This is a genomic window from Dapis brunnea BLCC-M229 (genome assembly GCF_050015995.1).
Taxonomy (GTDB): domain Bacteria; phylum Cyanobacteriota; class Cyanobacteriia; order Cyanobacteriales; family Microcoleaceae; genus Trichodesmium.
Window position 1 is genome coordinate 25,148 of sequence record NZ_JBNHEP010000099.1, and the last position, 57,671, is coordinate 82,818.

General features: G+C 35.6%; 49 protein-coding genes, 1 tRNA gene and 4 pseudogenes. 24 read left to right on the forward strand and 30 right to left on the reverse strand.

The window, feature by feature from the left end:
• Together ACP6PM_RS11870 and ACP6PM_RS11875 are read left to right on the forward strand one after the other, a co-directional pair.
• A partial coding sequence (locus ACP6PM_RS11870; RefSeq protein ID WP_426584825.1) for a CHAT domain-containing protein occupies positions 1–1,484 on the forward strand: 1,484 nt, incomplete at its 5' end.
• Positions 1,485–1,545: 61 nt separating this feature from the next.
• The gene (locus tag ACP6PM_RS11875; protein ID WP_426584826.1) at positions 1,546–1,845 is read left to right on the forward strand and encodes a hypothetical protein; all 300 of its coding nucleotides are present in this window, start codon (positions 1,546–1,548) and stop codon (positions 1,843–1,845) included.
• On the opposite strand, the pseudogene ACP6PM_RS11880 reads toward ACP6PM_RS11875, so the two are convergent.
• A pseudogene (locus ACP6PM_RS11880) lies at positions 1,781–3,402 on the reverse strand (IS1634 family transposase). The gene ACP6PM_RS11875 and the pseudogene ACP6PM_RS11880 overlap by 65 nt on opposite strands.
• A gap of 1,538 nt (positions 3,403–4,940) precedes the next feature.
• Between ACP6PM_RS11880 and ACP6PM_RS11885 the strand changes: the two are divergent.
• Entirely contained in the window at positions 4,941–5,114 is a 174-nt protein-coding gene (locus ACP6PM_RS11885; protein WP_426584827.1) for a hypothetical protein, read from the forward strand.
• A 107-nt stretch (positions 5,115–5,221) separates the two neighbouring features.
• On the opposite strand, the gene ACP6PM_RS11890 is transcribed toward ACP6PM_RS11885, so the two are convergent.
• The 4 genes from ACP6PM_RS11890 to ACP6PM_RS11905 form a co-directional block, all read right to left on the reverse strand.
• Positions 5,222–5,878: a GNAT family N-acetyltransferase gene (locus tag ACP6PM_RS11890; protein ID WP_426584829.1), complete on the reverse strand. Its 657-nt coding sequence runs from the start codon at positions 5,876–5,878 to the stop codon at positions 5,222–5,224.
• A gap of 128 nt (positions 5,879–6,006) precedes the next feature.
• Positions 6,007–7,473 carry a pyridoxal phosphate-dependent decarboxylase family protein gene (locus tag ACP6PM_RS11895; protein ID WP_426584831.1) on the reverse strand — a complete coding sequence of 489 codons (1,467 nt, stop codon included), beginning with the start codon at positions 7,471–7,473 and terminating at the stop codon, positions 6,007–6,009.
• Entirely contained in the window at positions 7,463–8,134 is a 672-nt protein-coding gene (locus ACP6PM_RS11900) for an aminotransferase class III-fold pyridoxal phosphate-dependent enzyme (protein ID WP_426584974.1), read from the reverse strand. Before ACP6PM_RS11900 ends, ACP6PM_RS11895 begins: the two co-directional genes overlap by 11 nt.
• A gap of 138 nt (positions 8,135–8,272) precedes the next feature.
• Positions 8,273–11,686 (reverse strand): ATP-binding response regulator, encoded by a 3,414-nt coding sequence (locus ACP6PM_RS11905; RefSeq protein ID WP_426584833.1) that lies wholly within the window; start codon positions 11,684–11,686, stop codon positions 8,273–8,275.
• A 437-nt stretch (positions 11,687–12,123) separates the two neighbouring features.
• Here ACP6PM_RS11905 and ACP6PM_RS11910 point away from each other — a divergent pair, with 437 nt between their 5' ends.
• Positions 12,124–13,095, forward strand: coding sequence for a circadian clock protein KaiA (locus tag ACP6PM_RS11910; protein WP_426584835.1), 972 nt, complete (start codon positions 12,124–12,126; stop codon positions 13,093–13,095).
• Positions 13,096–13,428: 333 nt separating this feature from the next.
• On the forward strand, positions 13,429–13,743 hold the full coding sequence (kaiB, locus tag ACP6PM_RS11915) for a circadian clock protein KaiB (protein WP_293106238.1): 315 nt from the start codon (positions 13,429–13,431) through the stop codon (positions 13,741–13,743).
• A 720-nt stretch (positions 13,744–14,463) separates the two neighbouring features.
• Here the strand turns inward: kaiB and ACP6PM_RS11920 are convergent.
• From ACP6PM_RS11920 to ACP6PM_RS11940, 5 genes and pseudogenes are all read right to left on the reverse strand, one after another.
• Positions 14,464–14,640, reverse strand: a complete 177-nt coding sequence (locus tag ACP6PM_RS11920) for a hypothetical protein (protein ID WP_426584837.1) — start codon at positions 14,638–14,640, stop codon at positions 14,464–14,466.
• A 60-nt stretch (positions 14,641–14,700) separates the two neighbouring features.
• Positions 14,701–14,841 (reverse strand): annotated as a pseudogene (locus ACP6PM_RS11925) (hypothetical protein); the annotation flags it as partial.
• On the reverse strand, positions 14,820–15,023 hold the full coding sequence (locus ACP6PM_RS11930) for an IS200/IS605 family accessory protein TnpB-related protein (RefSeq protein WP_426584976.1): 204 nt from the start codon (positions 15,021–15,023) through the stop codon (positions 14,820–14,822). The pseudogene ACP6PM_RS11925 and the gene ACP6PM_RS11930, both read right to left, overlap by 22 nt.
• Before the next feature lie 211 nt (positions 15,024–15,234).
• Positions 15,235–15,468, reverse strand: coding sequence for a transposase (locus tag ACP6PM_RS11935; protein ID WP_426584978.1), 234 nt, complete (start codon positions 15,466–15,468; stop codon positions 15,235–15,237).
• A 178-nt stretch (positions 15,469–15,646) separates the two neighbouring features.
• Positions 15,647–16,006, reverse strand: coding sequence for an RNA-guided endonuclease InsQ/TnpB family protein (locus ACP6PM_RS11940; protein ID WP_426584838.1), 360 nt, complete (start codon positions 16,004–16,006; stop codon positions 15,647–15,649).
• 882 nt (positions 16,007–16,888) lie between these two features.
• Here ACP6PM_RS11940 and ACP6PM_RS11945 point away from each other — a divergent pair.
• Together ACP6PM_RS11945 and kaiC are read left to right on the forward strand one after the other, a co-directional pair.
• Complete coding sequence (locus ACP6PM_RS11945) at positions 16,889–17,968, forward strand: RNA-guided endonuclease InsQ/TnpB family protein (protein WP_426584840.1); 1,080 nt, start codon at positions 16,889–16,891, stop codon at positions 17,966–17,968.
• 194 nt (positions 17,969–18,162) lie between these two features.
• Complete coding sequence (kaiC, locus tag ACP6PM_RS11950) at positions 18,163–19,722, forward strand: circadian clock protein KaiC (protein ID WP_426584842.1); 1,560 nt, start codon at positions 18,163–18,165, stop codon at positions 19,720–19,722.
• Positions 19,723–20,387: 665 nt separating this feature from the next.
• Here kaiC and ACP6PM_RS11955 read toward each other — a convergent pair.
• Positions 20,388–20,459, reverse strand: a tRNA-Val gene (locus tag ACP6PM_RS11955).
• A 112-nt stretch (positions 20,460–20,571) separates the two neighbouring features.
• Between ACP6PM_RS11955 and ACP6PM_RS11960 the strand changes: the two genes are divergently transcribed.
• Together ACP6PM_RS11960 and ACP6PM_RS11965 are read left to right on the forward strand one after the other, a co-directional pair.
• Positions 20,572–21,189: a metal-binding protein gene (locus ACP6PM_RS11960; protein ID WP_426584980.1), complete on the forward strand. Its 618-nt coding sequence runs from the start codon at positions 20,572–20,574 to the stop codon at positions 21,187–21,189.
• A gap of 442 nt (positions 21,190–21,631) precedes the next feature.
• Positions 21,632–23,605, forward strand: a complete 1,974-nt coding sequence (locus tag ACP6PM_RS11965) for an FG-GAP repeat protein (RefSeq protein WP_426584844.1) — start codon at positions 21,632–21,634, stop codon at positions 23,603–23,605.
• Positions 23,606–23,795: 190 nt separating this feature from the next.
• On the opposite strand, the gene ACP6PM_RS11970 is transcribed toward ACP6PM_RS11965, so the two are convergent.
• Together ACP6PM_RS11970 and ACP6PM_RS11975 are read right to left on the reverse strand one after the other, a co-directional pair.
• Complete coding sequence (locus ACP6PM_RS11970) at positions 23,796–24,602, reverse strand: TIGR03943 family putative permease subunit (protein WP_426584846.1); 807 nt, start codon at positions 24,600–24,602, stop codon at positions 23,796–23,798.
• Positions 24,603–24,817: 215 nt separating this feature from the next.
• Positions 24,818–25,921, reverse strand: a complete 1,104-nt coding sequence (locus ACP6PM_RS11975; protein WP_426584848.1) for a permease — start codon at positions 25,919–25,921, stop codon at positions 24,818–24,820.
• A gap of 187 nt (positions 25,922–26,108) precedes the next feature.
• Here ACP6PM_RS11975 and ACP6PM_RS11980 point away from each other — a divergent pair, with 187 nt between their 5' ends.
• Positions 26,109–27,173: a diguanylate cyclase gene (locus tag ACP6PM_RS11980; protein WP_426584850.1), complete on the forward strand. Its 1,065-nt coding sequence runs from the start codon at positions 26,109–26,111 to the stop codon at positions 27,171–27,173.
• A 421-nt stretch (positions 27,174–27,594) separates the two neighbouring features.
• Here ACP6PM_RS11980 and ACP6PM_RS11985 read toward each other — a convergent pair whose 3' ends face one another.
• Entirely contained in the window at positions 27,595–28,080 is a 486-nt protein-coding gene (locus ACP6PM_RS11985) for a glutathione peroxidase (RefSeq protein ID WP_426584852.1), read from the reverse strand.
• Positions 28,081–28,371: 291 nt separating this feature from the next.
• Between ACP6PM_RS11985 and map the strand changes: the two genes are divergently transcribed.
• Entirely contained in the window at positions 28,372–29,139 is a 768-nt protein-coding gene (gene map / locus ACP6PM_RS11990; protein ID WP_426584854.1) for a type I methionyl aminopeptidase, read from the forward strand.
• 535 nt (positions 29,140–29,674) lie between these two features.
• On the opposite strand, the gene ACP6PM_RS11995 is transcribed toward map, so the two are convergent.
• Together ACP6PM_RS11995 and fdhD are read right to left on the reverse strand one after the other, a co-directional pair.
• Positions 29,675–30,601, reverse strand: a complete 927-nt coding sequence (locus ACP6PM_RS11995) for a thermonuclease family protein (RefSeq protein WP_426584855.1) — start codon at positions 30,599–30,601, stop codon at positions 29,675–29,677.
• 675 nt (positions 30,602–31,276) lie between these two features.
• The gene (fdhD, locus tag ACP6PM_RS12000) at positions 31,277–32,110 is read right to left on the reverse strand and encodes a formate dehydrogenase accessory sulfurtransferase FdhD (protein WP_426584857.1); all 834 of its coding nucleotides are present in this window, start codon (positions 32,108–32,110) and stop codon (positions 31,277–31,279) included.
• Between the two features lie 567 nt (positions 32,111–32,677).
• Between fdhD and ACP6PM_RS12005 the strand changes: the two genes are divergently transcribed.
• Positions 32,678–33,055, forward strand: coding sequence for a hypothetical protein (locus ACP6PM_RS12005; protein ID WP_426584859.1), 378 nt, complete (start codon positions 32,678–32,680; stop codon positions 33,053–33,055).
• Positions 33,056–33,430: 375 nt separating this feature from the next.
• On the opposite strand, the gene ACP6PM_RS12010 is transcribed toward ACP6PM_RS12005, so the two are convergent.
• From ACP6PM_RS12010 to ACP6PM_RS12030, 5 genes are all read right to left on the reverse strand, one after another.
• Complete coding sequence (locus tag ACP6PM_RS12010; protein ID WP_426584861.1) at positions 33,431–33,817, reverse strand: Uma2 family endonuclease; 387 nt, start codon at positions 33,815–33,817, stop codon at positions 33,431–33,433.
• Positions 33,818–33,951: 134 nt separating this feature from the next.
• Complete coding sequence (locus tag ACP6PM_RS12015; RefSeq protein ID WP_426584862.1) at positions 33,952–34,125, reverse strand: hypothetical protein; 174 nt, start codon at positions 34,123–34,125, stop codon at positions 33,952–33,954.
• A 281-nt stretch (positions 34,126–34,406) separates the two neighbouring features.
• Entirely contained in the window at positions 34,407–35,489 is a 1,083-nt protein-coding gene (locus ACP6PM_RS12020) for a DUF6745 domain-containing protein (protein ID WP_426584864.1), read from the reverse strand.
• A gap of 377 nt (positions 35,490–35,866) precedes the next feature.
• Positions 35,867–37,162, reverse strand: coding sequence for a DUF6745 domain-containing protein (locus tag ACP6PM_RS12025; RefSeq protein WP_426584866.1), 1,296 nt, complete (start codon positions 37,160–37,162; stop codon positions 35,867–35,869).
• Complete coding sequence (locus ACP6PM_RS12030; protein WP_293108576.1) at positions 37,149–37,442, reverse strand: hypothetical protein; 294 nt, start codon at positions 37,440–37,442, stop codon at positions 37,149–37,151. The genes ACP6PM_RS12025 and ACP6PM_RS12030 overlap by 14 nt, the downstream gene beginning before the upstream one ends.
• 387 nt (positions 37,443–37,829) lie before the next feature.
• Between ACP6PM_RS12030 and ACP6PM_RS12035 the strand changes: the two genes are divergently transcribed.
• Positions 37,830–38,093: an isopentenyl pyrophosphate isomerase gene (locus ACP6PM_RS12035; RefSeq protein ID WP_426584868.1), complete on the forward strand. Its 264-nt coding sequence runs from the start codon at positions 37,830–37,832 to the stop codon at positions 38,091–38,093.
• 806 nt (positions 38,094–38,899) lie between these two features.
• Here the strand turns inward: ACP6PM_RS12035 and ACP6PM_RS12040 are convergent.
• The 3 genes and pseudogenes from ACP6PM_RS12040 to ACP6PM_RS12050 form a co-directional block, all read right to left on the reverse strand.
• On the reverse strand, positions 38,900–39,151 hold the full coding sequence (locus ACP6PM_RS12040; protein WP_426584870.1) for an ISAs1 family transposase: 252 nt from the start codon (positions 39,149–39,151) through the stop codon (positions 38,900–38,902).
• On the reverse strand, positions 39,123–39,332 hold the full coding sequence (locus tag ACP6PM_RS12045; protein ID WP_426584872.1) for a hypothetical protein: 210 nt from the start codon (positions 39,330–39,332) through the stop codon (positions 39,123–39,125). The genes ACP6PM_RS12040 and ACP6PM_RS12045 overlap by 29 nt, the downstream gene beginning before the upstream one ends.
• A pseudogene (locus ACP6PM_RS12050) lies at positions 39,323–39,949 on the reverse strand (ISAs1 family transposase). The gene ACP6PM_RS12045 and the pseudogene ACP6PM_RS12050 overlap by 10 nt, the downstream one beginning before the upstream one ends.
• 277 nt (positions 39,950–40,226) lie before the next feature.
• On the opposite strand from ACP6PM_RS12050, the gene ACP6PM_RS12055 reads away from it, so the two are divergent.
• Together ACP6PM_RS12055 and ACP6PM_RS12060 are read left to right on the forward strand one after the other, a co-directional pair.
• Positions 40,227–40,373 carry a hypothetical protein gene (locus tag ACP6PM_RS12055; protein WP_426584873.1) on the forward strand — a complete coding sequence of 49 codons (147 nt, stop codon included), beginning with the start codon at positions 40,227–40,229 and terminating at the stop codon, positions 40,371–40,373.
• A 129-nt stretch (positions 40,374–40,502) separates the two neighbouring features.
• The gene (locus ACP6PM_RS12060; RefSeq protein ID WP_426584875.1) at positions 40,503–40,952 is read left to right on the forward strand and encodes a hypothetical protein; all 450 of its coding nucleotides are present in this window, start codon (positions 40,503–40,505) and stop codon (positions 40,950–40,952) included.
• A gap of 117 nt (positions 40,953–41,069) precedes the next feature.
• On the opposite strand, the gene ACP6PM_RS12065 is transcribed toward ACP6PM_RS12060, so the two are convergent.
• Together ACP6PM_RS12065 and ACP6PM_RS12070 are read right to left on the reverse strand one after the other, a co-directional pair.
• On the reverse strand, positions 41,070–43,088 hold the full coding sequence (locus ACP6PM_RS12065; RefSeq protein ID WP_426584877.1) for an ArnT family glycosyltransferase: 2,019 nt from the start codon (positions 43,086–43,088) through the stop codon (positions 41,070–41,072).
• 317 nt (positions 43,089–43,405) lie between these two features.
• Complete coding sequence (locus ACP6PM_RS12070; RefSeq protein WP_426584879.1) at positions 43,406–43,969, reverse strand: hypothetical protein; 564 nt, start codon at positions 43,967–43,969, stop codon at positions 43,406–43,408.
• Between the two features lie 610 nt (positions 43,970–44,579).
• Here ACP6PM_RS12070 and ACP6PM_RS12075 point away from each other — a divergent pair.
• The 7 genes from ACP6PM_RS12075 to ACP6PM_RS12105 all read left to right on the forward strand — a co-directional run bounded on the left by ACP6PM_RS12075 (position 44,580) and on the right by ACP6PM_RS12105 (position 52,509).
• Positions 44,580–44,912, forward strand: coding sequence for a DUF565 domain-containing protein (locus ACP6PM_RS12075; protein WP_426584881.1), 333 nt, complete (start codon positions 44,580–44,582; stop codon positions 44,910–44,912).
• 872 nt (positions 44,913–45,784) lie between these two features.
• Entirely contained in the window at positions 45,785–46,843 is a 1,059-nt protein-coding gene (locus tag ACP6PM_RS12080) for a glycerate kinase (RefSeq protein ID WP_426584883.1), read from the forward strand.
• 1,548 nt (positions 46,844–48,391) lie between these two features.
• Positions 48,392–50,677: an ABC transporter substrate-binding protein gene (locus ACP6PM_RS12085; RefSeq protein ID WP_426584885.1), complete on the forward strand. Its 2,286-nt coding sequence runs from the start codon at positions 48,392–48,394 to the stop codon at positions 50,675–50,677.
• A 340-nt stretch (positions 50,678–51,017) separates the two neighbouring features.
• Positions 51,018–51,206 (forward strand): hypothetical protein, encoded by a 189-nt coding sequence (locus tag ACP6PM_RS12090; RefSeq protein ID WP_426584887.1) that lies wholly within the window; start codon positions 51,018–51,020, stop codon positions 51,204–51,206.
• 27 nt (positions 51,207–51,233) lie between these two features.
• On the forward strand, positions 51,234–51,356 hold the full coding sequence (locus tag ACP6PM_RS12095) for a hypothetical protein (RefSeq protein WP_426584889.1): 123 nt from the start codon (positions 51,234–51,236) through the stop codon (positions 51,354–51,356).
• A gap of 278 nt (positions 51,357–51,634) precedes the next feature.
• Positions 51,635–52,033: an urea transporter gene (locus tag ACP6PM_RS12100; RefSeq protein ID WP_472847519.1), complete on the forward strand. Its 399-nt coding sequence runs from the start codon at positions 51,635–51,637 to the stop codon at positions 52,031–52,033.
• A 5-nt stretch (positions 52,034–52,038) separates the two neighbouring features.
• Positions 52,039–52,509, forward strand: a complete 471-nt coding sequence (locus tag ACP6PM_RS12105) for an EF-hand domain-containing protein (RefSeq protein ID WP_426584891.1) — start codon at positions 52,039–52,041, stop codon at positions 52,507–52,509.
• A gap of 417 nt (positions 52,510–52,926) precedes the next feature.
• On the opposite strand, the gene ACP6PM_RS12110 is transcribed toward ACP6PM_RS12105, so the two are convergent.
• The 4 genes from ACP6PM_RS12110 to ACP6PM_RS12125 all read right to left on the reverse strand — a co-directional run bounded on the left by ACP6PM_RS12110 (position 52,927) and on the right by ACP6PM_RS12125 (position 55,044).
• A complete protein-coding gene (locus ACP6PM_RS12110; protein ID WP_426584893.1) occupies positions 52,927–54,048 on the reverse strand; it encodes a tetratricopeptide repeat protein in 1,122 nt (373 codons plus the stop codon).
• 312 nt (positions 54,049–54,360) lie between these two features.
• Entirely contained in the window at positions 54,361–54,717 is a 357-nt protein-coding gene (locus ACP6PM_RS12115; protein WP_426584984.1) for a transposase, read from the reverse strand.
• The gene (locus tag ACP6PM_RS12120) at positions 54,680–54,775 is read right to left on the reverse strand and encodes a hypothetical protein (RefSeq protein ID WP_426584894.1); all 96 of its coding nucleotides are present in this window, start codon (positions 54,773–54,775) and stop codon (positions 54,680–54,682) included. Before ACP6PM_RS12120 ends, ACP6PM_RS12115 begins: the two co-directional genes overlap by 38 nt.
• A gap of 20 nt (positions 54,776–54,795) precedes the next feature.
• Positions 54,796–55,044 carry a transposase gene (locus tag ACP6PM_RS12125; protein ID WP_426584896.1) on the reverse strand — a complete coding sequence of 83 codons (249 nt, stop codon included), beginning with the start codon at positions 55,042–55,044 and terminating at the stop codon, positions 54,796–54,798.
• Positions 55,045–56,378: 1,334 nt separating this feature from the next.
• Between ACP6PM_RS12125 and ACP6PM_RS12130 the strand changes: the two genes are divergently transcribed.
• Together ACP6PM_RS12130 and ACP6PM_RS12135 are read left to right on the forward strand one after the other, a co-directional pair.
• Entirely contained in the window at positions 56,379–56,630 is a 252-nt protein-coding gene (locus tag ACP6PM_RS12130; protein WP_426584898.1) for a hypothetical protein, read from the forward strand.
• Positions 56,631–56,693: 63 nt separating this feature from the next.
• Positions 56,694–57,570, forward strand: a pseudogene (locus tag ACP6PM_RS12135) (RNA-guided endonuclease InsQ/TnpB family protein).
• Positions 57,571–57,671 lie beyond the last annotated feature (101 nt).

The following is a 57,671-nucleotide window of genomic DNA, read 5'->3' on the forward strand; positions in this document are numbered from 1 at the left end:
GTCGTTCCCAACAAACAAAAAATCGGAGCGAAATTTCACCATTGACAAATTCGAGCTTTGAGTCAGAACCTCCTTCATTCAGACAAAGACAACCTCGTCCCTCAGATACAACTAATATTCTAGAAACCAGACTTTCTCCAGTTGCACCTTTGAATAATTCTGAAATTAGATTATCTGTAGAACCAGAACCATCCTTACCAAGAGTATCTGCCATTAGAGAAAGAATTCCAATTGCTGAAACTGACTCAGAGTTGATAACGAATTATCCAGTTGTGCAGTCTCTCTCATCCACTCATACTCAATTTCCAACCGCACAAATTTTAACCGAAGCTAGTATTCGAGAAATTTTTAGTCAAATTGAGGCTCAAACCGAGCAAAAACCTGCTGCGATTTATGTCATTACTCATCCAAACCAATTGACTGAACAAATTGAAGGTGTGGAACTACAGAATTTCACAAGCGGACTAACTTTAATGTTGGTCTTGCCAGATGGTAAACCAATTGTCAAAACTATTCCAGATGTAGAAGCGAAAAAACTCCGTCGAATTGCAAAAGAATTTTATATGGAAGTCAGCGACCCTAGAACAACAGGATGGCCGGCAGCTCGCCAACTATATAAGTGGTTAATTGCTCCCCTAGAAGCCGACTTAAAAGAGGCTGGTATCAATACTCTCTTATTTTATTTAGATGAAGAGTTACGTTCAATTCCCTTAGCTGCCTTGTATGACGGGCAAAATTTTTTGATTGAGAATTATAATTTTAGTCTAATTCCCAGTTTGAGTCTTACCAATGCTAGTTATGAGGGGCTGGAAAATGCTGAAGTTCTGGCAATGGGAATGTCGGAATTTGTAGACAAACCTACTCTACCTAGTGTTCCAACTGAAGTTTTAACTATTACAGAAAAATTATGGTCAGGGGAAGTTTTACTCAATAAATCTTTTACTCTAGAGAATCTTCAGAAAAAGCGGAGCCAACAAACATTTAAAATTATTCATATAGCTACTCATGCTAACTTCTCTCCCGAAAATCCTCCCTACATTCAACTTTGGGATCGAAAACTACCTCTGAAAGAACTCCGAGATTTAAAGTGGTATAAACAACCCCAGGTGGAGTTGTTGGTTTTGAGTGCCTGTGAAACAGGTTTGGGGAATACATTAGAAACTGAAATGGGATTTGCCGGGTTAGCTCATCAAGCTGGAGTCAAGTCTGCCTTAGCAAGTTTGTGGCAAGTTAGCGATGTGGGAACTTTGAGGTTGATGATTGAGTTTTACCGTAACTTAAAGTCAAGTTCGATTAAAGCAGAAGCTTTGAGAAACGCACAGTTGGCTTTGTTGCGTGGAAAGGTTGAGGTTGAAACAGGTTTGCTCCACTCCACTCGGGGAGATGCTTCGGTATCAAACACCTTAGCCCTTCGTTTACAGACAGAAGATTTATCTCATCCTTATTATTGGGCTAGTTTTACAATGATTGGTAGTCCATGGTAAGCGATCGCCTAATTCTTTCTAACCCACATTCCGCACTTCATAATGTAGCACAAAAAGGTACATGAATCATTATCAGAATTTGAGTCAACAAATTAAACAAATTAATTCTATAGAACATCAAAAAATCAGTGGCACGATTATTATTGGTGAACTAGAGAGTTCTGTTGGCAACAGAAAACACAGGAGCAACAACACTCCCGTTGATAGCATCAATCAATTTTCTCAATATTCAGGTAGTGCAATGGTTCTCCGAACCGCCCAGAGAGTGAGCGCGTGCGATCGCATCCCGAAGCGTATTACAGATAATATTTTTGACAACAAGAGGGTAAAAACTCTAAAATCAAGCTTCGTTCTTCAGTGAGATTAACAACTTTTTGAGATTGATTTATTGTTAACGAATGCACCCCTTGAAAGCATTGAAATATCCATCTTAATGTAGGAGTATTTGTCATCTTTCCTAACTGGTTTTTAACTCCATTATTGGTTCTTTTTAAACTATTTCTCAACTCTCTTTGGCCGAGATTATATACTAATAAACAGAGTGACATAACAAATAATATTGTTTCTACTCTTTGAGGTTTTTCTACAAAAAAACTATCGGCAAAAAATTGTGGGTCTTTGAGGAACCTAAACCCCCTTTCACAAGCCTGTTGATTTTTATAGTTCCACAGTATTTCTGAGCTAGAAATTTCTGAAGATAACTCAATATTCGTCCCCAGAATAAATCGACCAGCCACTAGAGTTATTCTTTCTATCTCCGAGGCTCTTGGTTGAATTTCTATTTGATGATGATAGACTATAAGCTGTTCATTCAAAATTTTTTCCCTGATTTCTACAGACTCTATACTCCATAATTTCAGTTTTTTGTTGATAGATTTCAAGTAATTTTGAGCTTGATTAACTGTATCAAATCCAGTTGTTTCTATTTTTTTAGCTAGCTTTAATGCCGTCTTTTTTTCTTGTTCAATTTTCAACTCTAATTTCTGGATATCACTTTTTTTACGCTCTGCACTTTCAACGATTAACCATCTTTGTTTAACTCCAGCATAAGTGACTTTTTGCTCTAACCATTTATATCCTTTTTTTTGAAGAACTCTATTTATTTCTGGATTTTCTGGCTCTGTCTCCGAGGAAATTTGTACTTCTTCAAGGTCTAATTCAATTATTTCTTTTGCTTTTTTCAGAGTCATTGGGACTCTAGTTATCCATTTTAAATTTGAAATTAATTTGATATTCTCTTGACTATATAAAGCACTATCACAGACCATAATACTATCTAGTTTTATTTGTTTTTTGACCTCGGTTAAAATTTGACCAAACACTGCTTTATCTGATTCATTCCCATCAGCAGTTCTCATAAACAATGGTATTCCACTATCACTGCTGACAATTAAATCTAGTACACATTGTTTTAAAACTATCAATTATCTTATGAATATCCTTTTGTTATTAATATTGGTTTTTGTTGATTATTTTCAGTAGATTCAATTTGATAATATTCTCCATGTAAATGAAACGATGTTGAATCCAAGTGGGCATATTTGGTCTCAATTTCAAACTTTTTGGTAACTAATATTCCTATTTCTATAAATAAATTTGTTAATCCCAATTCATAGATATCATCCATTACTCTACCGATTTTATCATCGTTTAAATATTCAGATTTTATATCTGTTCCTAATAATTTCTCTACAGCCTTGTCTTCAAAGAACTGACTAAACAAATATAACGGACGTGATACCATACCTAAACCGTTAAGAATTAAAGCTTTAATTACTTGTCCTGTGGGAATTTTTTCTCGATTATCTACTCCTAATTTTTGGTTAATTATTTCCACAATTCCTATCTCATCAATTAGTCCCGCAATTATTCCTAAGTGGTCGATGTTTTTAACTGTTATTTCTTCTATCAGAGACATTTTTTATACTAAATAATAACGCAATCATCAGCTTTATGATCTCACTTGCAGTTGCCAAATGCTATAAGTAATTCTACTCAATTAAATAGATGGGTCTCTGTAACCTTTTGTGATACAATTTGAAGTGCGGAATGTAGGTAATAACTATAATGTTAGTAGTGCGTTAGCACTACCTTCTCTATAGTTATTATTACTTTTTTTACTGTCTACTATACACTGTCTAGTAACTACTAGACACATTTGACCCTACTATGCTACTAATATCAAGTCACATTAAATAACCTTAATATAGAGTAAGCAGAAAAGACAAGGAATATGAATAATGCCCAAGCGAGTCAGTATAGAAGATCACCTAAGTGTAGCAGCCAGCAATAAGAAAGCCCCGGACCAGCAATAATGATCATTTTGAGCCAGGATTAACTGCAACTAAATTGATGTTTCAGCCAGAATTAAATGCAACTAGCCAGCAATAACTTTTTTCGGCCAGAATTAATTGCAAATAGTCTAAAACTTTTGTCCCATCTACATTTCCCAATAATTTCTTTATTGGTGTGGTAAATTAACTCGTCGTTAATCACAATACTTTTACTTTGAAATATTTACGGCTTTCTTAACTTGAAAAAGCCGATTTTCTCGTTGATTCAGGCTTTTGAAACCAGGAGTAAAAAAAACGTTCGTTTTCTTTACTTGTCTAGTTGCAATTAATTCTGGCTCAAAAAAGTTATTGCTGGCTAGTTGCATTTAATTCTGGCTCAGTTGCAGTTAATTCTGGCTCAAAAGCAAATCTAGTTGCAGTTAATCCTGGCTCAAAAAGTTCGTTATTGCTGGTCCGGGGCTTTCTTATTGCTGGCCGCTACATCTATGGCTTCAAACTGGCTCTCGAAGTTAGAGCCACGACTTTCAATGGAAATATGAGGTGAAATATGAAAAGACCAAAGCCAAGGGGTTTCGGAAAGAGAGGAAATCCCTCTCAGGACCCTTCTTCTAAAGTCTCAGGATTGAGAGGAAGTATCGAACTGGTCAGACAGGGCTATCCCCAATTCAGGAATTTTTCAGATGATGAGTTGGGCAGATTGTGTTCGCTGCTCGATAGAGCCTTGAAGACCTCGATAGCTTCTCAAGTTGTTGAACTAATAGCAATCTTCGATCTAGAGAACCGTACTTGGGCGATTGACGTAAACTGTGATCCAAATCGACCGAGTTCCGATTTAGCTGAAGAGATAAGCTCGACCCTGAGAATCTCCAAATGCCTTATAACAACGTTCCCCTGCGATTTCTTGAAGAACTCTCCTGACCGCCAAACAGCTTAATTACGCCAGAGAATAAAGATTCTTACGTAAAATTCTTTCATAAAAAGGACACTTTTGTTCACTTCCATCTTGTCTCCAAACTCAAACCCACTTGAATAAACCTGAATAAACCTGAATCTTTTCCTGAATCCAACTGAACTTTTCGGGATTTTTTCTGCCTGAAGTTGTTGCGATAATATTTTCAACACAGTGAATTGATGTCTGAGCAATTTCTGGCGGAAGGAAACCATGAGCGTGTCCTGGAAAAAACTGTTAGTCCAAACAATTTTCTGGTTAGTGGTCGAAATTGTACTCAACTTTCTGGGATTAGATAACCTAGCTGATTACAGTGAATTTATCTTTGAGAAAAATTTCAACAGTCCCAGTAGTGGAGTTACTCAGGCAATTTCTTTAGCTATTTAATTTTCTGCGGCTCGAATGAAATTCCAATCCGGGCTGTCGATTGTGACCATATTGAGTTCAGAAAGTTGAATTAGGGTTAGAACTAGCGAGGCTGTCATCACATGTGATTAAAGCGAAGGGTAAAGCACATAAAGCACTATCCTTGAATGTACCTTGATCAATGAAGGATCAAAGAAGTGAATTCCATTTTGTTCATAGGTTTTGTAGTCGATCTCAGATATTTTATGAAATCCTAATTTTTTAAATATTCGACATGAATACTCACTTGCAGCACAGACCTTTATGAAGGAAACTCCACTATTCTTAGCAATAGAAATTGATTTTTTGACTAACTGTGTTGCCAGTCCTTTTTTACGGTAGTGTGGCGCGACTGTTAATTGCAGGAAAGATATACCCGTGTTATTTGGGTTAGTGATACTCTCCTCTAGATCTGCAAAGAAACGATGTCGTTTTTTTAATCCTGGGGACTTTTCAATTAGTTGCTTCTCTAAGGATACTGTATCAAGATTGGGATATGGTTCACTAAGACGGAAACCAATTATTTCACCGCTACTCGCACTTTCAATGACCAAAGAGCATGGATTGTTGATGACAGAAGGGTGCGTGTGTGTCTGAATGATATATTCAATCAATTCCTGTTTTGGCACAATCTTAGAAGATACCATCAATTGAAACTCTGGATCATCATTAACCGAAACCGAAGTTAGGAGATGGGAGATACCTGGTACGTCAGCCAAGGTTGCATTGCGTAATATATCTGTCATAGATAATCGCCCTAAATTAAAGAAATCATGTCATTTGTGTTTTCGGGGCTTAAGTAGCGGTCATGAGTTATTTTAGTACATTTGTTCTGCGAAGACCTGCTCCCTGCCCGATTTATGCCCAATCCTAATCAAGCAATCCCAGAAGATTTATGACCAGCATTAAGAACAGCGTTAATTACTTCTTTTATATCTTCAAGTTTAGCATTGGGGTTCAGTAGGGTAAACTTCAAAAAAGTATTGCCATTAAACCGTGTCTCACCAATAATTATGCCTTCTCCCATCAGAGTCAAGCGAATTTTTCTATTTATAGTATCAATATCTTTATTACCAATAGGTTTATATCGAAAAACTAACGAAGAGAGTTCTGGCTCATTTAACAGCTCTATCTCATCCAATCCCTTAAAGTATAAAGCAACAGCACTAGTAAGATCAAGTAAACCTTGAAGTATATCTTCTATACCAGACTGTTTCATCCCTTGGATCGTGAGCAGGAACTTCAAAGAATCAAACCTCCTAGATGTTTGCAGTGACTTGTCAACAAGGTTCTTCATTCCCACCTCAAAATCTTCTTTTCGATTCAGATAGTCTGACTCAAAATTTAGATTTTGTATATATTCCTTATTATTGCATAAAAATAAACTTGAAGAAATGGGTTGAAAAAGCATTTTATGCAGATCGATAGTAATAGAATTTGCCAAGGACAAATGGCGTGTCCACCTCACTTTGGGATTAAATATCATTGCTCCACCATAAGCAGCGTCTATATGGTGCCACATGCAATATTTTTTAGCAATTTCAGCTATTTTTTGAATCGGGTCAACACTTCCATAGTCAGTTGTGCCAGCAGTAGATACAACACAAATTGGAATAAAATTATTAGAAATATCTTTGACAAGCTGTTCTTGGAATTTTTTGAGATCAATTTTAAATTTTTTATCAACATCAAGCTTGACAACACTCTGTTCACCAAGACCTAATAACCAAGCACTTTTTTCAATTGTAAAATGAGAAACACTTGAACAGTAAATTCTAAATTTACTTTCTATATCACCTAATGAGTCTCGCCTTGAATTAATATTATATTGTTGCCTCTTGATATCTCTAGCCAACAATATACCCATCAAATTTGATTGACTTCCTCCGGAGGTAAAAACTCCATCAGAACTATGGTTTTTTCCAAATATTTTCTGTAGAAAAAAGCTAACGACAAGTTCATCAATTTCAGTGGCAAAAGGAGCTTGATCCCATGAATCAAGGGAAGGATTTAAAAGCCCAATCAGATATTCCCCAATAACTGTTTCTATAGATACAGTACTATGAAGGTGAGCCATATAAAAAGGAGAATATATATTGATTGAATGCTCGATATATAGATTGGATATATCTTCTACAATAGAATCTAGATTTTTATCTGAATCAGTCGCTAAATCAATACCTGAAATGAGTTCTTGTAACTGTTTTGGTTCGACTCCAGAAAAGCAATGCCTGTCATTTGTTAACCGTTCAGCTAGTATTTTATTGATTCTAACGATGCTTTTACTGATAGCATCCAATCCTTCACTATTATTGATGCCTAAGAAATGATTAGTTTTCATTGATAGATTTTTCAATTGTAGACACTACAGTCGCTAAACCTTTTTCCAGTTCTTCAATACGGATCGTTAAAGGTGGCAAAACTTTAAGAACTTGGTCGTTGATTCCTGCCGTTTCGATGATTAAACCCTGGCGAAAACATTCTCTGGAAATAATTTTGCTGAATTTTTGATTAAAGCATTCAATGCCCCAGATGAGGCCACGCCCTCTAACTGCAAGCTCAGTACTAAAGCTTTCAAGAAGCTTGTCTAAGGTTTTTTTAACGATTTCTTCTCTTTTTTGTATGCCTTGAATAAACTCATCATTTACCCAATAATAATCAAGGGCGGCTGCGGCTGTAACAAACGCAAGATTATTTCCTCTAAAGGTTCCATCATGTTCTCCTGGAGTCCATCTATCTAAGTCCGGTTTTATTAGTGTTATAGAAAATGGAAGACCAATACCAGAGAGTGATTTTGATAAGCAGATCACATCAGGAGAGATACCAGAATTCTCAAAGCTAAAAAATGTTCCAGTCCGACCACATCCGACTTGAATATCATCAACAATTAGGATGATATCGTACTCACGGCATATACTTTCAATTTCTCGAAGCCACTCATAGCTGGCAATCCGAATACCACCCTCAGCTTGAATTGTTTCTAGGATAACTGCTGCTGGGATATCATAACCGCTACCCCGATCTTCAAGATATTGCCAAGGGGATTATTGGGTTCTTAGTCATTTGTCAAAAAAATTAGATGCGTTTTCCCTGGTAGTTTTAGAGAATAAGTTGAATAATACTTCTGACTTGTGAACCTTTCAGACCGGAGAGAATGTCAAATGATGCTTAATTTCCTCCAATAAATCTACTATTGATAAATCGGAAGGCAAAATTTTTGTAGCTACCTTACTCAAGACTAAATTTAGATTTTCTGGTGTCATATTTTTTGGTAATTGATAATCAAAATGTTCCAACACCAATATAGGAGGCTTTGTAATTATTTGGTCTAAATTAGATAATGCTTTATCCAAACCAGGGGGTAAATTTCCCCGCAAACAAATTAACAATAAATCCACACTCTGATTTTCCAAATCCTGTAAAACTTCAACCCAAGATTTAGCAATTAAACCTTTAAATCCAGAAGTTTGAATATACTGAACTAACACCTGCGTACTATCAATTGGTAATTTAGTTTCTTCACAATCTTTCCAATTTTGATTAGCCACTTCCAAATCAGAAATCAAACCAGAAAAAGTCGGAGAATTAAAAGTATTATTTCCTAAATCCATCCCCTCTTCCCGCTCTTCCCCCTCTTCCCTCTCTTCCCTCTCTTCCCCCTCTCCCTTTCCTGGCTTTCCTGGGATAAAATATGATAAATTAATAACAGCTTCCTCAGACAAAACATTTTTTAAAGGTACTGTCAAATCTTTAATATTTGCTACATCCATAACTAATATAGTTGGCAGCCAACTCATTCCCGCAGCAATAGAAATTACTTGCCACAACGCCGAAGTTAAACACTCATAATCAAGTTTTGTTTCAGTTAAATTATTCTCATTTTTCTCAAAAGCCAAACAAGGAAACACAGACAATTCTTTCACCTGATTAGCAGCTTGAGTAGTTTCCGAATCCAGAGTTACTAAAGGAATACCTGCCAAGGTAGAATATTGACTTAAATTTTTAATAAATTCAACTGGAGTAATTAGATTAGAAATTTTCTCTATCAGAATAACATCAGGCTGCCAAATCTTAGCAAGTAAATTAGCTTGAGCTAAATCATCTGCCTCTATAATTCTGTATTCATTAGGAAGTGAAAGAAACTTATCCTCATAGATAGAATCTTCTGTAGTAGGCTGCTGAAAATTATACTTGCCAGGGATTAAACGCAGAATTACTAATTTTTGATAATGCTGTTTTTTTGATGCTGCATCAGTAAATTCTGTCAATATTTGCTCTAATTCCGATCGTTCTACAGGCAGGGTTAAAAATTTATTCGCTCCATTAATTATCCCTCGTTCTTTCTCTCCTCTGGTGGAAGTTATTACTACAGGAATCTGACAAGTATCAGTATCAGTTTTCAGAAGAGTTAAGACATCCCAACCTGATAAAAGTGGCAATAATGGATTGATAAATATTAATTTTGGTTGTAACTTTCGTGCCTTTTCAACTGCTTCTGTACCAGAACGTGCAATAACAACTCGATAACCTAAACTTGTTAATTTATTTGTTAAATCTTCAATAAATCGTGGAACTGCTTCAACAATTAGAACTAAACGAGATGAATAATTAATGATAGGTAATTGGTAATTATGAACGGGTAATTTACTATCTTTTTTGGTACGAACTTCATTTTCTTCAGTAGAAATAAATCCTCGATCTTTGAGAGCATCATTTGTTTTCCATCCCTCCTTTCCTAAATCTTTTAGAGGTGGAGTAGGTGGTAAAATTAATGTAAATTCACTTCCTTTACTTTCCTGAGAAATGAAAGTAACATCCCCACCATGTAAACGAGCTAAACGTTGAGTTAATACTAAACCTAAACCAGTTCCTTCAAACTGACGACTGAGAGGATTTTCTAATTGTTGAAACTTCTGAAAAATCAAATGTTGCTTGTCAGGTGGTATACCAATTCCAAAATCCCAAACTGTAAAAGTTATCCACTTTTCCCATCTAGCTACTTTCAATCCCATCTTGCCATCTGCTGCAGTAAACTTTAAAGCATTGGATAACAAATTTACCAACATCTGGCGCAAACGCAATTCATCTGCAGTTATAATATTTAGACCCTTCTCTATTTCCAAAGTATACTTTGCCCGGATAGAATCAGTAAATATAGCAGAAGATTGACCTTGAGGATGCTTATGCTGAAGTTGTAAAGCCTCCTGAAGAGCGCGATCGCAAACTTTCCGAATTTCAACTGCTTCTGGGTTTAATTCCATCTGACCAGTTTCGATGCGAGTCAAATCTAGAATATCATTAACTACAGCCATCAAATGACGACCACTTTGATGAATGAGTTGAGCATAACGAGTTTGACGTTCATTGAGATTTCCCAGAGTCTGCTCTTTCAACAAACTAGACAAACCCAATACAGCAGTTAATGGTGTTTTTAGTTCATGGCTAATACAAGCCAAGAATTCATCCTTAAGTCGATTAAGCTGAATCAAATCGGCATTTTTAGCTTGTAATTCCTTTGCCACCAAGTGTTGTTCTGTGACATCCTGAGCTAAAACTAATGTCAGCTCAAAAAATTGCTGACTGCTAAACTGCCATACTCGCTCTTGACCATTTTTTTGAGGACAAGTACAAACGTAGGTATCTGGCTGAGTATTATAACACCAACTAGAAGCAGAATTTGACTTTGGTATTTTGGCTCGTTCTTGTAAAAGTGTAGTAGGGGAAATTTTCCGATTAGTTATCGCTGGACATGAAAATGTAACACTATCTCTCAGCACAGTTAAAGAGTCTGGCATTTTTACTTTTGTCGGCTTTTGTGTAATATTTTTAGAAGATAAGCCTACAACTGCATCTACAATTTCTATTAATTCAGATTCTTTTTCGATCTGAGAACGCCATGCCAAATTTTGATTAATTACTTTACCATCATTGCTCTGTAACATTAGAGGTAGAGGCAATTTTTCTAAAAGCTCTATTAATGAACAGAGATAGGAAGAGGTTTCTACTGTTCCTTGATTAAGCAAATCTTTTGTAACTATTTGCTGCGTTTCTGGAGAATTTTCTGGTTCAGAAATATTTAGCTTTAGGTCTTCAATTGTAGAAAGAAATTCTAATAGACCCAAACTATCTAGCAATCCTAAAAATTTACCCTCTCGATCTACTACACCAATAGGTAAACTAGAAGACTCTTGGTTAATCTGCTTTTCAGACTTTTGCTGGAGATATGGCCATAATTTTTCAACAGTTAAATCTGCTGGTAAAATTCTCATATTATCCAGTGTCAAAAAACTTACTTCAGATAGAGGTTGTTGCCAATTCCCAATAGGAGAATGAGTTAAGTGTGTTGGTTTCTCTGAAAAAGAGACTATATTTATATAAGGAATTAAACTATGCCAGTAAATTAATCCTAGTGGTTGGTGTTGATAATTTACTACTACTAACTCGTTACATTTTTCTCTACAGAAAATTGACCATACTACCTGTAAATTTTCTGTTTGTAAGCATACAGGTATAGGAGATATAAATTTTTTTAAAGTCGTGTAGGATATTAACATGACAGTTCGGGTATATAAGCTGAAATATATTCATTAAGGGTATATTGACTAACCGGACTATAATTTAGGCCATTCAGAACGGAAACCCTTATCCCTACATCTGTCCACAGATAATTAACAATAATTATTAAATTAAGTTAACACCTGGTAGGAAAATCCCGTTGAGCTTTATAGTTAGCTAAAATTTTGACATTGATGCTAATGATGACAGAATTGAATATTTATGGCAGTATACAGATATAGGATTAATACTCCTCCTTTCAGATAATGCTATGTTGGAGGTCTTGTAAGAAAATTCAAAATAATTTTGCTGAACCTATATTCATATATAGCTATATTCTTCATGCTATCCTCCTTTCTCAAACTCTAGAGGTTGTCTATGTTAATATTTATTACATTATTTGTTGACTTCTTGAATGTAATAAAATTATTTTGTTATGGAGATTTCTCAGATTACAGATTTTCAACCTAACCCAGACTTAGCTACTGTATCTAAAATTTTGTCTACTCAACTATCTATCTGTATATATTTGCATGATGATAAATTTGCTACTTCAGTAACCAAGTTACTGAGTAGAGAGCGCTATCTTATGGCACTAACTAACTCTCGCCGAGAATTTGTCCAGCTTATTGAAGAGAATACTAACATAGATTGTCTCCTATTCCAAGAGTATTCTGAACTAACTTCTTTGATACATAAGTTACACAATAAATCTATTTTATTACCTGCTGTAATTATCAAACAATCTGAGTCAGAAAATTATCCAGAAACTCAGGAGTTAGTTAATAATGATTTAACTAAATACAATCCCCAGCAAAAGTATCAAAATTTTATTTACCATCAAGCAGAAATTCCATTATTAACCAATCAACTGAGCCAAATAGATTTTTATATTGAGCAGGCAATTCAAAAATTTCTGACACTTTCTCCTGCTAGTTCCTCAAAAGATGAATCTCAAATATTTAGTCAACAATCTGATGATCATACTAAAAATATACTTCATCAACAGCAACACAGATTATATACAAAATTAAGGGAAAGATTAGGATACCTAGGTGTGTACTACAAAAGAAATCCCGCAAATTTTATTAGGAATATGGCTCCAGGGGAGGGCCGTAAGTTTGTAGACCAACTTAAGTTAGAATATCGTCACATTGTTCTCAAATATTTTTCTCAGGATAATTCTCTGAATAATAGAATAGATGAGTTTGTTAACCTATGTTTTTTCTCAGATATTCCTGTAACACAAATTGTAGAAATTCATATGGATTTAATGGATGAATTTGCTAAACAACTAAAGTTAGAAGGACGTAGTGAGGAAATGTTGCTGGATTATCGATTAACTCTTATAGATACAATAGCACACCTGTGTGAAATGTATCGACGTTCTATTCCTAGAGAATCTTGAGAACTAGATTATTAAATAAAAATTAACTAGCAAAAGATTATAGTAGGCCAATGCTAATCTAAATGCTTGTGTAGGAATAGGTAAGTTTAATAACTTCAAGGTATATAAAAAGATAGAAAAATAACTTTTATTTAATTTTAAATTTAGTATCTAAAATCTGATTTCTGTCTTACTAAGAAGACTTAATACTTTGAGCTGTAAATATATTTAATCAATTAATTAATTCCTAAACAAAAATTATCTGTATTTGATTGAGGTTAAAGTATTATGAAATCGGCTCTTCATCAAGGAAAAACTATTCAAACAAGCTGAAAAAACTACTTGAGAATAACTATGAGTCCTCTGAAGAAAACCTATGTTTTGAAGTTATACGTTGCTGGAAATACCCCTAATTCTGTGCGGGCATTAAAAACACTCAAAGAAATTCTTGAACAAGAATTCCAAGGAGTTTATGCCTTAAAAGTAATAGACGTATTGAAAAATCCTCAGCTAGCAGAAGAAGATAAAATATTGGCTACACCAACTTTATCAAAAATATTACCCCCACCTGTCAGAAAAATCATTGGAGATCTTTCAGACCGGGAAAAGGTGTTAATTGGATTGGATCTACTTTATGAAGAACTTAACGAAGAGGAATATAATCTCTAATACCAATTTAATAAAATGTTGCTATATTAGCTTTCTTGGTAGGATTCAGCAGTCATAATTCAGGATATAATAATTCATAATATTTATTTTAGATTAGAGTCAAATATGGCAAAAATTGAAGAAAAAACAATCTCTTAGAGTATAAGATTTTTTTAGCCAACAGCATAATTTGATTTATAGCCCCTAACTTGGCAGTAATTCTCTTAAGATTTTTATCCCAACTTTACTTTCAATAATTAATAATTAATTATTAATTATTACCTCTTCTTTTTAATAAAAGGATTGGTTAAAAAGAATTTTTTTGTTATCTTGGTCGATTGGATATGGCGCACTTCGGAGCGGCTCTGAAAGAGCGGGAAACTTAGCCATCCCATCCTACTCCATACTCCGAAACGACAGCTCTCTTGGTCGATTGAGGCTAGCGAGGAAACCTCGCCATCCCATCCTACGGAATGCTGCGCAAACGACCGCTTTTTTCTCCTTGACAAGGAGAAGCTTTAAACCTTAATTTTTAGGTAAAATCAAGATTGGGCAAAACATTATCCCATAGTGGAGCAAACTATAATGCTAGGATAGATACCCTAGTACGCCTCGGTCGATAGAGAAAACTGGGGCCAACTAAATTAGGCTAGTAGACTCCGGCGTGAGTTCAATTACCATTTATTTTGGCTCTATAAAGACTGAGTAATAAGTGCTGATTGACATCCTCCCGACGCTGCTCTAGGAGAGAGCGTGGGATTCCTTAACATCACTGTTAGGGGCTTTCTGTTTTATAGCACCCGCCTTCCGAGATTTACTCTCTTCAGGTCTTACAGTCGCTCCTAAAGACTTGCCAGCCCGGTCTTGGGGGTCTCCCCCATGAGCGACTGGCGCTGACACTGCGAGTCCCGCAGCCAAAATATTTACCGAAGCGTTAATGTCGCGGTCATGGTGACTACCACACTCTGGGCAATCCCACTCCCTGATATTTAGAGGTAACTTCTCAAGGATATGCCCGCAATTAGAGCAACATTTAGAACTAGGAAAATATCGGTCAATTTTTATTGATGGACGGGAATCCCGCGCTGTACCGCAGGTCAGCGTCGGGAGGATGTCAATAACCTACGTCCATACCAATCAGCTTTGTATTCTAATTGCCTGACTAATTCTCCCCAGTTGGTATCACTTATTGCTTTTGCTAACTTATGATTTTTGACCATATTCTTTACTGCTAAATCCTCAACTACTATCGTTTGGTTTTCTCTAATTAATTGAGTAGTTAGCTTATGGGCTTCAATAATTAATGATTAATAATGAATAATTAATAATTACCTCTCCTTGAAAACGGATAGGATTGACTAATCATGAAAATTTTTATTAGACATCTCCGATAATCAAAAATTAAATCAATTATCTCGTATAAATTATCAATTCTTTCTCCCTGCTCCCTGCTCCCTGCTCCCTGCTCCCTCTTTTCCGGAGCTATTTATTATCCCCTTAAAAGGGGAGGCTTTAAACCAAAATTTTTCGGTAATCAAGCCTTGAATCTTTAATCTTCGCATGTATCCTGGCTACTTTCAGTCGTGCTTTTTGATAGTTATTTGACCATGAAGTTTTCCTACACAGAGACTTTTGAGTTAACCTCAGTTTTCTGTATAGCTTGTTCAGATTTTTAGGGTTAGCAACTTTTTCTCCATCACTTGTAGTTAAGAGACTGGTAATTCCTAAGTCAATACCTATCTGTATTCTTAACTAGCTTTAGATTTAAATCTCTAGGGTCATTAATTCTCAGAGATACAGACCATCTACCAGACGGGTCAAGTTTTACAGTGATTGTACTGGGTACACAATTTTGTGGCAGTTGTCTACTCCATTTAATAGGTAATGCTTCAGAACATTTAGCTAAATAGACTTGACCATTTCTCTACTTAAATGCCGACTTTCTAAACTCAGCACTACCCCCTGAACGTTTTTTCTTAAAATTAAGATATTTGGCACGCCCATTAAAAAAGTTAGTAAAAGCACTTTCCAAATGCCTTAAGCCTTGCTGCAATGGTAAACTACTTACTCTGTTAAGAAAATCTAAATCCTCCTGCTTTTTCCCAGAAGTAAGCATGGCCGAAGTTTGCTTGTAACTCACTCGCTCTTTGTTATCATACCAAGCTTGAGTTCTAGCAGCCAAAGCTTTGTTGTAGACTAAACACACGCAGCCCAAAGTTTTCCGCAACATACTTTCCTGTTCAGAAGTTGGGTAAAATCTAAATTTGTAGGCTTTTTCAACCATCCTTTGTTACTTTTCAAATATACATTTTGACAGATTATGTGTCAAACTGCAACATTGACTGGCATTCCCATACAGCGCTACCCTACGGAAGAGCGCGGGTATAAAAGCCAACATTAAGATAAAAATAGTAGTGGACTGTTTCATCTTAAATGTTGCAATAGATGTAGGTTGGGTTTAGGGACGTAGCAAGATCCCGTAAGAGTAACCCAACAAAAATCTTTCTCCCCCTACTTCCCTACTCCCCCACTCCCCTATTCCTCTAATCCCTATGCTTTTTAAGTTGAAACAGTTCTGTAGGTATATTCTCGCCCTAGTCTACTACTAGACAGTGCGAAGTTCTTTGAATAACTATTGCTAGCTAAGGCTTTCAGCAACTCAAGCTTAGAAACTATCCATTCATACCTGTAGGTGCTGTAAGCCCTTTCCAGTAAGACTTTCAGTCAGATAAGCAAATCGTTTTTTAGAAGAACTTTGTACTCTCCAGTCTACTAGTTTGTTAGTTTTATTGAATGGCGAAACTTTTTAATCATTACTTCTAGTAGAGATAATTGATTTTAAGGTAAGTCGCGCGAAATTAGGAAACCGAGTCAGTATTCCAACCATTTCCATGGCTGCTTATTGCCTTTTGTAGAGAGAGGAGCGTTCCTCACAGAAGAGATACCTCTTGCAAAGAAGAGTTAACGCTAACAAGCTGGGGAGAACTTCAAATTAACTTTAGCTTAATCAGCGAGAAGCCCCGCGCTCTAACCCAAAGGAGTGGGAGTCGTATGGGAGAACCGAGCTTACCCTTGGGGTGTCGATCCATCGAAGACAAGCAACACCGTTATCTACCATTGTCGGGATTTTTGCTATAATCCTTTATAGCGAATTCAATTTATCCTAATGCTAAAGGTAGTCAAAGTCAGGTTGTACCCAAACAAAGAACAAAAGCAAGCCCTAGAGCAATCCTTTGGGAATTGCCGATGGCTTTGGAATTGGGGACTTGATTTGATGAACCGGACTTATAAAGACACAGGAAAGGGTCTTTCTAGCTATGACGTTAAAAAGATGCTTACTTGGCTAAAAAAGGATCATGAGTGGCTGGCACTTACCTATTCGCAATGCCTCCAAGAAGTCTGTATTAACCTTGGTACTACCTTCAACAACTTTTTCGAGAAGATAGCTAGATACCCTGATTTTAAGTCGAAACATGGTAAGCAGTCAATCCAATACCCTCAAAATGTCCAGGTGAAAGGAAAAACCCTAAAACTTCCAAAAATAGGTGAGGTGAAAGCGATTTTTCATCAAATGTTTGAGGGTAAGATTAAAATAGTCACCGTCAGTAAGAATCGCTGCGACAAATATTATGCCTCTATCTTGTTTAACTATGGAAAAGAAAAGCCAGAGGCTTCTACTGAAGGTAGAGCTATAGGTATCGACCTGGGTTTAACTCACTTGGCAATTACCAGCGATGGTTCAAAGTACGATAACCCTAGGTGGCTGAATAAGCACGAGCAGAATCTAAAAATTAAGCAGCAGCAGCTTTCGAGAAAGCAAAAGGGTTCTAATAATCCCTCGAAAGCTCGTAAAAAAGTAGCTCGTTGCAGAGAAGATTTTCTGCACAAACTATCGCGTAGGATAGTAGACAAGAACCAAGTCCTGTGTGTTGAGAATCTTCACATTAAGGGAATCCTGAAAAACCACAACTTGGCTTACCGCTTTAGCCAAGTTGGTTGGGGAATGTTCTGCACAATGCTGAAGTATAAAGCAGAACAAGGAGGAAAGGTTTATTTAGAAGTAGATAGGTTTTTCCCTAGTTCTAAGACTTGTAACGTATGCTTAAACCAAGTTAAAAATCTGTCGCTTGATGTCCGAACCTGGAGTTGTCCTAGCTGTCAAACTCACCACGACCAGGACATCAACGCTGCAATCAACCTCCGGGGAGAGGGACTACGAATTTTGACCTGTGGGACGCGGGGCTAAGCCTACTGCCCAGATGTTAAGACCAAATCGTAGAGGACGAAAGAAATCTACGGTAAGGCATTCTGTTGGGTAGGAAGCCCGTGCTGTATGTGTAGAGCATCAGTACCGGGTAGTTCACTATTGTGTGATATAAATTTTCAGGGTATATATCAGGAACCCCTAGCAAAATTTTTTCTAATTTTAAATTAAAAGATATGAATCAAAATAGTGAGTCTATTAAAAAGGACAGAATAGCAACGGTAGGAGTCGAGAAAATTAAAACCATGATTGAGGGGTTTGACGACATCAGTCATGGAGGAATGCCAGTTGGCAGAACAACATTAGTGAGTGGTACATCTGGAACTGGTAAAACATTGTTTGCTATTCAATTTCTTTACAATGGAATTACCTATTTTGATGAGCCAGGAGTATTTGTAACTTTTGAAGAATCTCCCCATGATATTATTAAAAATGCCTACAGCTTTGGTTGGAATTTACAGAAATTAGTTGATGATGGGAAATTATTCATATTAGACGCTTCTCCTGACCCAGAGGGACAAGATATAGTTGGCAATTTTGACTTATCTGCTTTGATAGAAAGAATTCAATATGCTATTCGTAAGTATAAAGCTAGAAGAGTTTCTATTGATTCAGTAACTGCTGTATTTCAACAATACGATGCTGCTTCGGTAGTCAGAAGAGAAATATTTCGTTTAGTTGCACGACTCAAACAAGTTGGGGCAACGACTATTATGACTACAGAAAGAGTAGAAGAATATGGCCCTGTAGCTAGATTTGGGGTAGAAGAGTTTGTCTCTGATAATGTTGTTATTGTGCGTAATGCTCTGGAAGGTGAACGTAGACGTCGGACAATAGAAATATTGAAACTTAGGGGTACAACCCACATGAAAGGGGAATATCCATTTACTATTACTAATGATGGTGTAAATATATTCCCTCTAGGGGCGATGCGATTAACTCAGCGTTCTTCTAATGTTAGGGTTTCCTCTGGGGATGAGATTCTCGATAAAATGTGTGGTGGTGGTTTCTTTAAAGATTCAATTATATTAGCAACTGGCGCTACAGGTACAGGAAAAACTCTTTTAGTAAGTAAATTTATAGAAAATGGTTGTATAAATAATGAACCTGCGATGCTTTTTGCCTATGAAGAATCCAGGGCTCAATTGTTCCGTAATGCCTCTTCTTGGGGTATAGATTTTGAAGAACTAGAAAAAAGAGGACTATTAAGAATTCTGTGTACTTACCCAGAATCATCAGGTTTAGAAGACCACCTACAAATTATTAAATCAGAAATTGCTGATTTTAAACCATCTAGAATAGCTATTGACTCTTTATCTGCTTTGGCAAGAGGAGTAAGTAATAATGCTTTTAGACAATTTGTCATTGGGGTGACAGGTTTTGCCAAGCAAGAAGAAATAACGGGCTTTTTTACTAACACTACCGATCAGTTTATGGGGTCTAATTCTATTACAGATTCCCATATTTCTACTATTACTGATACAATTCTGATGCTTCAATATGTAGAAATTCGTGGCGAAATGTCTCGCGCTATTAATGTCTTTAAAATGCGTGGTTCATGGCATGATAAAGGTATTAGAGAATATACAATTACAGCCCAAGGTCCTGATATAAAAGACTCCTTCCGTAGCTATGAAGGAATTATTAGTGGTTCTCCAACTCGAATTACAGTTAATGAGAAAAGTGAGTTGTCTAGAATTATTCAGGGAGTTCAAGAAAAGACAACAGATGAATAATATCAAGAATAAATCTTTTGCTAATGGTGCGATTTATTTAACCTCAATTACGCTAAAATCTAGGAGGAAAAACAGAATCTTAAGTTTTACTTAAAATGTAAATGAACATACTTGATTTTCAAAATTGAACATGATATTATTGATATCCTATTTATCATAAAGACGTGGGGATTCTTTACCACCCTACAACTTGATCGCAAAATTGTAGTTGCAGTTGGGGAGTTGAAGATTCTACCAGATTTGCTTTCCTTGTGAAAGTATTACTTGTCCTCCACCTCTGTTTTAAGCCTCGGAATGGCTTACTGTAACAGCATCGAATACTTCTAGTTTATCTCTAGGATGGACTTAAACTATTGCCCTTTGTTTCGCTGTGTGACATGAAACCTATTAGTGATGCGTAGCATGATTTTTCACTCTTGCTAGCCTAGGACATGTTTTACATCCAATCAAAATATATATCGACTGAAGGCTGAGGTAAGAGTTTCAAGCATTTCTATTTCTATTGTAACTGTAACAAAAGTCGCCCTAAAAGGCCAAGAATTAAAACCAAAATTATCGAAAGTATTTCTATAGGTTGAAAAACTAGCAACTTTTAGTCTAAAAGCTTGTTAAAATTAACTCTACCTTAAAAACTATAGAAATTAATAGATAAATGATTTGATAAATGGGCGGTACTGGATTTGAACCAGTGACATCCTGCTTGTAAGGCAGGCGCTCTACCGCTGAGCTAACCGCCCAACTTTTATTAATATAACACATATTATTAAATATGCAAGTAAAAAATTTTCCTTTATCTGCTAAGTTTGATAAATATAAGTTATATATTTTTTGGCCTACATTAAATCTCCTATGCCTAGTGGTAGTACCCATGACCGGATAACCTTGTGGAGTTTGCCCATCATCACGGGCTTAAGCTTTGGGTTGGTCCGTAGTACCCACTTAACCTTATTTGTGTCTGGGGGTTTTTTATTTAGTGGCCTAATGTTCGGCCCCGACCTGGATATCAATTCTCGACAATTCCAACGTTGGGGTTGGTTTAAGTGGCTTTGGCGACCCTACCAAAGCAGTCTTAACCATCGCTCCTTTTTATCTCATGGACCCATAATTGGTACTGCACTACGACTACTATATTTGTTAACCTTGTTTTTAGTCTTGGTAGTATTGGGTTTAATTATAGATCAATTACTAAGCTCCGAAGGGAGGACTTTAGGATTTGTTGCAAGTTTGTGGCGATCGCTTTCCCAACATTATCAAGAAGTGATTGCTTTATTAGTAGGTATAGAACTTGGTGCAATGAGTCATTCTCTTAGTGACTGGAGTAGTTCTGCTTACAAACGCTTTAAAACTAAAGGTTTATCTGGGTTACTCCCCCAAATCAAACTTCAAAAACGACAACGTAAGTCCACTCGTAAATCTAGTTCCTCAAAAGTTGTTGCTTCAGGTAGTCGTCATCGTACTAAAAAATAAAGATAACATAAAGTTTGAATGGATGAAAGGCTATTAGACTCTAAAATATAAATAAATTATTTATCAATACTGAATTATACCAATGCTACCGGATTTGATATTAGGGCGTGCTGCTTAAGTATAAGGACATTGAGAAGAATTCATCAAGCGTTACCGTCAATGCAGCTCCAACAAACAATAATTTCTTGAAAGAGAATGAACGGAGGACAGTACAATGCCTGCAATTGAAAGGATACAATTTCCGCAAGATGAGAAAATCACGGTTCAAGTTCATCGAATCAGACAGATTGACAACCTAGATTTTGATCCACTTATTACAAACGAAGCCGACTTTTATACGCGGATTCATATCGATGATTTTGAGTGGCAAAGTCCAGTAGAAAGTGGTCAGGATGATGTTAGCCCTGATTGGACAGTTACCCATGCAGCGTATGGTTCCATTGTGCCAATCACAATCAATGCCTTCGATGAGGATAGGTTTACAAGTGACGATATCGTTGATATCAATACTGGCGGCCTCCTCCGAGGGTTGAGGCTAAACTACGACCTGCTAACTGGTGAAGTTTCAGATCGAAATAATGGTGGGATTTACGGTTTTAATGGTCAGGAAATCAGTATTTCTGGCCGTGGCACTGACAAGAGAGCCAGAATTTGGTTTAGCATCAGCAGTGAGCCACTGGAGGAAACTCAACACCAATTCTGGAACCAAGATAGCCCTAGTGTCCTAGATGAGGCTGGAGGTAATATTTCAGGTGATTTATTTGGCGCTGGCTTTACCTCCGGAGATTTCAATAATGATGGCTACACAGACTTAGCGGTTGGAGTTCCTGGGGAAGAAGTTAGTGGATTCGATAACGCAGGTACTGTCAATATTCTTCATGGTTCAGAAGTAGGCTTTACAGGAGCAGGAGAACAAATATTTTCAAAAGATGGCCCAATGTGGGGCGAATCCTTTGGTTCACGTTTAGCATCCGGAGATTTCAATAATGATGGCTATATTGATTTAGTTGTTGGGGTACCTTCAAGCGAGAGTGTTGGTGTCCGCTATGGCTCCGCAGCAGGCATCACATTCTTGACTGGGGAGCAGCTTTGGAGTCAGGATTCTCCAGGAGTTTTAGGTACTCGGGAACTAGGTGATTGGTTTGGAAGCAATGTTGTTGTTGGTGATTTCAATAACGATGGGTATGAAGATCTTGTCATTGCTGCTCGTTTTGAAGATCTAACAACGGACACAGGTGATGTTGAAGATGCGGGTGCAGTTAATGTACTGTACGGTTCGTCCATGGGGTTAAGGGGTGCTGGTAGCCAACTCTGGCATCAAAATACTCCAGGAGTATTTGGAGTCGCCGTTAGTGGGGATAAGTTTGGGTCAAGTCTAGCAGTTGGTTACTTCAATAAAGATGATTATTTAGATTTAGCAATTGGAATTCCCGGTAAAGACATTGTAACCAGCAGCAATATTGAGGATGCTGGAGCGGTTCAGATCCTGTATGGTTCTGCAACTGGACTAACAGCTCGTGGTAATCAGCTTTTGCATCAAAATAGTCCAGGAATTCCCGATCAGGCAGAGGTAGGCGATCACTTTGGAGGTAGCTTAACAACTGGAGACTTTGATAATGATGGTCTTTCTGACCTTGCGATTGGTGTGACTGGGGAAGACATCGGCGATGATATTGCGATTGAGGATGCAGGTGCTGTCAATATTCTCTATGGTGATGATGAAGGACTTGCCTTGGCTTTAGAAGGAGGAAACCAGATTTGGTGGCAGGATGCTCCAAATATTGAAGGTCGATCTGAGGAAAATGATTACTTTGGTGCAGCCCTAGCAGCAACAGATATTGACCGGGACGGAGATGATGATTTGATTATCGGCGTACCTTATGAAGACATCGAGGAGGGAGACGATATCATTCTCGATGCAGGTGTGGTACAAGTCATACAAGGCTCCTCTACAGGAGGATTAACTTACATAGACAATTATCTTCTGTATCAAGACAGTCCTGGCATTCCAGGGGCAGCAGAACGAGGTGATTTTTTTGGGAGTAGTTTAGGTGTTGGTAATTTTGACCTAGATCCCGGCGGAATAATTGCTGATACAACCAATGGCAATGATATTATTATCGGAGTTCCAGACGAGGATATTGGGACAATCAGAAATGCAGGAGCATTCAATGTTGTTTATGGTGAAGGTGACCCACTGGTAGTTGCTGGGGTTGATAATGAGATCGTTCGACAAATTAGTCCGGGTCTCTTCCAAGATCCCGATTTTCAAACAGGCGATTCTTTTGCAGAAGTGTACCCCAACCTACCTGCTGCCCCGGATAATGATCCAAATACACTCATCTTTACCAACACCCTCGAAGCATTTATTCTTGATGGTAACTGGGGAGGCTATAATCCAATACAGTTCACTTAAGGATTTTTTGAATAGGGAAGAAGGAAGAGGGAAGAGGGAAGAGGGAAGAAATAAAGTAGATGAGTCTATAGATCGATACAGTTCACTTAAGGATTTTTTTGCCAGTTTTGTAATCTGAATATCTCAGTTTAATGGTTCCATACCTTATGAATTTTGGTCTTATCTGAACTGTATTGGGCTATAATCCTAACTAATAATCATAAGGATTTTTAGGCTTAGGAATTGATTCTATTTCGGTCGGCAAAATTGTTAATTTACGTTGACCGCTCAACTCATCAGTAATCATTTTTCCTTTCACTTTCAACCAACTATCTTGAGGATATTTACTCCGACTTCTGCCTTCTGGTAATTTAACTGGTAATCCCACCGGATAAGCATCAGCAGCACAGCAAGTTAGAATAAATCTAGATATCCAGAAATATTGCTCAGATAATCCACGGGGATAAATTACAAATCCAGTTACTTCAACTTTTTGACCATTATAAGCATCTGGTTCTGGATAAACATTTAAAGTCCTGATCCATTCAATTAGCGATCGATCTTCTGGTTTAGTTGCAGTCCGAAATTCTTGAGGTTGACTTCTAGTTACTGGCAAAGATTCTGTTAAGCCTCTTTGTAATGCTGTTTGACTGGCAAAAACTTGAGGAGTAATTGTTAAAGCTAGTAAAGCAGATATTAATAGTAAAGTACTACTCCAACCAGGAGGAAAAAGGTTAATATGTTGATTTTCAATTATACTAACTTCTTGTTTCGATATCTTTGATAATCCATGATTTTTGCTAATATTCCATAACTCCCATATTTTGCATCCACCTAATATTAATAAACTGATTCCAGCACCAACAGTTAAACCAAAATAACGGGGATGAATCAATATATATAACTTCCCTGTAAGCCAATAATTTATTAACAAAAAACCCCAAGCCAAAATTGCTGTCACATCTAACCAAGCTTCATATCGTTTAAGTAGATAAAATAATGATTTTTCAACCTTCATATAAAAAGTTATTTCTGTAAATGATGAGCTAATACCAATTAGATAAATGTTTGTTACAAATAGCTAGGGGGATTTTTAAGAGTCAGGAGTCATAATAACTTCCTTCAATACCATTTTTAGGTCATCAATCATCTTTTTTGTTAAAGATAAATCTGCTCTCAAATATTTTTATCGACCTTACTATTCATAACATTCTTTTGTCAAAATGCTATAATTTAACTTAAATATAAGTTCACAACAAAAGCCATAATAAATGTCAACTGTGCTGCCAATATCATTAAATAAATCACAGCCCGTGAGCGAAAAACTGATAATAGTAAACCAACAGCTTTAATATCAATCATCGGTCCAAAAACCAAAAAAGCTAATAGGGAACCACTGGTAAAAGTTGCCGCAAATGACAAAGCAAAAAAAGCATCTACAGTGGAACAAATGGAAACCACTGCTGCTAAAGCTAGCATAGCAATAATTGAAGTCACTGGACCTTGACCAAGATTCAAAATAAGTTCACGGGGTGCAGCAACTTGAATAATTGCAGCGATCGCACTCCCAATTACTAATACTCCTCCTAATTCCCGTAACTCCTGCACCATACTATTTAATAAAGACAAAAGTCGCTGTTTATCAGGAACAACGAAGATAGATGTCCAACCTATACCTTTGTTAATAGGTGTTTGATTACTCATCCCCAGAGACTGACTTTGAGTAATAGATGTCGTCATCGATCCTGGCAAAATTCCCATAGACTCTAGGGGTAAAGATGTACTAGATTGACCTAAAAAAAATGTTCCTGACTGTAGAAGAGGAGAAGTTTCAAACCTTTGAGAAACTGACTGTTGAGTTCTAGGTAATAAACGAGCAGTTGTGGGTTGCAGAATTTGTCGTATATCCTTCTGAACACTAAATATCCAACCAATAATTGTTGCTATAGCTAGAGAAAATACTACTCGTAACACCACAATTTCTGGTTGGTCTCTAAAGGCGGTCCAAGTTGCCCAGATAACTATGGGATTAATTGTTGGAGCTGCCAGTAAAAATCCAATTGATACTGATATAGGAACACCTTGTATCAATAAACGTCGTGCAACTGGAACATTGCCACATTCACACACTGGGAACAAAAAACCAACTAAGCTACCTACAAATGCTCCTAAAAGGGGATTTTGAGGCAGATATGTGATTAATTTTCGTTCATCAATGAACCATTGTAAGATTCCGGAAAAAATAACCCCTAATAGTAAAAATGGTATTGCTTCTACCAATAAACTGAGAAAGAGGGTGAAAGAATTATTCAACTGATTTGTCAGTGTTGATGGCATCTTGAAATTTTCTTTTTGATATTATTTACATTTATAATTGTTAGGCGATAAAAATCATCTAGCCAAGCATCTATATTAATTAAGTTACATTGTTAGTATATAATAATATTATTAAATTACTTGGAATTAGATAACTTTCTTCTTTAGCTAGATACTGTTTCTCTAGATATACAAATATTTACAATTTATGTTGAATATATCTTCGTCTGAGTTATTAGTTTCGACAATTCCTGACAATTGTCTGTCAACAACATCTCAGGAGTCAACTGTACGGGATTTGTCTCTATATGATTTTCAAGTTGACAATAATCAAGTAGGAGAAATAGCAGCTTTGAGACTGGAAGCTGAACCAAGATTGCCAGGGGTCATTTTAATGGAGGAGGGGCAGCTCTCAGGAATGATTTCTCGACAACGATTTTTGGAGTATTTGAGTCGTCCTTTTGGTAGAGAATTATTTCTGAAAAGGTCTCTCAAAACTTTGTATCAATTTGCTTGTACCGATTTTTTAGTTCTCCGGGCAAATACTACAGTTGTGGAAGCAAGTAGTAGAGCTTTGCAGAGACCAACTGATATCGCATACGAGCCAATTGTTGTTGAAATTAAACCCAATGTCTATAGACTTTTAGATGTTCATCATCTGCTTGTGGCTCAATCTCAGATTCATCAATTGGCAAATAATTTACTCCAGGAGCTTTATCTAAAGTTGGAAACAGCTCATAAAGAATTAGAACTTCAAGCTTCTTTAGATGCTTTAAGTCAAGTTGCTAATCGTAGAAAATTTGACCAATATCTCGCTCAACAATGGTTCCAAATGTCTAAAGAAGAAAAACCTATATCCATAATTATGGCAGATATTGATTGTTTTAAAGGTTATAATGACACTTACGGTCATCAAGCTGGAGATCAGTGTCTGAAACAAGTTGCCTTGACAATAAATCAAACTGCTCAAATGATAACTAAGGGAAATAATGAAAATTTAGTTGCTCGTTATGGAGGTGAAGAATTTGCTATAGTTTTACCTAAAAAAACTCAGGCTGAAGCTGTTTTTATTGCTGAAAAAATTCGCTCTCAGGTCAAGTCATTGGATATTATTAATCAAGGTTCTTCTTGCTCAGAAATTGTCACTTTAAGTTTAGGAGTTGCTACTACTATGCCTGAATTGAGTAGCTCTATAGAAAAGTTAATTGCTGTAGCAGATAAAGCTCTTTATCAAGCTAAAGCAACAGGTCGCGATCGTGTTATTTCCAGTTAATAGCAGTTGCGCATTAAGTTAGGAATGAGAATTTTATTATCTACATAAGTTAAATTGCCTAAGTTCCATACCGTATGAGTTATGAAAAAAAGTTCTGTACTTTATTTAATTCTCATTCCTTAATAGGAATATAGCAATCCTATTTCAATTGTAATATTTTTGTGGTAGTTAGTAGTCAGGAGTCAGAATTTTCAAGTTTTTTCGTCAATCTTAACTATTAGAAAAATTCTCACAAATTATTTAGGATGACTATAGTTTTAATTATCAAAAAGATTATTCAGTTTCTGTTCATTACTAAATACATTGAAGTGCCATCTAAATCTAAGTATAGTATTATTTTTGGGAATTGGTATTAGATTCCAATTCCCCTGCAGTTCATCAAGGCTTTACCAAATCAAAACTCCTCCGTATATTTATTTCATTATTTAACTAATTCAGCTTCAATAACAGCAATTAATTCTGGTGAATTAGGAGCAACACTACTATTAAATCTAGCAACAACTTCTCCTTGTTTATTAACAACAAACTTTTCAAAATTCCAGGCTACATCACCCTTAGGATTAACAGCATTTATCAAACAAGAATAAAGAGGATGTTTCTCAGAACCTTTAGCATGAACCTTATCAAATAACTCAAAACTCACATCATATTTTGTCTTAGTAAAATCAACAATTTCTGCATTACTTCCTGGCTCTTGTGCCCCAAAATCATTGCAGGGAAAACCTAAAATTCTTAAGCCAGCATCACGATATTTTTGGTTTAATTCCTCCAATCCTTTATATTGTGGCGTGTAACCACAATAAGATGCTACATTCACAATTAATAAAACCTGACCAGCATAATTTACTAATTGTTTTTCTTCGCCATTAATAGTTTTGACGGTAATATCTGAAACTGTGGTACTCATCTTTGAAGAAAACCTCTAACTTAATAATTATAAATTTTACACTGTAGTTGGAAACAGAGAGAAGATTTTTGATCGAATCAAAGTATGATAAACTAATACCAATTCACTTTAAAGATGTCACAAATAGTTGGCAACTGATTATGTGAAAGATAATAGACGAAATTAATGTATGACCATTACTTTAAGTCTATTAATTTTCACTTCTGACTTCTGTATGGGCGAATAGCCATTCGCCCATACTACTTATCACTTCCGTGAAACCGTATAGCTCGAATATTAATTAAAGAAGCAATGGCAACTGAAACTATCGTTTTATTATCGAAAAGAGAAATAGAAAAAATGCGTCGAGCAGGGCGTTTGGCAGCAGAATTATTACATTATCTTGAACCTTTTGTCAAGCCAGGAGTAACTACTTTGGAATTAGATGAGGAAGCTGAACGTTGGACACAAGCTCATGGCGCTCGTAGTGCGCCTCTTGGTTATCATGGTTTTCCTAAGTCTATTTGCACCAGTATTAATGAAGTGATTTGTCATGGTATTCCTAATGAGAAACAAGTCTTAAAAGATGGTGATATTATTAATATTGATGTTACACCAATTCTTGATGGTTATCATGGAGATACTTCTAAAACTTTTTTTGTAGGTGAACCTTCTCCACTAGCAAAAAAATTAGTTGAAGTTACAGAAAAATGTATGTATTTAGGCATTGCTGAAGTTAAGCCTGGAAATAAAATTGGAGATATTGGAGCGGCTATTCAAGAGTATGCTGAAGCAGAAGGTTTTTCAGTGGTTAGAGATTTTGTTGGTCATGGTGTGAGTAATGTTTTCCATACTGCACCACAAATTCCTCATTATGGCATTAGAGGAAAAGGAAAAAAGTTACGAACTGGAATGGTATTTACTATTGAACCGATGATTAATGAGGGTACTTGGGAAGGTGTGGTGCTTAATGACGGTTGGACTGCTATTACTAAAGATGGTAAACTATCAGCACAGTTTGAGCATACTGTGGCAGTAACAGAAACAGGGGTAGAAATATTGACTCAGTATGATGGGTGATTTACCGTTCGCTTGAAAGCTTAGAAACTGCTAGAATATTCTTGATATCCACAAGAGTATATAAGTAATTTGTGAGGCTGAAAATTATCTCCATTACCGAGGCGAAAATTATAGGAAATACGATAAAAATTGTGAGATATTCAAACAGTAGAAAGCAGCTAAGTTAGTAATTATATCTAAACTAAAAATTGTCTAGAGAAGAGTGAGTTAAGCTGTTTAACCTTTAGATCATGTCCGGATAATTAGTGATAAATAAAATTTCAATTTATCCCCTACTCCCCTATTCCTCTACTACTTCAATCATAAGTATTTAACCGGATATGATATTACTGATTAATATCATGTCCGGTAGCATCGGTATTGTGTAGAGGTGTAATAATATTATGCCCCCACCTTAGTTATTAGAACTATAGGGTTACGCATTAAGGTTAGGAAATTTACAAATCCTGAAACCCTTTGACAGTCTACTATTCCCTATTCCCTATTCCCTATTCCCTAGCGCGTAGCCCTATACTATTCATCCTGATAATAATCCTCAGACTCTAGGGGGAAAATCAGATAATTGTTTAATGTCAGAAAGGATAATTTCTGGTTTATCTCGATACATATTCACTTGCCCACTAATATAAACATATCCCCTACCTAAACCAAAATAACGATTTTTTAATAGTTGTAATAAAGGCTTCATTTCTGCACTATTCGTATCTGGAATCCATAATTTTAAACGATGGTCTTTAGTACCGTCATAAACTAAAGCACCATTATCTAACCACTTAGAAACTCCTCCCTGTAAATCAAAGAAAACTGTAATATATTCTCCAGTTTCTGCTGCTGCTAAAATTTTGGGAAAATCTAATCGCACTTCTAGGACTCCCGCAACTATTCCATAAGTACGATAATTTTCTACAATGGAAGCTCTTAATGTCCACCAAGGTACAAGTAAATTATAATTTCTTTTGCGTTTACCTGTATTTATTTGAGAATTCCAAACACCAAGATTATTTGCTTGAGCTTCTATTTCTGCTTCGGTCATTTCTTGATGATATAATCGGGAATATCCATATTTAATAAAATAGGGACTCCACCCTTCTTTGATTAGTTTGATATTAAAGTTTTCACTGTTTTTATGTACATAAGCTATTAAACGACCTTGATGGTCTCGATACTTTTCTAAACAATTTTCTGTAGGGTCATCTGTATCAAATTCAATATCAACTTTGGCAAGTTCACCGTTAGGTAATGTGAAATATTGTCTTGCCATTTCTGCTGCTTCTTTACCAATTTCTGTAACGGGTTTGGAATATTCAGAATAGCTTTCTTCGGCATCAACATAATCGAGTCTAATGAATTCTCGCTTATCGTTCAACAGGACTTTGATTGTGTCACCATCAACTACTCTTGTGACTTGGAGATTTTTAATTGTTGTACCTTTTTTTTTGATGGTTAAAATTTCAGATGTCATTGTTATTAATGTTTAAAGAAAAAGGAAAAAATAATCGAGAATAAGTTAAGCATAAAACTTCATTAATCGGAATTTTTGTTATAGGGAAGTCCTCATTATTTCCCTAGAGTGAAGATAAATTTTCAGAAACAGTATAATTTTATAGTTAACTAAATTAGCTTAATATTATACATTAAATCTGGAAATAAATTTATGAGGTGCAAAAGTTTTGTACTCAAGGTAATTTGGAATAGCGATCGCTGATTGTACTAACTATTATTGAATCTACAGATACTTTACCAATGGATAATGGATAATTAATAATTAATCAATTCGACTTTATTGCCTCTCCTAAATAGCGGGACTTACACAAAATAGCAGTAGAAAATAGGCTCAAAGATAGACACGGAGAGGTTTTTACGTCAAAAAGGTATAAATCCTTTATAAGCTAAGGGTTTTAGCCATTTTTAGGGCGTTGACGTAATTCCCTTGAGTAGACTGACTTTCAAGCAGTTTTTATCCCAAAAAATGTCTAAGTACCAATAGGAGAAAAAGTGGTCGAAGGATGGTGAGGTTTCCCTCTGAATGCAGAGCCACTTCGTATATTCAATTTCGTTACGGTTTTAACCAGAGGTAATTATCCATTATCCATTAATGAACCGTATTTTATAATAGCTGATACTACCGGACTTTATATTACTTTATTCTTTCTACGCCAGAATAAATATTAAATTTTCTACCACGCAAAAAACCAACTAAAGTAATATTAAATTCCTTAGCTATTTCTACTGCTAAACTACTAGGAGCAGAAACAGCACAAACTATTGGCAAACCTACAGTTATACACTTTTGTAAAATCTCAAAACTCGACCGTCCACTGACCATAACTATAAGATTATTTAAAGGTAATTGACCTGCTAAAAATTCTGAACCAATTAACTTATCTAAAGCATTATGTCTCCCTACATCTTCCCGTAACTTCAACAGTTCCCCTTGAGCATTAAATAAACCAGCAGCGTGTAAACCTCCTGTAGATTTAAATAAACTTTGAGCAGTGCTTAATTTTGCAGGCAAACTATAAATAACTTCGGGTGAAACTTCTAATCCTAAAGGAATAGCTGAAAATCCTTTGATTTGCAAAGAATCTATACTTGCTGTGCCACAAACTCCACAGGCGCTAGTCGTGAAAAAATGTCTTTCTAAAGTTTTTAAATTGGGGGTTAATTCTGATTTAAGGGTAATATTAACAATGTTTTGCCGTTGTTCTCCATCAATTTCTGGATCTACACAATAACTAATTTTGGCAATATCTTCACGATTTTTGATAACTCCTTCACTATAGAGAAATCCTGCAGCTAAATCAAAATCTGCTCCTGGAGTTCGCATGGTGACTGCTATAGTTTGTTTGGGAAAATTTATGCGAATTTCTAAAGGTTCTTCTGTTGCTAATTGGTCGGAACGAGTAACAAAATTGTGATTTTCTACTACCCAAATTTGTGCTTTAGTTTTGCTACTTGGGGAATTTTTCATGCTTAGGAAACAGGGAGTAGTTTAACTGGAAACTAAGAACATTTGTAGGGTTGTCATTTCAGTTATCAGTTTTCAGTACCTCCAGCTAAAGTCGGAGACTTGAAATACTGAATTTGATTTTTTTATCCTCTTAAAAGGGGAGACTAGAGAGCTTATTTTTTGTCAAACAGCTAGTCCTAATATCAAAAAAATTGAGAGCTTTTTTTTGAAAAAATAGCCTTTTCAGAAGTTAGTGTTTCCAGCAATTTAATGCCTAAATAGGTGTTGGGCGAAAAATTGATTCCGATTGCGATCGAAGCAAGACTCTGTATTAAGTCGATCGTTAGATGGCGAGATAACAAATGAGTTCGATACATTTTATAGTTAACTTTATTTATCTATACTATATTTAAAGCTTATAACTTGAAAATGGGATAAGTCTGAAATTTATTAACTAAAATTTAAACAAAATTTAAACTTTAACTTTCACGGAATATGTCAATTTAATTATTAGAACTAAAATTCATGTACAGGGACAAGCAAATGTCCTTCAAGTACAAAAAATCCTCAAAAAAACAAGGAACAATAATGAAAAGAACTGTAAGTTGGTTAGCTAAATTATTCGTTAGCTCCGTTGTAGCATTAGCATTAGTTGTTACTTTAGGAGTTCAACAAGCTCAAGCTAAGGATACTGGATATTGCTGCACGGGTGAGGTAAGAGAACTGTTTGAACCTGGTGAAGCTTGCACTGTTGAATATACAGAAAAATATCCATTCCATGTTGCTACTTTGATAAATGACAATTTTGAGCAACCTACAGAGCTTGATGTTATTTATGGCGACTATGGCCATACAAAAGCCGTATCACTAGATCCATTCGAGATAAAACAAGAGCCCTTATTTTCTTTTGAGAAAGAGCAATTTGTTTTAAAAGAAGGTGGACCTGTATTTTTTGAATGCTACTAATAATTAATGATTTCTAAAGAAAATTAGCAGTAAAGAATTAAATCATAATAACTTGAATACTCAACGGTATCATTGGTTATAAAGTTGCCGTTTAAAAATACTCTGAAGGAATCTATTTAGATAGGTCTTGTCAGAGTTTTTTTGAGATAATGGGATAATATCATGTCCGGATAATTAGTGATAAAAAAATTTTTGTTTGTAGTTGGGCTTTAGCCCTATCTTATAGCTTGGGTTGAACCCCAACTACGAGCTTTAATTATAACTATTCAACCGGACATGATATAAATTTTGCTTGATAGATTAAGTATCAGTGGAATACTTTTTTTTCTAGAAAATAAAGTAATAAATTGCTTCCAACTTAATCAATCTAACTGTTTAGTATCTTGTCTCAATATCCTTTTTATCTTCATCAAATCCAATTATTTTTTTGATAGAAATTTCTACTGAAGGAAACGCTAGGGGAAAAATAATTCTATCTTGATAGTTTTGTTCAATTTGATATTTATTATTCATCAGATTGCGAAATACTTTTAAATTTTTATTAGCAATATCAATTACCCAATATTCTTCTATTCCTGAACAGCCATATAATTTCTTTTTAGTTCCCAAATCTTTTTGTAATGTACTATCAGCAATTTCAATAATCCAGTAAATATCTTCCCTATAAGGATGACGGTCTAAATATAATGTATCGGGAGAACGAACGATGGTAATATCCGGTTCTGGTTCAGAGTCAACTAAAGTAATAGGATGTGCTTCCATTACTTCTGCAAGATTTCCTAAAATATGACTTCAACAATTAATAATTAATTATTATTACCTCTGCTTGAAAAGCAGACGATTGACTCAAAGGAAAATTTTTTCTTGTTTCTCCTTTAAAGGAGAGGCTTTAAACCTTAATTATTCGGTAAATATTTAACTGCTCTATGATTTATAAAACGATGAACTGGTCCTTCTAGAATTATATTAATAATTTCTCCATTAATTAGTTCTACTTTACGATTTTTGATTATTCCTGCATCTATCATACGATGATAATCTTCTACCGTCCATTTAGTAAGACTTGTCATAATTTGATATTGTTTTTTCCAGAGATTTATTTTTATTTTAGCTTGTGAATCTAGATAACTTAGACTGATTAGGAAAATACTATAGTCTGAACTTTTGAAATTAAATAAACCTGACCTCTAAAATAAATTTTTCAATTGATTTAAGATGAATTAAATTATTGGAGTGGGTTTATATGATTGAATTTTGTCGCCTCAATAATTTAACCATAACCCTCCCATACTATTGCAATATTTTAGGCGTGTCACGCCACTACTCTGAACAATATCACTCTTCCCATAAATTAAGTTTGTATAGAAAATTCTTCTGGGTTAATTCCCCAGTTTATCCATTCGACTGCTTCTTTTGCTGAATTAACATTGGGAGGTACTCTCAAAGTATGAATATTTCCCGTGCTTGGGCAAATCATTTTTAAAATAAATATTGGCTCAATATCCGCATCATCATCTATTCTTAAAAGAGTATATTCTTCCCAGTTATCTATTTCTATAGTTTGCAAATCTTGGCAAATTTTCTCATAACCAATTTCCTGAATTAAGACCCGTCTAAGTTCAGAATTTTTTGTAGTTAAAAGCCATTTTGACTGCCATTCTTGAGGATTAAATTTTCCGTATACTTCTGGTAATCTCACACCATGATAAGCATATAAACTATAACCATCAGCAAATTCAATTGCTGGTTTTTCTACAGCGTGGGGGCGATATTCATCATCTAATAATAACTTTCTGGGGCGATCGCAAATAATACAAAGATTTCTCAAGGGATATATCCAACCACAATGTTTGACAATAGACTCTAATACTTGCCAATTATCGGAATTATAATTGCAGTTAAGAACAGAAATACAAAAATCTACCCAAGCGACATAACTACTCCATAATTCTGTAGGAATAGGATAACTCCAAAGACACAGTAACTTTATAGAAACTTCTGATATTATCTCCTGCCATTCTTCTTCTATTTGCGAGTAAAGAATATGACTCCAAAGTTGTTCTGGTTGTAGTAAACCCTCTGCTATTTGACTATCTATTTCTGTAGATAATTGATGGGTAACTTGCATTTCTAATTCTCTTCTGAGCAGTTCCCACCTATCCTTGAAAATATGACGATGACCATAATCATCCTGACTTTTCCATCGTTGCCAAATTTTCTCAAGCAGAATGTCAAAAGCTGCATGGGGACTATCAGAAAATACAATCTCTGGATTTGGATCGCCCATCAAACTATAAGCTAATTGAATTCCTTCCGCAGCTTTTTGACGGTTAATAGGTTGGGTAGAAAATGCTATTTTCTGCCACTTTTCCCAATACACTGGAATTAAAGCTTTTTGCTCGGGAGTTAGTTTATTAGTTAGCTTTTGTGACATTTTTCAAACGAAATTTCCTGGCTGGGAAAACAATAATCACGACAATAAACCTGGTTTCTTGTTTGGGTACTGTTAACTGATCAACTGATAACTAGACTTCTCCAAAAATGAAAAATAAAATCAATTATTATCCATAAATTATTAATTATACCAATTCCCATATTAAGTAATTACCTTGGTATAATAATCTTTTGGCTAATTTTAGCTAAGTTAATGTTAATCCTGTCTTGTTTTTACTTCTCCCGTACGGACGCCCTTATGCAACGTCCCTACCTACTCCCCTACTCCCCTGCTTAATCAAATGTAGAAAAGTTTTTGAGAAATGGTATTACTCCCCCCTGTTCCCTGTTCCCTATTGATAACTGAAATGACATTTCTCAAGTTTCCACCAAAAATTCTTCTGGATCGACTCCCCAGTTTACCCAGGTAATAGCTTCCCTCGCTGTACTCACATCTGGTGCCACTCTTGTGGCATGAATATAATTCGTACTTGGGCAAGTCATTTTTAATAGATATATAGGTTCAACATCAATATCATTATCTATTCTCAGCAAACTATACTCCCGCCAACTATTTAATTCTATTGCTTGTAACTCTTGACAAATTCTACTGTAGCCTATTCCCTGAATTAATACTCGCCGTAACTCGGCATTTTCTTCTGTCAATAACCATCGCGCCTGCCATCGGTTAGGATGTAATAATCCATATTTTTCTGGCAACTTCACCCCTTGATAAGCATAGATATGATAGCCATCAATAAATTTTATAGCTGCTTCCCCTTCAGCGTGAAAACGGTTTTGTGCATCTAGAGATATATTCATTGGGTTCTCACACACCAAGCAAGTATTCTCTAGTTGCAACACAAACCCACATTCTTGAACCAACCCTTGCACTGCCAACCATTTTTGTTTGTCATAGCTACACCCAAGCACTGAAATGCAGAAGTCTATCATCTGAATGGAACTAGCCGTCAAATTTTGGCTAATATTGGAAACCAACCCCATTGCACCCCCTATTTCTTGTAGAGGTTGCTTGATGTTTTCTTCCCATTCCCGTATTAGGGGTTGACTTGCCAGAGGTTGCCAGAGCTTTCTATGTAATTGGCGTGACAAGGGTTCTCCAACTCGTTGCCACATTAGATCGCCCAATTCAATTAAAGGTTCCCCTCCAGGAAATTGGCTTACTTGTTGTCGCAAGTGCTTTTGCTGCTGTTCCCAAATTTGCCTGAGAATAGCACCTTGCCATTCTACCCACAACTTCCCCAACAATTCTGCGTGTTGGCCTAAAGCATCTTGCCAAATAAACATTAACCGCAACAACTGGTCATTGGGCAAGTCATTTTCTAGTTTCTGCCAAAGTGCATTGTCAATTTGACTTTCTAATTCCTTTGACAGTTCAATTTGCAAGGAACTCAGTAAGGGAGCGCCCAACATTTGTACTAAACGTTGTGGCGATCGCGACCCCACTATTTCTCTTATGGCATCTGGACTACTCAGAAATAGAATTTCTGGTTTTTTTTTTCCCATAGCGGAGTAAACCGCATTTACTGCCGCTGTTGCTCTTTCCCTATCCATCGGTTCAGTTGACACTATATCCTTCTGCCACTTTTCCCGATAAATTGGTATTAATGATTTTTGTTCTGTTGTTAGGTTTTCAATTTTAGTCTGCCACATAGCGCCACCCCATAGGTTCGTATTCTCGCTGAATGCGTACTATCCAGTTTCCTTGTGGAATTGTGACAGGTTTATGTTCTTCATGGGTTAAACTTGCTGTTTCTGACAAAACTTTTAGGTATAGCGTGCCATCTTTTTCGTATAGCTCCGCATTTCCACTGGTAATCTGGTGAGAATGTCCTGTGACTTCTCCTTCTGCTAAAGTCAGGTGGGATAGTTTTTTGCCTGAAGTTAGCTTAACTGGTTGCAATATAACATCACCTTGCCGAATTGGTCGCATTCTTATTTTCCTCTCTCTAATCGTAACTATAATGGCAGATAATTATATTTCCCTGTAAATTACAGGATATATCATTTTATATTTATTCATCAACTTGATTTATTTATAATTTTTTTTTTTACAACATTTTCCAAACTAATCTATACATTTAGATAATGATTTTTATAAGTATTTTAAGGATTTTATATTTTTTATCTGTAGCTTTTATCCAGAAAATTTTCATCCCTTTACTTTCTCCGATTGCTTTATCTTGATCGTAAAATTGTTACAATTATTTATTTTTTTTAACTTATAATAAAGTTCCTTCAAAGTTTTTTACATAAAGAGATTTTTAGATAAAATCTTTCTCCAGTACCTAATTTCCAGAAAATATTATATCAAATACGGTTGAATAGTTATTATATGGTTGGAGAGATGGGGAGATTCGGAGATGGGGAGATTCACAGATGGGAAGATTCGGAGATGGGAAGATTCGGAGATGGGAAGATTCGGAGATGGGGAGATTCACAGATGGGAAGATTCACAGATGGGGAGATTCACAGATGGGGAGATTCGGAGATGGGGAGATTCACAGATGGGGAGATTCACAGATGGGGAATCACCCCTAACCCCTCTCAGGAGGTGAATGTAGGGGAATTGAATAGCTATTAAATATGAGGTGGAAAAGCCTATTGTCAAAACAGATAGACCTACAATCGGCGTTGATATCGGAATCAAGGAATTAGCTGTTTGTAGCAGAGAAAACGCATCTAATTTTTTTGACAAATGACTAAGAACCCAATAATCCTCTTGGCCTCACAGGGTTACAAGCAGCTCAAAACCATTGTTGGATAAGAGTTAAAAGGATATTTAGCTAGGTCTTTATGTTTAGACTGGATTTGTGAGAATGATCATCATTCTTGTTGTTGGTGTGGGTGAGCGAAGCTCACCCACACCAACACATAGCATTGATCTATTGTTCAATAAAATTGGCAGTGATAATGGAGTATTTATGGGTGATATCACTGTCTGCATTCAGTCTAATTTACTCATTTTTTATTTTTGTTTTTTTACCAAGATTGCAGTCTGCAATCACTCAATTTCTTGATAGATATAAGATTATTATTTAACTTTTATTGTCGATATTACTGTCTGTAATCACTTTTAAATAATCAAACTAAAATCAATAATAATTCTCCTAATGTACAGGAGAATAAAATTCCATTCCCCAATATTTTTACTTATTTACATTCAGAATTTATTATGAGCTGAATAAAACTTTGAGGAGGTAATCATTGTTCCAGCCAGCCCTTTTTCGTTTATTTTTTATTCCATTTTTTACCGAAAAATTAAGGTTTAAAGCCTCTCCTTTAAAGGAGAAACAAGAAAAATTTTTCCTTTGAGTCAATCCTCTTCTTTTCAAGGAAAGGTAATTATTAATTATTAATTATTAATTATTAATTATTGAAAGTTTTTTCCTAGTTTAATAAATTTAATGCTATTTGTCTAATTACTGCCAAATTTTCTGGATAATTATCTGTTCTAATTCTAGAACAATCTTCCTGAAATTGAACATCTAAAACCCAATTTAATTGATTTTCAATTCCCCAATGACTACGAATAGCTTCAGCTAAAAGTTCAGCATTATTCGATAAACTACTGATATAATATCTTCGTTCACAAGTTCTTTTTTCATCTTTTTCAAAACGAAAGTAATCGACTTGCGCCAATTGATTTGAGATTTTTCCATTCCCCAAATGGATCTACTTGTTCAGCAATATTACTCACCATATAATAGTATCGACATTCCTGACGACCATGAGCTAATTCTGGTTTAAAATAATCACTTTTTCGGCTTTCTTTTTCTTCATTTTTAGATAATTTATTCAGCAGTTTTTCGACTATGCGCATAAAAATAACCTTGATTTTTTTTTAAAAGTAATTACATAGTCAGCCTGTTGTTCTGTAATTTGTTTAACAATTTCTTTTTGACATCCCATTGCATCAATCGTTACTAAACAACCAGAAATAGATAAAACTTTGAGAAGTTTGGGAATTGCAGTAATTTCGTTTGATTTTTTATCTACTTTTACTTGACCTAAAACCAGGCGATTTGCTGTTGCCCAAGCACTGACCATGTGAATGGGTTTTTGAGATTTTTTTTGGTCATAAGAACCTCTCAAAGTTTTACCATCAATTGCTATTATTTCTCCTTGAGTTATTTGACTTATTGACTGAATCCATGACAAAAAACATTGCTGTAATTGTTCTGGATCTAAACGTGCAAAAACTCGCGCAAATGTATCATGAGATGGAATGCCATTAGGCAGTTATAAAAAAGTTTTTAGCCATTCATATTTAGACTCACCATAAGCTTCTATATCCACCCATGTATCCGCGCTACAAATCACAGCACAAATCGTAATTATAATAATATCAATTAATTTATGACGTTTAGTTCTATCTACCCTCGGGTCTTCTAGTTCACTAAAATACTCATAAATACTCTTTTTTGGCTGGAGTTTCATTGTTAAATATTGCTATTATTACTACAATAATTATCCTTCATAAATATCTAACATTCCACACTTAATTAGGATTTTTTAAGTATTAATTATTGAATTGATTTGAGACTTTTAATTCTTGAAAATTTTGGTATTTTTTGACAGTGATTTGAGAAGCGATAGACTTCCAATCCGCTTTCCTACGGAATGCTACGCAAACGTGTTGGCGGAGCCTAGCGGCAGCTATATCGCATATTCTCCATTTGAAATTTTATTTTTGGTCATTTGTCAAAAAAATTAGATGCGTTTTCCCTGCAATGAATATAATAGAGTTAGACTTGTTAATCAGCTAATTAATAGTATCCCAAAACTACAAATCCAAGCAATTCAACAGTTTAATCAAAATGATATTCGGGCAGGTAAAATGGTAGTAGAAACACTATTATAACAAGGAGAATTAGCTAAAGCTACAGAAGCTATATATGCTGTACCAGAACAACTCAGTGACCATCCAGAAATCAATTTTATCAAAGGTAGATTAGCTTGGGAATTATTCCAAGATGGAAATCAAAATAACTTGATAGATAAAGCTATAAGTTATTGGGAAAAAGCGGCTGCCAAAAACCAAGATAATATTCAATATCAAAATGCTTTAGGTTTTGCTTATTACACCAAAGGAAATATAGAAAAAGCTTATAAAGCTTGGTTAAAAGTGTTACATTTGTCTGGAGCAATTGCCCCAGAAATAGAAAAAAATTCTCCTATTTCTGATAACTACAATAAAAATGTATCAGTCAAGGATAGAGAAGCTCTGAATGCTTATGCAGGTCTAGGATTAGTGACGCTTAAATATTCTCAAAATTTACAAAAAATTCCCGTTCAAGCTTTTACATATGCTGGTAAAGTTATGAGAGAAGCTAACCAAGAGTTTCAGATCGAACAATTGCAAAAAAATTGGTTGTGGTCTCCTAGAGCGCGTCAGGATTGGGACGAACTATTGAAACTTCGAGACCGACAGCCAATTTGAACGTAATAAAAATTTAGAAAAGCTTGCAGTAAGATATTGAAGATTAAGATTTGCCGAATAATCTAAAATATAAAGCCTCTCCTCTTATTTTAAGGAGAGGTAATTATTTATTAATTGTTAATTATTAATTTTTGAATGACCTTTTAAAAACATATTCTTAGGAACTTTACCTAATTGATAAGCACCACGACTGTCTAAATATTGATATTGCCCTGGCTCTAATCCTACATGAATAAACTTTTTTGGATAACCAATGATCACAACATTACCAGAAGGGTCTTTTGGCACAATTTTTTCTAGATATTCTCTAGCATTTGTAGCGCGTCGGAAAAATTCTACTGGTTGCCTAGTGTAAAAAACTAAACTAGGTTTTTCAAAAGCAATCATAATTATTTCTTCTCCTGGTTGTCTAACTTCAACAATTGTTTTAGCTAATTGGCGTAAAGGCAATTGACGTTCTTGATCTACTAAAAACATCATCGGATTAATAGTAAAAATTAAACAAGCTACTAATCCAATAAAATTAGCACTCCAAACCCAAGAAGTTTGTTTTTTTCTCCAAATAAATCCTATGACTATTGCTGTGGTCATCAAGATTAATCCACCACGAATTAATAAACCAGATTTTCTAATTATCTCTGGGAAATATGGCATAGCTGGGTCTCTATCTAGCCAGTTAAAACTGTAGATAATTCCTAGAGCTAAAATTAGTAAAAAAATGATATTTGCGACAACTGAGCAAGATAAAAATCGACCTTTTGATTTAGAAGTATTTCTGATTAATCTGGGAACAAGTTGAACAGAATTATCCGTGGGGTTGACAGATGATTGAGTAGAATTATCTTCAGATTTATTAGTCTGAGTAGACATAGAATCTCTATTAATAATAATATCACTCCAAAATAATCCTACTAATATTGCTGCTGCTGGCATTAATGGTAAGACATAGCTAGGTAATTTAGTAGCCGAGATGGAGAAGAAAATAAAGATACAAATAAACCAGAAAAAAGCAAATAAACCTAACTGTTCAGTTCTAGGTTTACTATGCCAATAACAGGGTTGCCAAAACTTAGTTTTAGCGATCGCTATTGGTAGATAAATAGACCAGGGTGCAAAACCAATTAGTACAACTAAAAAGTAAAAATACCAGGGCGCTTGATGATGGTTCACAACTCTGGTAAAACGTTCAAAATTGTGATAACCAAAAAAACTATCAAGATATTCTTTCCCGTTGACTAAAGTAACGATAAAATACCAAGGGAATGTAATTGTAAAAAAAATTAAAATGCCACGCCGAATATTTATTTCTTGCCAGATTTGAAAAAAATCACCTACATATAATAAAAAGGAACCAATAATCATTGCCGGTAAAACAATTCCAATCGGACCTTTGGCGAGAACTGCTAAAGATATTAGTATATAAAAGGCTAAATACCATTTGTTCAATCGGGGAGATTTTGTAGTTTTTGATGATTGATTGTCATGAGGCAGGTCGGAAACTTTGTGTTTGATTATTTTGCTGTTTTTTTGCTGAGGAATATGAGTATTTTCTGTTTGTGAAGCATATCCTATAAAAAAGGCTAATAGTGCCGAACACATGCAGCCTGTTAATAACATATCAGAAACTCCAATACGTCCCCAAGCAATAGTTTCTGGATTTAAAGCTATCATCGCAGCACCAATCCATGCTATTAATAATCTCACCATTAAAAACTTATTTTCAGGGGTATATATCTGAGAATTCAGGTAATAATAACCATATTTGTAGAGTATATAAAAACCAAAACACATTAAAGCAGTTGCAGATATTGCTGAAGGGAAACGGACAGACCATTCATTAATACCAAAAAGATAATAAGCGATCGCCATTAACCAATAAATTAAAGGTGGCTTATCAAAGCGAGTTTCTCCATTAAAATAAGGTGTAATCCAATCTCCTGTTTCTACCATTTGACGAGCAGCTTCGGCAAAAAGTGGCTCTGTTTCATCAATTAAACCAATATTATCAAGGTTACAAAAGAAAGCTAGCCAAGCAAGTAAGGAGAGCCATAAAATAGAAAGTGCTAATGTTAAAATATGACTTTTTGGTTGAGATTTAAACCAATTAATAATGTCTAACGGTTGTATTAGTTTCATTCAAATAAGTTATCCCTGTAAGTTTTAAAGTTTAAACCCTAATTTGGCTGGAAATTAGCAGGTAATCAATCAGCTATTAGCAATCAGCTCTCAGCTTTTTTCTGAATTAAATAAAGATTTTTTTAAGAACTCTTATTTTAACTGAAGAGCAACATATGTATGCTAGAAATTATCTGAAATATATCAATAATAATTTCTTCGGTTAAGACAAGACAAGCGTAATTATAATCTAGCTGATAAGAAAGTTACGACCCAGGAGGCAAGCTAAAAGCTGATGGCTGAATGCTTACATTAGCAGAGTGACCATCGATATTTTTTCATGGCCTTAAAATTAACTGCCATTCTGATGTTTCTGTATTCCAAATAGGAAAGCTTGTTTCTCCCACAACATAAGGCCCCCAATATAAACGAGACCCATCTTGAGCAAAGACAACTAAAATATCTCCTGGTTCCAGGGTTAATTTTGTTTCTGGTAAAGAGAGTATTAACCCTCTACTACTACCTTCTCCTGGAGCAAAATCCCAGTGAGCAGATTTTTGGTAAGATTGTTCTGAGGATTTAGCTAATAGTGCTATACGAAGTGGACGATATGTACAGTTGCTAACTCGAATGGCTCCTCTATTAGTTTTGACTATAGATGATTCAGAAATAGTGATGGGAATATTACATTCTTGGGTTTGGTTTTTTGGAGATTTTGGTAGGGGTGTTGGAGCAGGAATGTTTGATAAAGGAGGTTTTAAAATTGCTGAAGATTTTGATGTTTGTAATTTTGCAGACTCATTTTTTGTCCAGGATATTGTTAACTGAAACCTGCCAATGATGAGTCCTAATAAAAAGAATATTAAAGCAATAATAATTTTTGAGTAAGGTTGAAATTTCATTTGAATTTAAGTATTTATTTTTCTCCTTTAACTTGGCATTCTGATTTTGTTTAGCCTGAAACATTTTTTGTCCAGGATATTGTTAACTGAAACCTGCCAATGATGAGTCCTAATAAAAAGAATATTAAAGCAATAATAATTTTTGAGTAAGGTTAAAATTTCATTTGAATTTAAGTATTTATTTTTCTCCTTTAACTTGGCATCCTGATTTTGTTTAGGCTGTAATGTTTCAGCCTGCTATTCTGCTATGTTAGACTACTTATGTGTCCCTATGCGGAAGTCAAAAGTCAAAAGCGGTGCGACCCCTCGTCGGTGTAAGACAGCAAGCGGTCGTTTCGGCTGTCGCCGACATGAAAAGTGGAGCTTTCCGTAGGATGAGATGGCTAGGTTTCCTTTTCCTCCGGGACGTTTACGCGTTTTATGTCACGCAGTAAAACGCCATATCCAATCGACCAAGATAGGAAATGCGCACTCCTGTGAGTCAAAAATCAAAAGTATTAATTGCTAAGGCTTTTAGGATTGTGTAACTAATGGGTTATTTCTAGTGTGTTGCACCAAAGTATTTTTAAGTTGAAAATTATATAAATTCAAAATATATTTAACATCATCTATGCAAAGTACCCGTCTTAATAGATTACTGAACGTTATTCTGGAGAGGTTTAAACAATGGTTGCTTAATCCTTGGCGTCGAATTTCTTTATTAATTATTAGTTTGTTGTTTGGTAATTTTGCAGCAACTGCCCTTTCTACCATTGCTGGGCAAGAAGGTTACTTAGATGTTTTATATGCTTTAATCTGTTTGTTGATTACTGAAATATTAAACTGGTTGGTTTATGGTAGTAAAGGAAAAATTGCACGTTCTTTGGGGATAGATATTTTGAATGGTTTTAAAATTGGTTTTACCTACGGTCTATTTTTGGAAGCTTCCAAATTAGGTTCTTAAAATAGGGAGTAGGGAGTAGGGGGTAATAATTAATAATTAATAATTAATTATTACCTCTTCTGATAAATTAGAGGATTGCCTAAAAGGAATTTTTTTCTTCTCTTGGTTGATTGGATATGGCGTTTTCGGCTGTCGCCCAGCGTTTTTGATGTCGGCAACAGCCGAAAAGAAGTTGTGCGTTAGCTAAACGACCGCTGTCTTGGTCGATTGGATATGGCGTTTCGGCGCTTGAGCCGACATGAAAAGCGTTCGCGGCTCTGCAAGAGCGGGAGACCTCGCCATCCCATCCTAGGTCATGCTCCGCAAACGACCGCTTTTTCTCCATGAATGGAGAGGCTTTATACCTTAATTTCTCGGTAATTGTTATTAATTAGGTTGGGACACTTACCTTTTTTATTTCCTGTTCCCTGAAACAAATTACGAAATAATACCAGGCGTGATAAAGTTTGCGACGAATCTCTGTTCCCGGCGTTGGTAATTGGTGGGATGATTTTCTCCTAGGGGTGATACCCATCACTTACTCTGGTTAAATATTTATATAAAATCTGGTTATATATAGCATTTCTCAAATTGGTGAGATACACAAATTTTCGATTTTAGGCAACAGCGAATAGGGAATAAGGAATAGAAAAAAATACTGTACCTCATTAATATGAGAACTGCTATAATATATGTTGATAATTCTATAAATTACTTCAATATTGAATAGAACCACCTCCCCATCTACCCTAACCATATAATAAGTATTCAACCAGATTTGATATTAGAGGTATTAGAAACAGATTACTTTTAAAGTTTAATCCCTTGATTTACCAACGCCCTGTTCCCTGTTCCCTTTTCCCTATTCTCTGTTTCCTATAATTATAATTTTTATGCAATTTTCTAACTTATCTCTAGGACACACTTTACAGATTTTGCAACAAGGTAAGTGCCTGGGAAAAAAAGAATTAGAAATCTTAGCAAATCAGGAATTAATAGAACAAAAACTTGCCGATGTTTTTAACATTACTTCGGCAAATGTGAGAGAAGTAATTATGGAGCGATCGCTTTTATTTCAGTCTGTAATTACTGACTATGATAAATTTCCTCTCAGAGATAATCAGACTTTAGAAACTTTATGGAAATTATGGTTGCCTTTAGGAATAAAATTAGCTAATAAACGTCAAAGTTTAAGTCGCCCATTAGTTCAAGGAATTTTAGGTGGACAAGGAACTGGTAAAACTACCCTAGCAAAAATTTTAGTCTTAATTTTAGACAGGCTTGGCTATAAAACTATTAGCATTTCTATTGATGATATTTATAAAACTTACGCCGAACGTCAACTTTTACAAAAAGAAGATTCCCGATTAATTTGGCGCGGACCTCCAGGAACCCATGATGTTAGTTTAGGAATAGAAATTTTAGATAAATTACGTCAATCTGAAAATCGAAATTCTGATAATTTAATTGCTATTCCTAGATTTAATAAGTCTCTTTTTCATGGAGCTGGAGATAGAATTGAACCAGAGATAGTAAGTAAAGTTGATATTGTTTTATTTGAAGGTTGGTTTGTGGGAGTTCGACCAGTTGAAGAGAAAATTTTTGATGTTGCACCACCACCAATTATTACAGAAGCAGACAAAAAATTTGCCCGTGATATGAATAAAAAATTAACAGAATATTTACCTCTGTGGGAAAAGTTAGATAGTTTAATTGTTTTATATCCTACTGATTATCGTTTTTCTAAACAATGGCGAAAACAAGCAGAACAACAAATGATTGCTTCAGGAAAATCAGGAATGAATGATGATGAAATTGAAAATTTTGTAGATTATTTTTGGAAAGCATTGCATCCAGAATTTTTCATTAAACCACTCATACAAAATCCTGAATTAGTAGACTTAGTGATAGAAATTAATTCCGATCATTCTGTCGGAAATATTTATCATTAAAACTATTAAATAAGAAGCTAAATTAAAAACAAGGTGGTGGTGCATTGTAATAGTCGTCTATTGTCATTATTTTTGTTACGAGACATGGCAGTGGGAGCATCTTACTCCCATGCTAGGCATTGCTTATTCCTATTTAGCATTGCTAATGCAATTTATTGAATATTATAAATGGTACTACTAGGGCGTCTAGACTAAAATTGTGGGTTGAAAAAACCTAACCCCCTAACCCCCTTCCTATCCCCCCTTACCCCCCTTTGAAAGAGTAGGACTGTTTCAAAAAGCTTTTTTGGGTGAAGGAGGGATTTGGAGGTAGAAAAATGGCAAAATACAACTAAATAACTCGCGCTATGGAAGGAATTAGCTAACTAAAGCCTAACTGATTATTCTCATGAGTACGGCTATGCAGGACTGATAATTGATTAATGGACAATGATGATTGTGGGAAAAATTTGATGATTTTGAGACGAACTAGGAACGAATTTCTCCCCATCTCCCCATCTCCCCATCTCCCTATCTGTCTTTCAAGAGAATGAAACAGCCCTGCCTTTGAAAGGGAAGGGGGAATTTCTCCCCTCTCCTTGCAGGAGAGGGGGATGGGGGAGAGGTCTTAACCAAGCAGCAAACTTACCCACATTTTTAATCTAGACACGCTACTACCTAGAAGTCAAAAATTCAAAAGAAAAGTATTGATTAGTAAAACTTTTACGGTTTTGTCAGTGACCAAAGAAATAAGGTCTCAAGCCTCCTACTGGCTTTGCCAGAGGCTGAAGCCATAAAAAAGGATAAAAAAGAAAATTCCCTATTGGGTATTACACAATTTTTAGAGCTTTAATATAGCTCAAACTCTCTTTGTGATACCAATTCAATAAATGTTTGCTACAAATAGCTAGGGTACTTTTTAGGAGTCAGGAGTCAGGAGTCAGGAGTCAGGAGTCAGGAGTCAGGAGTCAGAATGAATTACTTAAATACCATTTTTTAGTTCAGAAATCATCTTTTTGGTAAAAGAGACATTTTCTCTAAAATCTTTTTGTTACCCTGACTATTCATAACATTCTTTTTTCAAAACGGTATGATAGGTTATTTCAGTTATCAGTATATCAGTACCTCCGACTAAAGTATCTGGCTTGAAATACTGAGTTGAATATTTTTTTCATCCCCTGAAAAAGGGATATTTTAGACCTCATTTTTTGGTAAATACGCCCATTTTTTTACTCAAGCAATCAAAGAAACGAAAAGACATTAGTTAATAAATATTTGAGCAGAATCGTTTCAATTTTGTTGTGTAATACCAATTACTAAAAGTAATGCTACGCTTCAGCTATACTTCAAAAGTTAAATATTTAGCAAGGTAAACAGTCTTTTTTTTACAATTATTAATCAGTCAGTATTGATTGGATTGTTTCTAGTTTTACTTCTCCCCACACTCCCCACACTTTCCAACCCTTTTAATATAGCATTCTTTTTGAGAAATGGTATAATTTTCACCCTGTTTATGCTATAAAATAGACAAATTGATAGCTAAATTTTTATTATTAAGTCAGGATAAAAATGGCAAAAAAAAAATTAATAATTTTGCTAGCAACTGTGTTATTAACCGTGATAGCAGTTATAGTTACTGCTAATTTTAACAGACAAAATCAAGAAAATATAACGATAGCGGTCGCAGCTTCTTTAACTAATGCAGGAGAAGCAACAGAAAAAGTAGGCAAATCAATGGTCAGAGGGGTACAACTCTACATCAACAATATCAACAAAGCCGGAGGAATTCAAGGTAAACAGTTGAAACTGCAAATTTATGACGACCAAGGAAAAGTAGATGTAGCTGAAAAAATAGCTCGGGAGATTGTCCAATCTCCAGCGATCGCCGTTATTGGTCACTATTCTAGTAGTGTATGTCTGGCCACCGGAAAAATTTATCAAGCTGCTGGTATTCCTGCAATCAGTGGTTCAGCAACTGCCGATGCAGTTACGGCAGAGAATGAGTGGTACTTCCGGACAATTTTTAACGACACCTTTCAAGGTAAATTTATCGCGACTTACTTGAGAAAAGTTCTAGGATATTCAGAAATTGGTATTATCCGGGGCTATGATGCTTACGGTTTAAACTTAGGTAAAAATATTGAAACAGCTTTCCAGGAATTAGGAGGAAAGACAATAGCTCAATGGCAACTACCAAAAAACCAAAGCGCTGCAACCGATCGGATAATTATCAAGGAATTGCAGAAACTCAAAAAGTTAGATCGACTTCCACAAGCAATTATGTTAGCTACGAATCGCGATCAAGTGACGAATTTACTGCGCGAAATCAAAAGACGCAACCTAAATTTATCCCTATTTGGTGGTGACGATCTAGGTGATGTAGGTTTTGCTCAAACCTTTGCTGACCTTCCTGAAGAAGAAAGTCCAGGCTTCTTTACCAATGGCCTTTATGCTACAGTGCCAATCATTTATGATGTAGTTAATGAGCAAACTCAACAATTTAAGAGAACATTTGAAAAGATTTATGGAGTTTCCCCTGGTTGGTCTGCTGTTTCCTACTATGATGCTACCAGCGCCGTTGTAGAAGCTATTAATAGGACTTTATTAACAGAAAAAGATTTACCAACATCAGTTTTTACAGGTAAAGACCTCAAAAAAGATCGTTCCCTGGTTAAAGAGGGTTTAGTTGGGATCGATAGTCCCGATACCGCCGTCGAAACAGGAACAAGAAAATTTTACTTTGCTGAGAATAATACTGCTAGTGTTCCTATTGGTGTGGGAGTCTTTGACCAAGCTCAACTTGTATCCGCTTTTACTCAACTACAACTGATTACAAATATCAATATAATTTCCAACTTAGAAGCAAAAATTGCTAATAGAAATATTTTCAAAATTGGGCAAGAATACTGGAAAAAAACCGACATTGTTTATGTAGGTTTGGATCTTAATGAAATTAGCAATCTAGATGAAAAAAGTTCAAACTATCTGGTCGATTTTTATTTGTGGTTTAGATATAAAGGTAATGTGAGTCCTGATAAAATTGAGTTTATCAACTATGGGATAAATCGTTTAGATTCTGGAGAACAATTAACTCTCGAAGAACCAATAGAGAGTGGAGAAGAAAATGGAGTTAAGTATAAAATATATAGGATTAAAGCTGATTTTCACGAAAAGTTTGATTTTCACGATTACCCATTCGATCAACAGCGTTTAACTGTAAAGTTTCGCAACATAAAGCGAACCAGAGACGAGTTGATTTATGCAATTGACTTCATCGGAATGCAAAATATTACTACACAAGAATTATTTAATAAGTGGAGGCAGAAAGTTTTTAAACAAATTACCTCTTGGAGACCTACAAAAATAACTTTTTTTCAGAATACTTTAGTAAATGATTCTAAATTAGGCTATCGGAAATTTATCAATACAAACTCATATTTAGAATACTCCCAGTTCAATGTTGTCATTGATATCAAAAGGGAAATAGTCAGTTTCAGTCTCAAAAATTTACTGCCTCTGTGGTTTTTTGTTCTTGTAGCATATCAATTATTGTTTTTACCTTTCGATAAACTATCTGCCGAATTATTTAGTGGTATATTACTAGCTATTGTATTTTACCATCTGAGTTTATTAGAAGCTTTGCCTGATGGAATTGGTTATGTTGTTGCCCTTGATTATGCTTTTTATTTAGTCTATTTTTTATGTGGGTTAGAATTAGCGTTAGTAACAGCAGGGTCTAGTAACAGATTTAAAAATAATAAAGCACAGCTTAGACAATTAATTGTATCAGCCAGGGTGCTATTTCCAGTTATTCTATTGATTGGATCTATCTGGCTTTGTATAATGTATTTATAGTGTCACTTGTAGGAAAAGTCTGGTCATTTCAGTTATCAGTTATTTAGGACTTACGCAATACAACATATTTTTGTCATTGCGACCGACAGGGAAGCAATTTCAAATCTTAGTTTGTCGTACCTCATGTATAAGTCCTGTTATTAATAACTCCGACTAAAGCATCCAGATTGAAATATGTATGGCGAATATTTTTTTCATCTCCTTAAAAGGGGGAGACTTTGGACTTAACATGATATTAGTAGATTAGTACCACTTACCCAAACTCATTGTTACAAAAATTATCATATTTTTGTATTTAATTTGTATTAAAATTTCTCTGTTATTACTAATTTAAAAATTAATGAAAACTATATATTTACTAAGACCCAGAGAGGCCGAAGGCACTTATCTGAGAATAGTCTCAATAAATGATGTTTACGACATCAAAAACTATCCTTATGTTGAAACAGTTATTAAATCTCTAAAACAGACAGCAGAAGATGCAGTAGTAATAGCTGCTCTTAGCGGAGATTTTCTTTCTCCCTGTTGATTAACTTCCTTGGATGGTGGTAAGTCAATGTTAGAAGTCCTCAACTTAGTGGAGATTTATTACCTTTGCTTTGGCAACCATGAATTTGATGTGAATCTAGATGTCCTACAAGAACGTTTCAAAACCTACCAAGGTAAGTGTCTAAGATGAGTTAGCATCCTTAGCTATCTAATAGGGAGGAGTCAGGAGTCAGAAGTCAGGATTCAGGAGGGAAGAGGAGAATCAGTACCCTAACTTTTCTGGCGATCGCTCTATACATTCCCCAAGCATTTTTTCAATTTGGTCTACCACCACCATTTCCCAATATCACTGATAATCTCTGCCGTGATTTTTGGTATCAGTCAAGTCTTCTTCTCAAGCAAGCTGCTATCAGCGATTTTGATTTTTGTCGGATTGATACTGTACAGCCGGGAAGTATTTTTGCCCTATTGGGTTCGGCAATTAGACTACTAACAGGAATGGCGTTGGGAATAGATCCCAATGTGCTTTATTTTGGACTATGGGGATACAACTCGACATTGAGAGCGATCGCCACTGGAGGAATCTTTTATGCTCCTAACTTGAGGAGTGTGGGGTCATCCTCTGGAGCAGCCTTACTAACAGCACTAATCTGTTGGATAATCAATGTAACTATGACACCCATTGGTTTACCCATTTTGTCAATCCCCTTTCAGTTGGGGACTTACATTTGCTTTTTAAGCATGAGACGATTACTTCCTTCTTTAGTTCCTGTAGCACCTTATGCTATTGCTAGCCCAGAAGAACATCGATTTCGCTATATTACTGCCAAAGAGGTTATTTCCAGGTTCCGAAAGCAATTAAAATAAAAGAGGTGATCGAAGGAAGGCATCATCGGGTATTATTTACCAATGCTTCACAAGAGCTAAAAGGAGATATACGCTACATTTTTGATGGAATTGACAGCAACAATAGTGGTAGTTTGTCCCTAAAGGAACTCAGTTACCACTTTCAAAAAGCAGGAAACCCCTTAAAGGAAGAGGAGTTGAATCTTGTCTTTTCTAGTATGGATGTGGATAGTAGTGGCGAGATTGACCTTGAAGAGTTTGGCGAACTGATGTTACGGCATCGCTATTTGATGTCAAGGTTTGAAGAATTTTCCACTTACTTTATTCCCATTGATGCTGACAAAAATGGTGTTTTAGATATCCGTGAAATGAATGTAGTATTGGCAAGTGTTGATGAACCTCCTTTTTCAGAGGAGGAAATCGCATTTCTATATCAAAAAACAAGAGAAAAAGACTTCACTTGGGAAAAGTTTATTGAAGTATTATTAGTAATTTAGGGGTTTGTGAATAAATAGACATCTCCAGAAAAGAGGGAACAGGGAACAGGGAACAGGGAGGAGGAATTGATAATTTATGGATAATAATTGACTTTACTGTTTATTTTTGGAGATGTCTAATGTAGAATATCATGTCCGGTTGAACAGTTATAAATAATTAGGGAGGAGTCATTTCAGTTATCAGTTATCAGTACCTCTGGCTGAACCATCAGGATTGAAATAATGACCAAGAAAAGAAAAAAAAATCCTTTTAGCCAATCCTCTTATTGATAATAAGAGGTAATAATTAATTATTAATTGTTAATTATTGAAACTCTTGTTTTGGCTAAAAACTTACATTGTTAGGAATTTCATACCTAAAATTAGCAACGCCGTAATTTAATATCCAATGTTGTTAACAACAACAAAAGCTTAAAATTAATCTTCCAATTCCGCCATAGCAATTTTCACTTTTTCCTTACCCTCAGAATTATCCTGTTCCTCAAACAATTTTAAAGCTTTTTCAAAAGATCTTAATGCTTCTCTGTTACGTTCTCTACCTTTAAGAGCTAACCCCATTTTATAATGACCATCTGCATTCTCAGGATTTCTCTTAATTACTTGCCGATACATAATTATTGCTTGTAAATAATCCTGCTGTTCTAAAAGTATCTCTGCAGCAGCAAACCTAGCTTCCAGTAAATCAGGATTAGCATAAGCAGCTCTTTGATAAAATTTCAAAGCACCTTGAATATTATTCTGCGCTTGATAAATTTCCGCAATTTGAAACTGAATATCTCCATTTCGAGGTTCTAGACGAGAGGCTAATTTCAGAGCAGCTAAACCGCCATTAGTATCTCCAGTAGCGAGTAGAGCAGTTCCCAACTTGATTTGTATCCCTGCATCTCTCGGTGATAATTGCACAGCTTGTCGCACTGCTGCCAATGCTTCAGGAAAGCGCTTTTGCTTAAGTAATACTAAACCCATTGCAGCATGAGCTTCAGCATTCTGAGGATTAGACTTAATTGCTACTTGATATGCAACGATCGCCTCATTGTATTTCTCTTGGCGAAACAATGCAGCAGCTAACCCTAAATGAGCATTAATATTATTGCGGTCTAGCAAAGAAGCACGACGATAAGCTTCAATTGCACCCTGATAATTTTCTAATTTGGCCATACTATACCCCAAACCATATTGAAAATTTGCGTTATGAGGATCTATGGCGATCGCCTGTTGATAAAACTGAACTGCTGCTTGGAAATTTTCTTGTAGTGCTTCCAAGTAGGCAATACCGGAATATATTTGTGCATTCTTGGGGTCTAAACGTGCTGCCTGTTGATATATTGTTATGGCAAGTTGATAATTTCCAGCATCCGCTAATTCACGTCCTTGACGTAGTAGTTTATCTAACTTTGAACTCGCAGCTTGATCAGCTTGAGCTAATAATTTGACCCCACAAGTTGGAAAAGTATAGGAGGTGTCATTTGCCTTTTGGTCTATTTGTTGACAAGGAACTCCATAAACAATAGAAGGAATAGTGGCTGTTATTGTGGCCACTATTAGACTATTTAATATTAATATTGTTTGTTTATACACGGCTAGTCTCAAATATTAGGTGTTTATAGAAATTATTAATCATATCACTTTGTTCAGGAATTCCCTAGAAAGTTGGGAATGAAAGTTTCCCAGAAAGCTTTGGCCATTATTGAATTACGCGATCGCGAAAACAACTCAATCACTTCGTCAAATGAATATGTTTTTTTGAAAGCCAATAAAACTTGTAAACCGAAGTAGCGATCGCCAGCCCGGTTTTAATCATCTACTCAACTTCATCCAATAGGTCAAAAGTAAGAGGCTGTTTGTAAAGAATTATGAAGTATTAGTAGCGATATAGCTGCCGCTAGGCTCCGCCAACGCTAACCATTTTAGCATTAAACGAATCATGGAAATATAAACCAAAGCTTCGCTATTGTGAGGATTTTCTTCATAATCTTTAGACAGTTTACGATTACGGCCTAACCAAGCAAAAGTCCTCTCTACCACCCAGCGTCTGGGTAAAACTTTAAACCCTTTTTCAGTTTTGTTAACAATAGCTAATTTCCATCCACAAACCATTGGCACTGATTTCTCTAGTTTTCCTCTATAACCTTGATCTGCCCAAACAATTTTCAGATTCGGAGCATCATATTTAGCTTGAAGAAATACAGACGCGAGCTCCTTCTCTATCCTGTATATTTGCAGTATGTACAACTACACTCACTAACAACCTTTGAGTATCTACCAATATGTGTCGTTTTCTTCCTTTTACCTTTTTACCAGCATCATAACCTCTAATCCCCCTTTTTCAGTCGTTTTTACCGACTGTGAATCAATTATACCCGCCGATGGCTCTTCAGTTCTTCCTTGTTTGATTCTGACTTTTCTTCGTAACGTATCATTGATTTGTTTCCATACTCCACTGCATTGCCAACGATAAAAATAGGTAGCTACGGTCTGCCAAGGTGGTAAATTATGAGGAAGTGCCCGCCATGTACAGCCGTTGTGTACGGGCATTGCACAATCAGGAATGATGAAATCCGAAAATAGATATTTTTGGATAATTCTTTCCTTAATATATGTACAGTTGATAATCTATTATCATTCTTTAATATGCAACCCCTGTGTACGAGGTAGAAAATACCATTAATAACTTCTCTTGTATCGACACTTCGAGACGTACCACCAGAATGGGGTGGAGGAATCAGGGGCCTTAAAATTTCCGACTGTTCATTGGTTAGGTCACCCTTGATAGTTTTTTCTTTCCATAGGAGGGAAAATCATTACAATTATCATTGTCTTACCTTTTGGGTTATGGCGATCAATTTCCCTTACAAAACTTTACAAACAGTCTCTAAAGATTCGGTATTGTTAATTAGACAGTATTTGAGGCCAATATCAATCATCTCACTTGTTAATATTTACAACAACTTGAGCCTGACCAAGGATGAAATTTACTCTTGAGAGATTAAATGATAATGATTGAAAAATTTACTCTTGTTAATTAAAACAGGACTTACGCAAAGACACTACATATAGCGCCTACTAATTTAGGCGATCGCTATAATTTTTTAAGCGATCGCCTAGCCTTGCTGATTCTCCGCCAATTCCATAAAAACTTAAAAAACTGTCATTTTAATTGTCGGATATTTGAGTTCAGATACTAGATATTTGGATAATAATTGATGTTTCAATTGATATATAGTTTGTCCCGTATGGATTTGCTATTTTTTTCAACTGACAATATTTTATATAATTAAAGTCCATTAAAAATCTTCATAAAAAATTAATTTTATACTTAATTAGTATACAATATAATCTACATAAATATCAATCAATTTTTTCAGTTTATAATAATTTTTTTGTGGTTCAGGCGATCGCTTAAAAGATTATAGCGTTGGCGGAGCAAGTGCGGCAGCTACATCCCTAGATTGGCCATACACTATATATAGTGTCTTTGCGTAAGTCCTGTGTAAGAAAAAATACGATCGCCTCTACAAACAATCGGTAGAACTTAAGTATGAAAAAGTTATTATATCATGTTCGGATAATCAGTTATAAATAAAATTTAAGAACTGAGAGTACCGACAGTACCAAATAAATACTGAAATTATCTTGACTTTTCTCCTTCCCTCCTGACTCCTGACTCCTGACTCCTGATAACTCAGAACAGTTATTTATAAGTATTCAACCGAACATGATATTACCCCACATTCTCGCTATTTAGCTAACCAAATCTGTGATAACCATATTAAAGAAGCACTACTGCGGAGCAATTTATCAACACTTGTTTATGATCGCCCCGAGTATACAAAATTAACCAAGTTTTCGATTTATTTGGATTTGGGTTAATGGTCAGAGCTATGCTGCTAGTTAGAACTTATCCACTGAGTCGGTTTGAGTCAGCCGGAGCATTTAAACGTCGATTGGGTTTTGGTCAACACGAAAGGTCGAGTTGTCAGATAGAGGGTTTTAGTAGCGCAGACTCCAGTATTGCCAAAACGGAGTTATACAATTGGAGCCGAACATCTGTGGGTAATAAAAGACTAATTTCTCAAGTTGGTTTAGAGATTCAGGCGAAGTTTAGAAGAGCATTGACTTAATCAAAGAATAACGATATGATAAGTATTTAAGCATACTATTAGGCAGACTGCACTCACCCGTATATGAAATCCATTAGAACTAAGCTCAAACTTAATCACAAGCAGAAAACTCTGATGGCTCAACACGCAGGCTACTCACGTTGGTGTTACAACTGGGGTTTAAGTTTATGGAATGCTGCTTATAAACATGGCTATAAACCTAATGTTTCCTTCGGAATGCTGCGCAAACGTAAGCTAAGAGAGGTTTTTACTAATCACACAAAACCTCTTTATCCCTGGATGAAAAACTTGTCCTCTAGAGTTGATCAATACGCTTTCATCAACTTAGGTGAAGCATTTAAGAGGTTTTTTCAAGGGTTAGGTAAATATCCAAAGTTTAAGAAGAAAGGTAGTTCTGATTCTTTCACAATTGATAATTATCGTATCATAGATTTGAAACTAAGTTGTCTAGATTACAATACTTAAATCCTCATAAAGAGGTGGGTTCTGCTAACTGGAAAAAAGCACAACTAAAGATAGCTAGGCTGCAAGAAAAGTAGCAAACATCCGTAATAACGCACTTCATAAATTGACAACATACTTAGCCAAAAATTACGGCACAATTGTCATTGAAGATTTGAATGTTCAAGGTATGTTGGCTAACCATAAGCTAGCTAAATCAGTTAGCAGATAGTGATTTTACGAATTCAGGCGACAGCTAAAATACAAGTGCGAATGGTACGGTTGCGATCTGGTAGTAGCAGAAAGATTTTTTCCATCATCAAAGACTTGTTCTAACTGCGGTCACGTCCAAGAAATGCCATTAAATCTGAGAACTTATGATTGCCCAGAATGTGGGTTGTCAATAGACAGAGATTTAAACGCCAGTATTAATTTGAGAGATGCGGTCGGCTTGACCGTTTCGGCTGTCGCCGACATGAAAATGCTTGTGGATGAGTAACCGCCGACGGTAGGGACGTTGCATGCAACGTCCGTACAGCAAGAAGTAAACATTAAAATGTCGCGCTTATGACGTTTTATGTCGGTTTTATGAAGCAGTAC

Bases quoted from the DNA above. Each gene is read 5' to 3' on its own strand.
- ACP6PM_RS11875 (WP_426584826.1), top strand. From the start codon at position 1,546: ATGAATCATTATCAGAATTTGAGTCAACAAATTAAACAAATTAATTCT.
- ACP6PM_RS11885 (WP_426584827.1), top strand. From the start codon at position 4,941: ATGAGCGTGTCCTGGAAAAAACTGTTAGTCCAAACAATTTTCTGGTTA.
- ACP6PM_RS11890 (WP_426584829.1), bottom strand. From the start codon at position 5,878: ATGACAGATATATTACGCAATGCAACCTTGGCTGACGTACCAGGTATC.
- ACP6PM_RS11895 (WP_426584831.1), bottom strand. From the start codon at position 7,473: ATGAAAACTAATCATTTCTTAGGCATCAATAATAGTGAAGGATTGGAT.
- ACP6PM_RS11905 (WP_426584833.1), bottom strand. From the start codon at position 11,686: ATGTTAATATCCTACACGACTTTAAAAAAATTTATATCTCCTATACCT.
- ACP6PM_RS11910 (WP_426584835.1), top strand. From the start codon at position 12,124: ATGGAGATTTCTCAGATTACAGATTTTCAACCTAACCCAGACTTAGCT.
- kaiB (WP_293106238.1), top strand. From the start codon at position 13,429: ATGAGTCCTCTGAAGAAAACCTATGTTTTGAAGTTATACGTTGCTGGA.
- ACP6PM_RS11940 (WP_426584838.1), bottom strand. From the start codon at position 16,006: ATGGTTGAAAAAGCCTACAAATTTAGATTTTACCCAACTTCTGAACAG.
- ACP6PM_RS11945 (WP_426584840.1), top strand. From the start codon at position 16,889: ATGCTAAAGGTAGTCAAAGTCAGGTTGTACCCAAACAAAGAACAAAAG.
- kaiC (WP_426584842.1), top strand. From the start codon at position 18,163: ATGAATCAAAATAGTGAGTCTATTAAAAAGGACAGAATAGCAACGGTA.
- ACP6PM_RS11960 (WP_426584980.1), top strand. From the start codon at position 20,572: ATGCCTAGTGGTAGTACCCATGACCGGATAACCTTGTGGAGTTTGCCC.
- ACP6PM_RS11970 (WP_426584846.1), bottom strand. From the start codon at position 24,602: ATGAAGGTTGAAAAATCATTATTTTATCTACTTAAACGATATGAAGCT.
- ACP6PM_RS11975 (WP_426584848.1), bottom strand. From the start codon at position 25,921: ATGCCATCAACACTGACAAATCAGTTGAATAATTCTTTCACCCTCTTT.
- ACP6PM_RS11980 (WP_426584850.1), top strand. From the start codon at position 26,109: ATGTTGAATATATCTTCGTCTGAGTTATTAGTTTCGACAATTCCTGAC.
- ACP6PM_RS11985 (WP_426584852.1), bottom strand. From the start codon at position 28,080: ATGAGTACCACAGTTTCAGATATTACCGTCAAAACTATTAATGGCGAA.
- map (WP_426584854.1), top strand. From the start codon at position 28,372: ATGGCAACTGAAACTATCGTTTTATTATCGAAAAGAGAAATAGAAAAA.
- ACP6PM_RS11995 (WP_426584855.1), bottom strand. From the start codon at position 30,601: ATGACATCTGAAATTTTAACCATCAAAAAAAAAGGTACAACAATTAAA.
- fdhD (WP_426584857.1), bottom strand. From the start codon at position 32,110: ATGAAAAATTCCCCAAGTAGCAAAACTAAAGCACAAATTTGGGTAGTA.
- ACP6PM_RS12005 (WP_426584859.1), top strand. From the start codon at position 32,678: ATGAAAAGAACTGTAAGTTGGTTAGCTAAATTATTCGTTAGCTCCGTT.
- ACP6PM_RS12010 (WP_426584861.1), bottom strand. From the start codon at position 33,817: ATGGAAGCACATCCTATTACTTTAGTTGACTCTGAACCAGAACCGGAT.
- ACP6PM_RS12015 (WP_426584862.1), bottom strand. From the start codon at position 34,125: ATGACAAGTCTTACTAAATGGACGGTAGAAGATTATCATCGTATGATA.
- ACP6PM_RS12020 (WP_426584864.1), bottom strand. From the start codon at position 35,489: ATGTCACAAAAGCTAACTAATAAACTAACTCCCGAGCAAAAAGCTTTA.
- ACP6PM_RS12025 (WP_426584866.1), bottom strand. From the start codon at position 37,162: ATGTGGCAGACTAAAATTGAAAACCTAACAACAGAACAAAAATCATTA.
- ACP6PM_RS12030 (WP_293108576.1), bottom strand. From the start codon at position 37,442: ATGCGACCAATTCGGCAAGGTGATGTTATATTGCAACCAGTTAAGCTA.
- ACP6PM_RS12045 (WP_426584872.1), bottom strand. From the start codon at position 39,332: ATGCGCATAGTCGAAAAACTGCTGAATAAATTATCTAAAAATGAAGAA.
- ACP6PM_RS12055 (WP_426584873.1), top strand. From the start codon at position 40,227: ATGCGTTTTCCCTGCAATGAATATAATAGAGTTAGACTTGTTAATCAG.
- ACP6PM_RS12065 (WP_426584877.1), bottom strand. From the start codon at position 43,088: ATGAAACTAATACAACCGTTAGACATTATTAATTGGTTTAAATCTCAA.
- ACP6PM_RS12070 (WP_426584879.1), bottom strand. From the start codon at position 43,969: ATGAAATTTCAACCTTACTCAAAAATTATTATTGCTTTAATATTCTTT.
- ACP6PM_RS12075 (WP_426584881.1), top strand. From the start codon at position 44,580: ATGCAAAGTACCCGTCTTAATAGATTACTGAACGTTATTCTGGAGAGG.
- ACP6PM_RS12080 (WP_426584883.1), top strand. From the start codon at position 45,785: ATGCAATTTTCTAACTTATCTCTAGGACACACTTTACAGATTTTGCAA.
- ACP6PM_RS12085 (WP_426584885.1), top strand. From the start codon at position 48,392: ATGGCAAAAAAAAAATTAATAATTTTGCTAGCAACTGTGTTATTAACC.
- ACP6PM_RS12090 (WP_426584887.1), top strand. From the start codon at position 51,018: ATGAAAACTATATATTTACTAAGACCCAGAGAGGCCGAAGGCACTTAT.
- ACP6PM_RS12095 (WP_426584889.1), top strand. From the start codon at position 51,234: ATGTTAGAAGTCCTCAACTTAGTGGAGATTTATTACCTTTGCTTTGGC.
- ACP6PM_RS12125 (WP_426584896.1), bottom strand. From the start codon at position 55,044: ATGCCCGTACACAACGGCTGTACATGGCGGGCACTTCCTCATAATTTA.
- ACP6PM_RS12130 (WP_426584898.1), top strand. From the start codon at position 56,379: ATGGTCAGAGCTATGCTGCTAGTTAGAACTTATCCACTGAGTCGGTTT.